The organism is Plantactinospora sp. GCM10030261, assembly GCF_042666615.1.
Lineage (GTDB): Bacteria > Actinomycetota > Actinomycetes > Mycobacteriales > Micromonosporaceae > KBS50.
In genome coordinates, this window is sequence record NZ_JBHTDD010000015.1 from 1 (window position 1) to 56,346 (window position 56,346).

At 71.8% G+C, this 56,346-nt stretch carries 53 protein-coding genes (1 of these 53 only partly in view); 29 read left to right on the forward strand and 24 right to left on the reverse strand.

What is annotated here, in order from left to right; translation table 11 throughout:
• Positions 1-41: 41 nt before the first annotated feature.
• Both ACFQUZ_RS18535 and ACFQUZ_RS18540 read right to left on the reverse strand, forming a co-directional pair.
• On the reverse strand, positions 42-1,040 hold the full coding sequence (locus tag ACFQUZ_RS18535) for an aldo/keto reductase family protein (protein ID WP_377443770.1): 999 nt from the start codon (positions 1,038-1,040) through the stop codon (positions 42-44).
• A gap of 25 nt (positions 1,041-1,065) precedes the next feature.
• A complete protein-coding gene (locus tag ACFQUZ_RS18540) occupies positions 1,066-4,209 on the reverse strand; it encodes a WG repeat-containing protein (RefSeq protein ID WP_377443772.1) in 3,144 nt (1,047 codons plus the stop codon).
• Between the two features lie 406 nt (positions 4,210-4,615).
• Between ACFQUZ_RS18540 and ACFQUZ_RS18545 the strand changes: the two genes are divergently transcribed.
• From ACFQUZ_RS18545 to ACFQUZ_RS18555, 3 genes are read left to right on the forward strand one after another with little or no spacing between them, the layout of a single operon-like run.
• On the forward strand, positions 4,616-5,461 hold the full coding sequence (locus ACFQUZ_RS18545) for an ABC transporter permease (protein WP_377443774.1): 846 nt from the start codon (positions 4,616-4,618) through the stop codon (positions 5,459-5,461).
• Between the two features lie 46 nt (positions 5,462-5,507).
• Positions 5,508-6,308: an ABC transporter permease gene (locus ACFQUZ_RS18550; protein WP_377444029.1), complete on the forward strand. Its 801-nt coding sequence runs from the start codon at positions 5,508-5,510 to the stop codon at positions 6,306-6,308.
• Entirely contained in the window at positions 6,305-7,330 is a 1,026-nt protein-coding gene (locus tag ACFQUZ_RS18555; protein ID WP_377443776.1) for an ATP-binding cassette domain-containing protein, read from the forward strand. Before ACFQUZ_RS18550 ends, ACFQUZ_RS18555 begins: the two co-directional genes overlap by 4 nt.
• Here ACFQUZ_RS18555 and ACFQUZ_RS18560 read toward each other — a convergent pair.
• Positions 7,276-7,872: a helix-turn-helix domain-containing protein gene (locus ACFQUZ_RS18560; protein WP_377443778.1), complete on the reverse strand. Its 597-nt coding sequence runs from the start codon at positions 7,870-7,872 to the stop codon at positions 7,276-7,278. The two genes, ACFQUZ_RS18555 and ACFQUZ_RS18560, sit on opposite strands and share 55 nt — an antisense overlap.
• 55 nt (positions 7,873-7,927) lie before the next feature.
• Here ACFQUZ_RS18560 and ACFQUZ_RS18565 point away from each other — a divergent pair, with 55 nt between their 5' ends.
• The 3 genes from ACFQUZ_RS18565 (at position 7,928) to ACFQUZ_RS18575 (ending at position 10,882) form a co-directional block, all read left to right on the forward strand.
• The gene (locus ACFQUZ_RS18565; RefSeq protein ID WP_377443780.1) at positions 7,928-8,668 is read left to right on the forward strand and encodes an AzlC family ABC transporter permease; all 741 of its coding nucleotides are present in this window, start codon (positions 7,928-7,930) and stop codon (positions 8,666-8,668) included.
• Positions 8,662-8,970 (forward strand): AzlD domain-containing protein, encoded by a 309-nt coding sequence (locus ACFQUZ_RS18570; RefSeq protein ID WP_377443782.1) that lies wholly within the window; start codon positions 8,662-8,664, stop codon positions 8,968-8,970. The genes ACFQUZ_RS18565 and ACFQUZ_RS18570 overlap by 7 nt, the downstream gene beginning before the upstream one ends.
• A 190-nt stretch (positions 8,971-9,160) precedes the next feature.
• Positions 9,161-10,882 carry an aminotransferase class V-fold PLP-dependent enzyme gene (locus ACFQUZ_RS18575; RefSeq protein ID WP_377444030.1) on the forward strand — a complete coding sequence of 574 codons (1,722 nt, stop codon included), beginning with the start codon at positions 9,161-9,163 and terminating at the stop codon, positions 10,880-10,882.
• 142 nt (positions 10,883-11,024) lie between these two features.
• Here the strand turns inward: ACFQUZ_RS18575 and ACFQUZ_RS18580 are convergent, their stop codons facing one another.
• The 6 genes from ACFQUZ_RS18580 to nadA form a co-directional block, all read right to left on the reverse strand.
• Positions 11,025-11,654 carry a hypothetical protein gene (locus ACFQUZ_RS18580; RefSeq protein WP_377443784.1) on the reverse strand — a complete coding sequence of 210 codons (630 nt, stop codon included), beginning with the start codon at positions 11,652-11,654 and terminating at the stop codon, positions 11,025-11,027.
• The gene (locus ACFQUZ_RS18585; RefSeq protein ID WP_377443786.1) at positions 11,651-12,871 is read right to left on the reverse strand and encodes a globin domain-containing protein; all 1,221 of its coding nucleotides are present in this window, start codon (positions 12,869-12,871) and stop codon (positions 11,651-11,653) included. Before ACFQUZ_RS18585 ends, ACFQUZ_RS18580 begins: the two co-directional genes overlap by 4 nt.
• Positions 12,872-12,873: 2 nt before the next feature.
• Positions 12,874-14,019, reverse strand: a complete 1,146-nt coding sequence (locus ACFQUZ_RS18590; RefSeq protein ID WP_377444031.1) for a nitric oxide synthase oxygenase — start codon at positions 14,017-14,019, stop codon at positions 12,874-12,876.
• Between the two features lie 368 nt (positions 14,020-14,387).
• A complete protein-coding gene (locus tag ACFQUZ_RS18595) occupies positions 14,388-14,987 on the reverse strand; it encodes a DUF3043 domain-containing protein (RefSeq protein WP_377443788.1) in 600 nt (199 codons plus the stop codon).
• A 175-nt stretch (positions 14,988-15,162) separates the two neighbouring features.
• Positions 15,163-16,518: a UDP-N-acetylglucosamine 1-carboxyvinyltransferase gene (murA, locus tag ACFQUZ_RS18600; RefSeq protein WP_377443790.1), complete on the reverse strand. Its 1,356-nt coding sequence runs from the start codon at positions 16,516-16,518 to the stop codon at positions 15,163-15,165.
• Positions 16,519-16,716: 198 nt separating this feature from the next.
• On the reverse strand, positions 16,717-17,928 hold the full coding sequence (gene nadA, locus ACFQUZ_RS18605) for a quinolinate synthase NadA (RefSeq protein ID WP_377444033.1): 1,212 nt from the start codon (positions 17,926-17,928) through the stop codon (positions 16,717-16,719).
• 69 nt (positions 17,929-17,997) lie between these two features.
• Between nadA and ACFQUZ_RS18610 the strand changes: the two genes are divergently transcribed.
• From ACFQUZ_RS18610 to ACFQUZ_RS18620, 3 genes are all read left to right on the forward strand, one after another.
• Positions 17,998-19,143 (forward strand): glycerate kinase, encoded by a 1,146-nt coding sequence (locus tag ACFQUZ_RS18610; RefSeq protein ID WP_377443792.1) that lies wholly within the window; start codon positions 17,998-18,000, stop codon positions 19,141-19,143.
• 155 nt (positions 19,144-19,298) lie between these two features.
• Positions 19,299-19,667 carry an iron-sulfur cluster insertion protein ErpA gene (gene erpA / locus ACFQUZ_RS18615; RefSeq protein WP_377443794.1) on the forward strand — a complete coding sequence of 123 codons (369 nt, stop codon included), beginning with the start codon at positions 19,299-19,301 and terminating at the stop codon, positions 19,665-19,667.
• A 284-nt stretch (positions 19,668-19,951) separates the two neighbouring features.
• Positions 19,952-20,929, forward strand: coding sequence for a carbohydrate kinase family protein (locus tag ACFQUZ_RS18620; protein WP_377443795.1), 978 nt, complete (start codon positions 19,952-19,954; stop codon positions 20,927-20,929).
• 75 nt (positions 20,930-21,004) lie between these two features.
• On the opposite strand, the gene ACFQUZ_RS18625 is transcribed toward ACFQUZ_RS18620, so the two are convergent.
• Both ACFQUZ_RS18625 and ACFQUZ_RS18630 read right to left on the reverse strand, forming a co-directional pair.
• Positions 21,005-21,244 carry a sulfurtransferase TusA family protein gene (locus ACFQUZ_RS18625; protein ID WP_377443797.1) on the reverse strand — a complete coding sequence of 80 codons (240 nt, stop codon included), beginning with the start codon at positions 21,242-21,244 and terminating at the stop codon, positions 21,005-21,007.
• Entirely contained in the window at positions 21,241-22,386 is a 1,146-nt protein-coding gene (locus tag ACFQUZ_RS18630; protein ID WP_377444034.1) for a cysteine desulfurase family protein, read from the reverse strand. Before ACFQUZ_RS18630 ends, ACFQUZ_RS18625 begins: the two co-directional genes overlap by 4 nt.
• A 201-nt stretch (positions 22,387-22,587) precedes the next feature.
• On the opposite strand from ACFQUZ_RS18630, the gene coxB reads away from it, so the two are divergent.
• Entirely contained in the window at positions 22,588-23,532 is a 945-nt protein-coding gene (gene coxB / locus ACFQUZ_RS18635) for a cytochrome c oxidase subunit II (RefSeq protein WP_377443799.1), read from the forward strand.
• Between the two features lie 9 nt (positions 23,533-23,541).
• On the forward strand, positions 23,542-23,967 hold the full coding sequence (locus tag ACFQUZ_RS18640) for a cytochrome c oxidase subunit 4 (RefSeq protein WP_377443801.1): 426 nt from the start codon (positions 23,542-23,544) through the stop codon (positions 23,965-23,967).
• 65 nt (positions 23,968-24,032) lie between these two features.
• On the opposite strand, the gene trpD is transcribed toward ACFQUZ_RS18640, so the two are convergent.
• The 3 genes from trpD to ACFQUZ_RS18655 form a co-directional block, all read right to left on the reverse strand.
• The gene (gene trpD, locus ACFQUZ_RS18645; RefSeq protein ID WP_377443802.1) at positions 24,033-25,094 is read right to left on the reverse strand and encodes an anthranilate phosphoribosyltransferase; all 1,062 of its coding nucleotides are present in this window, start codon (positions 25,092-25,094) and stop codon (positions 24,033-24,035) included.
• A gap of 68 nt (positions 25,095-25,162) precedes the next feature.
• The gene (locus ACFQUZ_RS18650) at positions 25,163-25,573 is read right to left on the reverse strand and encodes a hypothetical protein (RefSeq protein WP_377443804.1); all 411 of its coding nucleotides are present in this window, start codon (positions 25,571-25,573) and stop codon (positions 25,163-25,165) included.
• Positions 25,574-25,722: 149 nt separating this feature from the next.
• Positions 25,723-26,658 carry a cytochrome c oxidase assembly protein gene (locus tag ACFQUZ_RS18655; RefSeq protein ID WP_377444036.1) on the reverse strand — a complete coding sequence of 312 codons (936 nt, stop codon included), beginning with the start codon at positions 26,656-26,658 and terminating at the stop codon, positions 25,723-25,725.
• 221 nt (positions 26,659-26,879) lie between these two features.
• Between ACFQUZ_RS18655 and ACFQUZ_RS18660 the strand changes: the two genes are divergently transcribed.
• The 5 genes from ACFQUZ_RS18660 to ACFQUZ_RS18680 all read left to right on the forward strand — a co-directional run bounded on the left by ACFQUZ_RS18660 (position 26,880) and on the right by ACFQUZ_RS18680 (position 32,286).
• Positions 26,880-27,479, forward strand: coding sequence for a heme-copper oxidase subunit III (locus ACFQUZ_RS18660; protein ID WP_377443806.1), 600 nt, complete (start codon positions 26,880-26,882; stop codon positions 27,477-27,479).
• Positions 27,480-27,554: 75 nt separating this feature from the next.
• The gene (locus ACFQUZ_RS18665) at positions 27,555-28,442 is read left to right on the forward strand and encodes a cytochrome c (protein WP_377443808.1); all 888 of its coding nucleotides are present in this window, start codon (positions 27,555-27,557) and stop codon (positions 28,440-28,442) included.
• A complete protein-coding gene (locus ACFQUZ_RS18670; protein WP_377443810.1) occupies positions 28,439-29,539 on the forward strand; it encodes a ubiquinol-cytochrome c reductase iron-sulfur subunit in 1,101 nt (366 codons plus the stop codon). Before ACFQUZ_RS18665 ends, ACFQUZ_RS18670 begins: the two co-directional genes overlap by 4 nt.
• The gene (locus ACFQUZ_RS18675) at positions 29,536-31,164 is read left to right on the forward strand and encodes a cytochrome bc complex cytochrome b subunit (protein ID WP_377443812.1); all 1,629 of its coding nucleotides are present in this window, start codon (positions 29,536-29,538) and stop codon (positions 31,162-31,164) included. The genes ACFQUZ_RS18670 and ACFQUZ_RS18675 overlap by 4 nt, the downstream gene beginning before the upstream one ends.
• 468 nt (positions 31,165-31,632) lie before the next feature.
• Positions 31,633-32,286, forward strand: coding sequence for a DUF4142 domain-containing protein (locus ACFQUZ_RS18680; RefSeq protein ID WP_377443814.1), 654 nt, complete (start codon positions 31,633-31,635; stop codon positions 32,284-32,286).
• Positions 32,287-32,360: 74 nt separating this feature from the next.
• Here the strand turns inward: ACFQUZ_RS18680 and ACFQUZ_RS18685 are convergent, their stop codons facing one another.
• Genes ACFQUZ_RS18685 through ACFQUZ_RS18695 form a run of 3 tightly spaced genes read right to left on the reverse strand, consistent with a single transcriptional unit; the run spans position 32,361 to position 34,060 of the window.
• Entirely contained in the window at positions 32,361-32,648 is a 288-nt protein-coding gene (locus ACFQUZ_RS18685; protein WP_377443816.1) for an Lrp/AsnC family transcriptional regulator, read from the reverse strand.
• A 33-nt stretch (positions 32,649-32,681) separates the two neighbouring features.
• The gene (locus ACFQUZ_RS18690; protein ID WP_377443818.1) at positions 32,682-33,548 is read right to left on the reverse strand and encodes an NDP-sugar synthase; all 867 of its coding nucleotides are present in this window, start codon (positions 33,546-33,548) and stop codon (positions 32,682-32,684) included.
• Positions 33,545-34,060 carry an NUDIX hydrolase gene (locus tag ACFQUZ_RS18695; RefSeq protein ID WP_377443820.1) on the reverse strand — a complete coding sequence of 172 codons (516 nt, stop codon included), beginning with the start codon at positions 34,058-34,060 and terminating at the stop codon, positions 33,545-33,547. The genes ACFQUZ_RS18690 and ACFQUZ_RS18695 overlap by 4 nt, the downstream gene beginning before the upstream one ends.
• 242 nt (positions 34,061-34,302) lie before the next feature.
• Here ACFQUZ_RS18695 and ACFQUZ_RS18700 point away from each other — a divergent pair, with 242 nt between their 5' ends.
• Together ACFQUZ_RS18700 and ACFQUZ_RS18705 are read left to right on the forward strand one after the other, a co-directional pair.
• The gene (locus ACFQUZ_RS18700; protein WP_377443822.1) at positions 34,303-34,521 is read left to right on the forward strand and encodes a hypothetical protein; all 219 of its coding nucleotides are present in this window, start codon (positions 34,303-34,305) and stop codon (positions 34,519-34,521) included.
• Between the two features lie 44 nt (positions 34,522-34,565).
• Positions 34,566-35,102 (forward strand): hypothetical protein, encoded by a 537-nt coding sequence (locus ACFQUZ_RS18705; protein WP_377443823.1) that lies wholly within the window; start codon positions 34,566-34,568, stop codon positions 35,100-35,102.
• Positions 35,103-35,227: 125 nt separating this feature from the next.
• Here the strand turns inward: ACFQUZ_RS18705 and ACFQUZ_RS18710 are convergent, their stop codons facing one another.
• Positions 35,228-37,015, reverse strand: a complete 1,788-nt coding sequence (locus tag ACFQUZ_RS18710; RefSeq protein WP_377443825.1) for a RelA/SpoT family protein — start codon at positions 37,013-37,015, stop codon at positions 35,228-35,230.
• Positions 37,016-37,142: 127 nt separating this feature from the next.
• Positions 37,143-38,897, reverse strand: a complete 1,755-nt coding sequence (locus ACFQUZ_RS18715) for a DEDD exonuclease domain-containing protein (protein WP_377443827.1) — start codon at positions 38,895-38,897, stop codon at positions 37,143-37,145.
• Positions 38,898-39,017: 120 nt separating this feature from the next.
• Between ACFQUZ_RS18715 and ACFQUZ_RS18720 the strand changes: the two genes are divergently transcribed.
• Positions 39,018-40,457: an NYN domain-containing protein gene (locus tag ACFQUZ_RS18720; protein WP_377443828.1), complete on the forward strand. Its 1,440-nt coding sequence runs from the start codon at positions 39,018-39,020 to the stop codon at positions 40,455-40,457.
• Between the two features lie 10 nt (positions 40,458-40,467).
• Here ACFQUZ_RS18720 and ACFQUZ_RS18725 read toward each other — a convergent pair whose 3' ends face one another.
• Positions 40,468-41,337, reverse strand: a complete 870-nt coding sequence (locus ACFQUZ_RS18725; RefSeq protein ID WP_377443830.1) for a hypothetical protein — start codon at positions 41,335-41,337, stop codon at positions 40,468-40,470.
• Between the two features lie 247 nt (positions 41,338-41,584).
• Positions 41,585-42,463 carry a S8 family serine peptidase gene (locus ACFQUZ_RS18730; protein WP_377443832.1) on the reverse strand — a complete coding sequence of 293 codons (879 nt, stop codon included), beginning with the start codon at positions 42,461-42,463 and terminating at the stop codon, positions 41,585-41,587.
• 303 nt (positions 42,464-42,766) lie between these two features.
• On the opposite strand from ACFQUZ_RS18730, the gene ACFQUZ_RS18735 reads away from it, so the two are divergent.
• From ACFQUZ_RS18735 to ACFQUZ_RS18765, 7 genes are all read left to right on the forward strand, one after another.
• Positions 42,767-43,051, forward strand: a complete 285-nt coding sequence (locus ACFQUZ_RS18735) for a hypothetical protein (protein ID WP_377443834.1) — start codon at positions 42,767-42,769, stop codon at positions 43,049-43,051.
• A gap of 50 nt (positions 43,052-43,101) precedes the next feature.
• Positions 43,102-43,854, forward strand: a complete 753-nt coding sequence (locus tag ACFQUZ_RS18740) for a DUF6345 domain-containing protein (protein ID WP_377443836.1) — start codon at positions 43,102-43,104, stop codon at positions 43,852-43,854.
• 46 nt (positions 43,855-43,900) lie between these two features.
• Positions 43,901-44,779 carry a hypothetical protein gene (locus ACFQUZ_RS18745; RefSeq protein ID WP_377443838.1) on the forward strand — a complete coding sequence of 293 codons (879 nt, stop codon included), beginning with the start codon at positions 43,901-43,903 and terminating at the stop codon, positions 44,777-44,779.
• 183 nt (positions 44,780-44,962) lie between these two features.
• A complete protein-coding gene (locus ACFQUZ_RS18750; protein ID WP_377443840.1) occupies positions 44,963-45,190 on the forward strand; it encodes a hypothetical protein in 228 nt (75 codons plus the stop codon).
• A gap of 143 nt (positions 45,191-45,333) precedes the next feature.
• Positions 45,334-46,593, forward strand: a complete 1,260-nt coding sequence (locus ACFQUZ_RS18755) for a M48 family metallopeptidase (RefSeq protein ID WP_377443842.1) — start codon at positions 45,334-45,336, stop codon at positions 46,591-46,593.
• Complete coding sequence (locus ACFQUZ_RS18760; RefSeq protein WP_377443844.1) at positions 46,590-47,717, forward strand: glycosyltransferase family 4 protein; 1,128 nt, start codon at positions 46,590-46,592, stop codon at positions 47,715-47,717. Before ACFQUZ_RS18755 ends, ACFQUZ_RS18760 begins: the two co-directional genes overlap by 4 nt.
• Positions 47,718-47,763: 46 nt before the next feature.
• Entirely contained in the window at positions 47,764-49,680 is a 1,917-nt protein-coding gene (locus ACFQUZ_RS18765) for an ABC transporter ATP-binding protein (RefSeq protein WP_377443846.1), read from the forward strand.
• A gap of 62 nt (positions 49,681-49,742) precedes the next feature.
• Here ACFQUZ_RS18765 and ACFQUZ_RS18770 read toward each other — a convergent pair whose 3' ends face one another.
• The 3 genes from ACFQUZ_RS18770 to ACFQUZ_RS18780 form a co-directional block, all read right to left on the reverse strand.
• The gene (locus tag ACFQUZ_RS18770) at positions 49,743-50,411 is read right to left on the reverse strand and encodes a response regulator transcription factor (RefSeq protein ID WP_091557164.1); all 669 of its coding nucleotides are present in this window, start codon (positions 50,409-50,411) and stop codon (positions 49,743-49,745) included.
• An 8-nt stretch (positions 50,412-50,419) separates the two neighbouring features.
• The gene (locus tag ACFQUZ_RS18775; RefSeq protein WP_377444037.1) at positions 50,420-52,045 is read right to left on the reverse strand and encodes a GAF domain-containing sensor histidine kinase; all 1,626 of its coding nucleotides are present in this window, start codon (positions 52,043-52,045) and stop codon (positions 50,420-50,422) included.
• Between the two features lie 71 nt (positions 52,046-52,116).
• A complete protein-coding gene (locus ACFQUZ_RS18780) occupies positions 52,117-53,913 on the reverse strand; it encodes an AMP-dependent synthetase/ligase (protein ID WP_377443848.1) in 1,797 nt (598 codons plus the stop codon).
• Positions 53,914-54,128: 215 nt separating this feature from the next.
• Between ACFQUZ_RS18780 and ACFQUZ_RS18785 the strand changes: the two genes are divergently transcribed.
• The 3 genes from ACFQUZ_RS18785 to ACFQUZ_RS18795 form a co-directional block, all read left to right on the forward strand.
• Entirely contained in the window at positions 54,129-54,581 is a 453-nt protein-coding gene (locus tag ACFQUZ_RS18785; protein ID WP_377443850.1) for an SRPBCC family protein, read from the forward strand.
• A gap of 54 nt (positions 54,582-54,635) precedes the next feature.
• On the forward strand, positions 54,636-55,436 hold the full coding sequence (locus ACFQUZ_RS18790; RefSeq protein WP_377443852.1) for a hypothetical protein: 801 nt from the start codon (positions 54,636-54,638) through the stop codon (positions 55,434-55,436).
• 99 nt (positions 55,437-55,535) lie between these two features.
• Positions 55,536-56,346, forward strand: the 5' portion of a protein-coding gene (locus ACFQUZ_RS18795) for an ROK family glucokinase (protein WP_377443854.1). The gene runs 134 nt beyond the window's last position; the window shows 811 of its 945 coding nt (coding positions 1-811); its start codon is at positions 55,536-55,538; its stop codon lies off the right edge, out of view.

Sequence of the window (56,346 nt, forward strand, 5' to 3'; positions counted from 1 at the left end):
GGTGGGCGGGGTTGGGCGGGTCGGCGGTCTGGCTGGGCGGGTCAGGGGCGGTGGGCGGGGCTTACCGTCTGGGCGGCGTCCCGCTCGGTGATCGGGTCGAGGACCTCGTCGATGGCCTTGAGCAGTCCCTCGTCCAGCCGCACCCCGCTGGCCTTGACATTGTCGTGGACCTGCTCCGGACGAGTGGCGCCGACGATCGCCGACGAGACGTTGGGGTTCTGCAGCACCCAGGCGATGGCCAACTGAGCCATGGTCACGCCGGCCTGGTCGGCCAGCGGCTTGAGCCGCTGTACGGCTCCGAGCACCTCGTCGGTCATGAACTGCTTGATGAACGCCGCACCCGACTTCTCGTCGGTGGCCCGGGAACCGGCCGGTGGAGCCTGACCCGGCAGGTACTTGCCGGTGAGCACGCCCTGGGCGATCGGCGACCAGACGATCTGCCCGATGCCCAGTTCCTCGCTGGTCGGCACCACCTCGGTCTCGATGACCCGCCACAGCATCGAGTACTGCGGCTGATTCGACACGAGCGGGATCCTCAGCTCCCGGGCCAGTTCGTAGCCAGCCCGGATCTGCGCGGCGTTCCACTCCGACACGCCGATGTACAGCGCCTTGCCGGAGCGGACGACGTCCGCGAACGCTTCCATCGTCTCTTCCAGCGGGGTGGAGTGGTCGAACCGGTGAGCCTGGTAGAGGTCCACGTAGTCGGTCTGCAACCGGCGCAGCGAGCCATTGATCGACTCCATGATGTGCTTGCGGGACAGGCTGCGGTCGTTCGGACCCGGCCCGGTCGGCCAGAAGACCTTGGTGAAGATCTCCAACCCCTCCCGCCGCTGGCCCCGCAGGGCCCGCCCGAGCACCGCCTCCGCGCGCGTACCCGCGTAGACATCGGCGGTGTCGAAGGTGGTGATGCCGGTGTCCAGGGCCGCCCGGACGCAGGAGAGGGCGGCCTCCTCCTCGACCTGCGAGCCGTGGGTGATCCAGTTTCCGTACGAGATCTCGCTGACCATCAGGCCGGAGCGGCCAAGGTGTCGGAATTCCATCCACCGACCCTAGCCGGCACCGGGTTCAGAGCACCGGTTCGGTGTCCGCGAGCAGCCGGTCGATCTCCTCGGTCACCGCGGCCCGGCTGGGGTGCACCGGGTCCACCAGTGGCTCGCCGCGGCGGTCCAGGGCTCCCCACCGTCCGGCGCCGGTACCGACCAGGAACGCGACCGGATGGATCACCAGCGCCGGGTACCGCGGTGGCACGATCACCCTGCCGTCCCGGTTCACCACACCGCGTCGTCCGTCCGCGTCGACGATCGCCAGGCCCTCGTCGCTGAACCCGTCGACGTACCGGCCGTCGGTGAGCGCCGTCGCGAAACCGGTGTAGCGCATCGGAACCACCACCCGGCCGGTCCGGTCCACCGCGCCCCAGCCGCCGTTGCGGATCGCCGCCACCGCGGCTATGCCGCGCCGGAACGGGCGTACGTCGTCGAAGCGAGCGGGGATGACCACCTCGTTGGTGCGGTCGATGGCCCGCCATGAGCCGTCGCCGTCGGCGGATACCCAGGCCAGCCCGTCGGAGAACGAACCGACCGCCCGATATCCGGCGGTTGCCGGGATGAGCAGCTCACCCGATTCGTCGATCAGCTCCCACGTGCGGATCTCCGGGCGGCGCACCCAGGCCGTACCCTCGGCGAACGGCTGCACCTCGGCGTAGCTGGGGGCGATCACCCGTTCCCCGGCTGGTCCGTCGAAGCCCCAGCGTCGTACCCGGTCGTCGAAGACGGGAGTCGGCGGGCGGTGCACCTGGAGGACCTCGTCCCGGGTTCGCGCGTACGGACCCCAGCCGTTCTGCGCCACCTTCGCGAACACCGCGTCAAGCGCCAACTCGGTCCGGGCGATCAGGTCCGGGTCCTCTACCCGGCGCAGGTCCAGCGCCTTCTCGAAGTGGTTGCACGCCTCGATGTAACGGCCCTGGTCATAGCAGGACCGGCCGGCGTGCTCGTGCATCGTGGCCCGAAGCCGATCCGGCAGCTCCGACGAGTTGGCTTCGGCGAACAGCCGGTCCGCCTCGGCGAACTCGCCGCGCCACTGCAGGACGTGCGCGAGGCGGGCCTGCGCGATGGCGATCCGGCGCAGTTCACCTGTGGTTTCCGCGTACGTCAGGGCGAGCCGCCCGTCGGCCAACGCCTTGCCGAGGTCACCGAGGATCCGGGAGACGACCGCGCGCAGGCTGAGCAGCCGGGCCCGGCTCCGGTTGTCGGTGGCCGACTCCAGCCGTCCGGTCAGCCCGTCCCGGACCGTGCGCAGCTCGGCCGGGTCCTCGACCAGTTCGCGCAGGGTCTCGGAGTGGAACCGCCACTTGTACGCCGCCAGCACCCGCTCCGGGTCGACCGGTGCGGTCGGGGACGGGTCGGCCGAGGTGTCGTCGGCCGACCGGGGTTCGACGACGGGGGTGAGCATGGTGGGGGTCCGAATAGCGGCGGCGGCCCCGGTGGCCCGCCCGTCCGGCGCGGGTAGCACGGTGTCGTGGCTCGCCGCGTCGGCCGGTGCGCCAGGCCCGGTGCGGTTCGGGTCGGTCGCGGTGGGATCCGGATCGGCCCCGGCGACGGCCGGGCCGGTCGCTGTGCCCGCGGGCCCATCCGCCGACGGGCCGGGGCCGGTCGGTGCTTCCGGGGTCGGCTCGGCGGCGTCCGGGGCCGAATCGGCGGCGTCCGGCGCCGGATCGGGAGTCCCGGGTGCCTCGGATTCCGTGGTGGGACGGGCCGGGGCGGCAGCGGGCTGCCCGGCTGCCGGTGGTCCGGATACGGGCCGATCCGGCGGGCCCGCCACGGTGGTCGGTGGTTCCGAGGCCGGGACGGTGGTCGGTGGTTCCGAGGCCGGGACGGTGGTCGGTGGTCCCGAGGCCGGGACGGTGGTCGGTGGTCCCGAGGCCGGGACGGTGGTCGGTGGTCCCGAGGCCGGGACGGTGGTCGGTGGTCCCGAGGCCGGCGCGGCCGCCGGCGGGCCGGAGACGGGCGGGGCCGGGAAGTCCAACCGTAGGGCGGCGGCCGGGGCGCCGGGAATGGGTGGTCGGGACCGGCCGTCCGGGCGATCGTCACCGGTCGTCCGCGTGGTGGTCTCGCGTCTCGGCCGCTCGGCCGGGTCGTCGGCCTTCGGGCGGTCCGGCGGACCACCCACCGGCGCGGGCCGCGGCTGCGGGTTGGGCAGGAGCGGCGCGGGGCGATGCTCCCAGCCGGTCGACAGCGCAGGGGCGGGCACCGGCTTGTCGTGGCCGTGTGCGGTGACCTTGTCGACGCTGGCCGGCGGGCCCGCCTGGTCCTGGCCACCCGGTGGGTGGGTCCGCTCGGGGGCCGGTGACGCGGCCCGCCGCCGGGCGGCAGGGACGTCCGGGTCCCTCCGGGCTGGCGCGGGTCGTGGCTGGTCGACGTTCGATCGGCGGGTCGGCGGGACCGAATCGACCGGCCGGCCGGGATTGACCGGCGCCCAACCACCCCGGTCGGGCGTCGGGGTGATGTCCCGGACCGGCGCTGTGGAGGCGGTGTCGCGCGCCGCGGGAGTGACATCCCGTGCCGCCGGGGTGATTCCGCGTACCGGTGGGGTGGATTCCCGTGGCGACGCGGGCGGATCGGGTCGCCACGCCGGCCGGTTCCAGCCGGCCACCCGTCCCGACAGACCGGCGTCGTCGGGCATGTCGACCGGGGCGGGTCGCGACGGCGCCGGCCCATGGCGTGCCGCCGGTGACCAGTCGTCCCGGTCGCCCACGCTCGCCGCACGATCATCGTCGTCCGGCCGGTCGAGCCATCTGGAGTCGTATCGCTCCGGCCCGGGTGGCGGGGCGGGCTCCGACCGGACGAGCCGCAACCGCTCGGTGCGCGGTGGTTGCTCGGGTTCGCGGCCGTCGAGGAACCGACCCGGTTCGCGCACTCCGTGGCGCGCCCGGGAGTCACTCGGTTCGCTCTGCTCCTCGGCGTCGGGCGGTCTCCGGACGTCCAACTCGTCGAGGAAGCGGGCGTCGAGGTCGCGGTCCGGGAACTGGTCGAGGGAATGTACCCCCGCTCTACCGGTCGCGGTGGGGGTCCGTCGCGACCTGCCGGTCGGGTACCGGGCTCCGATGTCGCCCGGATAACGCTGGCCGGGAAAGGTCGCTTCCCATTCCGAGGTGGGTTCGAGCTTCCAGGCCGGCTCGGCGTCCTCCCGCCACATGTCGTATCGGCCGTTCATCGAGGCGCCTCACTGTCGTGGGCCAGGCGACGCGGCCCCGGCATCGGCTCGCGTCGCTCGCTCACGGCGGTCCCACCTCGTTGGAAACGGTACTGGGCAGCGCTGTACCCGCGGGAGGAAAGTCACCCGGTCGCGACCGCGTGGTCGCGAAAGGAGGGTAACGGCGCGGGCTCGCCCAACGCCACTGCGCTGCGTGCACTATTCGGAAACACTATCCCAAATAACCGGACAGACGACATCTTTCTACCCTAATTCCCTCCCGGTTGGCGCTGCTCGTCATGGGGGCGTTGCCGAGTCGTGACGTACCTCAGACGGCACGGGCGGTACGCGTTGCCGTTAATTCCGTTGGCCGGTCTCGCGATCGGGCCTAGAGTCGGCGGGTTGTCGATCCTTGGGGGAGGACGCCATGGCCGTGACGGTGACCGTGCCGCCGGTCGACAGCACCGTCGCCGCCATCCGGACCTTCGGTGCTCTGTGCCGGGCGGGCTACCGGCGGCACGCGACCTACCGGCAGGCGACCGTGGCGGGGCTGGTCACCAACACCGTCTTCGGGTTTCTCAAGTGCTATGTGCTGCTCGCCGTCGCCGAATCGGCGGCCGGCCTGGCGGCCGGTTACGACGCCCGGCAGCTGGTCACCTACGTCTGGGTCGGGCAGGGCATGTTCGCCCTGCTGGGGCTCTGGGGCTGGACCGAGCTGGCCGACCGGATCCGGTCCGGCGATGTCGTCAGCGACCTGCTGCGGCCGGTGCCGCCGGTGGTCAGTTACCTCGCCACCGATCTCGGCCGGGCGGGCTACGCACTGCTCACCCGGTTTCTCCCGCCGCTGCTGGCAGCACCGTTGTTCTTCGACGTCTACCTGCCGCACCGCTGGTGGACCGGGCCGCTGTTCGCGGTGTCCGCGCTGGTCGCCATCGTGATCGGATTCAGTTGCCGCTATCTGGTGAACGCCGCCGCGTACTGGCTGTACGACGTGCGCGGCCCGATGATCCTCTGGCTCGTCGTGTCCAGCGCGCTGGCTGGCCTGGCGTTCCCGCTGCGCTTCCTGCCGGAGCCGCTGATGCTCGCGGTCTGGGTGGCGACGCCGCTGGCCGGGCTGTTCCAGACACCGCTGGACGTGGTGGTGGAACGGGACCCGCCGGCCGTCCAGTTCGGCCTGGTCGCCGGCCAGCTCGCCTGGGCGGTGGTGATGCTGCTGGTCTGCGCCGTCGTGCAACGCCGGGCCGAGCGGCGCCTGGTGGTGCAGGGTGGCTGAGCGCGCGACCGGGGTGGCCCGGCCCGGTGCGGCGGGGGACCGCCCGATCGGCCTCGGCCGGGCGTACCTCGCGCTGCTCCGGGGACAGGCCCGGTCGCAGGCCGCGTACCGGACATCGTTCGTTGTCGAACTGGTGGCCAACGTGTTCATCACGGCGTGGGATGTCGTGCTGGTGCTGGTGCTGTTCGGGGTGTCGGGCGAACTGGGCGGCTTCGCGCTGCGCGAGGCCATGGTGATGGTCGGGCTGTCGTCGTTCGCCTTCGCCGCCGCCGACGTCACGGTCGGCAACATCGAGCGGGTACGCACGTACGTGCGCACCGGACTGCTGGACGCGGTGCTGGTCCGGCCGCTGCGACCGCTGCCCCAACTGCTGCTGGCGGACCTGCCGGTGCGCAAGGTGTCCCGGATCGTGTTCAGCACCGCGGTGTTGCTGCTGGCGCTGGCCGCGGCCGACATCGCGTGGACCCCCGCCCGGGTGGCGCTCGCCGTGGTGGCGCCGCTGGCCGGCACGGTCTTCTTCGGTTCGGTCTTCGTCGCCACCGCCAGCGTCGCGTTCTGGTGGATCGACTCTGGCGAGATCGCCAATGCGGTGACCTACGGCGGCCGGGAGTTCGCCACCTACCCGGTCACCGTCTATGGCGGATGGTTCCGCGCCGTCTTCGCGTACGGGATGGGGTTCGCCTTCGTCGCCTACTACCCGGCGCTGGCACTGCTCGGGCGGACCGACCCACTCGGCCTGCCGGACTGGGTCGGTTGGGTGGCGCCCGCGGTGGCGCTGCCCGTCCTCATCGCCGCCGCGGCCGTCTGGCGCGTCGGCATCCGTCACTACCGGAGTACGGGGTCATGAGCGAGACGGTGATCGAGGCGCGCGGATTGCGCAAGGAGTTCGAGGTGCGGGTCCGGGCGGGCCAGCTGCGCCGGGAGAAGCGGACGGTGACCGCGGTCGCCGGGGTGGACCTCGCCGTCCCGCGCGGCGAGATGCTCGGTTACATCGGCCCGAACGGAGCCGGCAAGTCCACCACCCTGAAGATGCTCACCGGCGTGCTCACTCCCTCGGCGGGCGACGTGCGGGTCTGCGGTCTCGTCCCGGTGGCACAGCGGACCAGGTTGGCGGCGCGCATCGGGGTGGTCTTCGGTCAACGGTCCCAGCTGTGGTGGGACCTTCCGCTGCGGGACTCCTTCGACCTGCTCCGGTACGTCTTCCGGGTCCCCGCCGCGGCACACGCGGCCCGGCTGCGCCGCTGCCGCACCCTGCTCGACCTCGACGAGTTCCTGGACATCCCGGTCCGGCAGCTCTCGCTGGGGCAGCGGATGCGTGGCGAACTCACGGCGGCGTTGCTGCACGCCCCCGAGGTGTTGTTCCTGGACGAGCCGACGATCGGTCTCGATCTGGTGAGCAAGCAGGCGGTCCGGGAATTCATCGCGGACCTGGGCCGGTCCGGCGACACCACGCTGGTGCTCACCACGCACGACCTCGCCGACATCGAGCGGCTGTGTCGCCGGCTCGTCGTGATCGACCACGGGCGGGTGGTGCACGACGGGTCGATCGAGGACCTGCATGCCCGGTACGGATCGCCGCGACAGGTGCTTGTCGACGTGGCGGAGCCGGTGACCGATCCGCCACGGGTGGACGGGGCGCCGTTGGTGCGTACCGAGTTGGACGGCCGGCGGCTCTGTTACGCGCTCGAGTCGGTGACCGCCGGGGAACTGGTGCGGCGCCTGGCCGGGCTGGCCACGCTGCGCGACATCGCGATCGTCGAGCCTGACATCGAGGACGTCGTGGCCACGTTGTACCGGACGCCGGCGGACCCCGGTCAGGGATGCTCCATGATCAGCACCACGACGGTGCCGGGGGCGAGCGCCTCGTAACGGTGCGGCACGTCGCCGGGGAAGGTGACGTAGTCGCCGGGGCCCAGCTCCACGGTGGCGTCGACCGGCCCGGTCCGGAGCCGCCCGGTGCCGACGACCAGGTGTTCGACGCTGCCCGGCGTGTGCGCCTGGGCCTCCCGGCCGGTGCCCGGTTCGATCTCCATCCGGTAGATGTCCCGGCGGTGCTGCGCCCCGCCGGCGGCGAGCAGCACGGCCGCGACGTCGGCCTGCTCGGACCGCAGTCGGGGCCCGGCTCCGGCCCGGATCACCCGGACCTCGGTGGTCGGCTGCTCGACCAGCCGGCTGAACGGGATGTCGAGGGCCACCCCGAGCGCCCATACGGTTTCGATGCTCGGGTTGCCGGCGCCGGCCTCCAACTGGGACAGGGTCGACTTGGCGATGCCGGCCCGCCGGGCGAGTTCGGTGAGGGAGAGCCCGGCGCGGTCGCGTTCCCGCCGTAGCGCGGCGGCCAGCACGGCGACCGGCGAGGCGCCGGTCGCTGGCGAGGCGCCGGTCGCGGCACCCGGTGTCGTTCGATGCATCGGTCGCTCCGTTCGGTTTGACGAACAAGCCGTCGGGTGTTCATCATTCTGGACTATGCGTTCGACGCAACGAACAGACGCCACTGTCCGGATCGGGACCGACGGTCCGGACCCGGCCGGACCCGGCCGGCGCGCCCGCCCCCGCGACGCCGCCGCCCTCGCGCTGGCGGTCGGCGTGGTCGGGGCCTCGTTCGGTGCCGTCACCGTGGGCACCGGACTGCCCGGCTGGGTCGCCGTCGCGATGTCCCTGCTGGTCTTCGCCGGCGGAGCGCAGTTCCTCGCGGTCGGCCTGCTGGCCGCAGGAAATCCTGTCGCGGCCGTGCTCGGTGGGCTGCTGCTCAACGCCCGGCACCTGCCGTTCGGCCTGGCGTTGGGTGACGCGGTGGGCGGCCGGTGGCGCAGCCGGCTGCTCGGTAGCCACCTGATGACCGACGAGACAACGGCGTTCGCGCTGGCCCAACCCGCCGGCCCCGACCGTCGCCGGGCCTTCTGGCTGGCGGGAACCATGCTCTTCGTCGCCTGGAACGTGGGCGTCGTGGTCGGGTTGCTGGCCGGCGGCGCGGTGGGCGATCCGAACCGGCTGGGACTCGACGCCGCGTTCCCGGCCGGGTTGCTGGCGTTGCTGCTGCCCGCACTGCGGGACCGGGCCAGCCGATGGGCCGCCCTGGCGGGCGCCGGAATCGCCCTGGCCACCACTCCACTGCTGCCCGGGGGATTGCCGGTGCTGCTGGCGCTGGTCGGGCTCGCCGCGCTCGCGCTGCCGAGACTCCGCCCGGACCGGGCACGGCCGTGTTGATCGCCGCGGTCCTGGCGCTCGCGGTCGGGACGTACGCCTTCCGGCTCGCCGGTGTGGTGCTGAGGGAGCGGCTCGACCTGCCCGGCTGGCTGCGGCGCGGGCTGCCGATCGCGGCCGCGACGCTGCTCGCGGCGCTCGTCGCGGTGGCGGCGTTTACCGAGTCGGGGTTGTTCGCGGGCGTCGCCCGGCCGGCCGGTGTGCTTGTCGGTCTGGTGCTGGCCATCCGCCGGGCGCCGTTCGTCGTCGTGGTGGTGGCCGCCGCCGCGAGCACCGCCGTCCTGCGACTGCTCGGCGTGCCCTGACGGCGGCCGGTCTCGCGTCGGCCCGTCGGTGCTGCCGCCAGGCGATGCCCTGATCGGCAGGAACTGCTCAACCGGGCAGAACGGTCGCCGCCCGCCGGTGGAACGGTGTTTGGCTGCTCCACAGGGGACCAGGGGTGTTCGTGGGTTCTCGCACCCCTCGGAGGAGCGATCGGGGGAGGGCACCGTGACCATGATCGACGGCCGGTTGCCGGCCGGCGACCGGGACCGCCTGCTGGCACGAATCCGGGACAGTGTCATCGGCGAGGGTGAACTGATGCATGGCCCGTACGGGCCGCGACGCATCACCTACGCCGACTACACGGCCTCGGGGCGGGCGTTGGACTTCATCGAGGACGCCATCCGGAGACGGGTGCTGCCTTACTACGCCAACACGCACACCGAGAGTTCGGGCACCGGCCGGATGACGGGCCGCTGGCGGGAGGAGGCCCGCCGCACCATCCACGAGGCGGTGGTCGGCGGGGACGAGCACGTCGTGATCTTCTGCGGTTCGGGCGCCACCGCGGCGGTCAACAAGCTGATCGGGATCCTGGAACTGCGGCTGCCCGACGCGCCGACGCGCCGCCATGGACTGCTCGACCGGATCCCGGCGGACCAGCGGCCGGTGGTGTTCGTGGGACCCTACGAGCACCATTCGAACGAACTGCCCTGGCGGGAGACGTACGCCGACGTGGTCGTCATCGGTGCGGACGCCGACGGACACATCGACCAGACGGAGCTGGTCGCCCAACTGGTCCGCCACGCGCACCGGCCGCTGCGGATCGGCAGCTTCTCCGCGGCATCCAACGTGACAGGCATCCTGTCCGAGGTGGACGCGATCGCGCGGCTGCTGCACGCGCACGCCGCGTTGTCGTTCTGGGACTACGCCGCGGCCGGGCCGTACCTGCCGATCCGGATGGTGGAGTCCGCGCCTGGCGCCGCCGACCACAAGGACGCGGTGTTCCTCTCCCCGCACAAGTTCGTCGGCGGTCCGCAGACGCCCGGCGTGCTCGCGGTCCGCCGGGACCTGTTGCGCAACCGGGTCCCGAGCGTGCCCGGCGGCGGCACCGTGGCCTTCGTGGGCCCGGAGGTGCACCACTACCTCGACGACCCGGTGGCCCGGGAGGAGGGTGGCACGCCGGCGATCGTCGAGTCGATCCGGGCCGGGCTGGTGTTCGCCGTCAAGCAGGCGGTCGGCACCGACGTGATCGAGGCGTGCGAACGCCGGCTCTGGGCGCGGGCGCGGCACCGGTGGGCCACGAATCCGCGGATCGAGGTGCTGGGCAACCCGCACGCGCCGCGGCTGTCGATCGTCTCGGTGCGGCTCCGCTACCGAGCACGCTACCTGCACCACAACTTCGTCGTGGCGGTGCTCAACGACCTGTTCGGCATCCAGGCCCGCGGCGGCTGCTCGTGCGCCGGCCCGTACGGGCACCGGCTGCTGGTCATCGACGCGGCGCGCTCGCGGGCGCTCCGGGATGAGATCGACCACGGCTGTGAGGGGATCAAGCCGGGCTGGGCGCGGCTCAACTTCAACTACTTCATCTCGGACACCGTCGCCGACTATCTCGTGGAGGCGGTCCGCCTGATCGCCGATCACGGGTACCGGCTGCTGCCCGACTACCGGTTCGACGTCCGGACCGGGCTGTGGCGGCACCGGGCGGAACCGGACCGCCCGCCGGTCGGGTTGGCCGATCTGATCGATCCGGCCACGCCACCGGAGGCGGGCTCTGGCCCCGAACGGGTGGGCGAGGAGGCGCTCGCCGGCTACCTGGATGAGGCCCGTCGCATCCTCACGACGCGGCCGGCCCGGCTGGACGACTCGGCCACCGGGCTCGCGGACAGCTTCGAGGCCCTGCGCTGGTTCCACCTGCCTCCGGCCTGCCTGCCACCCGCGTCCGGCTGCCGGGGCTGACCGCCGGGGCCACAGGGCGGTGCGGGCGCCGGAGCCCCGCCGATCCTGTCCGCGCCGGAGCGTCGCCGGTCCTGGTCCGCGCCGGTCCTCAGTCGGTCCTGGTCCGCGCCGGAGCCCCGCCGGTCCTGGTCCGCGCCGGTCATCAGTCAGGCAGGACGGCGTCGAGTTGGTCGCCCAGCGCGGCGGCGCCCGCGGCGTCCTTACCGAGCCGGTCCGACTGCGCGGCGAGGTACGTCTGCCACTGCCGGATCTGGTGGGAGGCGGCGCGGACCACCTCGACGAGCGCGTCGTTCGACGCCCGCAGGGACTGGATCCGTTCCTCCACCTCGGCACCGGACCCCTCGGACCGGGATCCGGCGGCCTGCGCGGTCGCGATGATCTCGGCGGCCTGGGCCCGGGCGTCCGCGATGATCTGGGCGCCCTCCCTGCTCGCCTCGTCGACCGTCTCGTTGGCCTCATCCTGTGCGCGCATCGTCAGCTCGATCACCATGGGGTCCGGGCCCTGGGGGACGGTGCTGGGCAGCGCGCCATGCCGGTACATCTCCACCTGGGCGGCCATTCGACGATGGTTGGCGCGGAGCCGGTGGATCTCGGCGTTGAGCGACCTGATCTGTTCGTTGGCGAACTGGCAGGCTTCCAGGACCTCGCGCTGGGACAGCCACCACGTGCCGCGGAAGCGTCGCGCCTCGACGTGGGCGAGCCGGCTCTCCATGTCGTCGACCGGTGCGCCACCGAGTAGGGCGGCAGTGACGCCATCATGATCGACGCTCATCGGGCTCCTAGCCGGCTGAGGGGGCGTGACGTATCAGGCGACGCCACGATGGGTGGATAGGACGTGTGGTCGAAGGTCTCGGTGAGGATCTGGTCCGGCGGCACCCCGGCGTCGACCAGGGTGCGGATGGTGTCCCGAATCATCGCGGGAGATCCGCAGACGAGAACGTCCGAGTCTTCCCAGGAGCGTAGCCGTAACGCCACGTCCACGGCCGTGCCCACTGCGCCCTCCCAGCCCCAGCCCGCCTCGACGGTTGGGACGTAGCGCAACCACCGCTCGCCCGCCGATTGGCCGGCGGACGCCGTCGACGCGAGCATGGCCAGTGCCTGGTGGTCGTAGAGGTCGCTCGGCGTCTTGCCACCGACGACGAGGGTGACCGACCGGGCGGGGCCCTGCCGCAGCGACTCGACGACGGCCCGGAGCGGGGCGAGGCCACTGCCGCCCGCGACGAGCAGCAGCGGGCGGTGCGGAGCCCGATCGTAGGACGACAAGGTGGTGCCGACCGGATGCCCCAGCAGCAACCGGTCACCGACCCCGGTGCGGCGGACCAGATGGGTGGAGAACCGTCCCGTGGCCCGCACGTGGAACTCGATGGTGCCGTCCGGCCGGGGAGCGTTGGCCGGCGAGAGGTATCGCCACATCCGCAGGTCGGGAAGCTGCACCGGGAGCGACTGGCCGGGACGGTACGCGCACAGGTAGTTGGGTCGGACGGTGAGCACCACGAGGTCGACCAGCCTGCGGTCGACGTCCAACACCTGGGCCTCCCAGTACGGCGGCAGGCTCCTCTCGGACTCCGCCGCCCCGGCCAGCATGAGCTTCGCGACGGCCTCGTAGGCCGCCGCCCACTCCGCCTTCAGGGCGGGGGTCCACGCGGTGCCCAGGAAGTGTTCGAGGGTGGCCAGCAGCGCCTGTCCCACCCAGATGTAGTGGTGCTCGGCCAGGTGGATGACGTTGCCATCGGCATCGCGTGCCTGGAACCGGCGGTGGTCGGCACCGAGTCGATGGGTGAAGGCGGTCAGTTCCTCGGCGTCGTCGACGTGCGTGAGGATGTGTCCCAGGGCCGCCAGCAGCTTGTCCTCCTGGTAGCGCATGTTGGTGGGGAACATCGTCCGGGTTTCCGGGGCGATCACGAACAGGGAGGCGTAGAAGTACTTGACGGCGCGCGGACCGGCCACTGTGAATTGGCGCCAGCTTCGACGCAGGGCGGTGACGTCCATGGTCAGGCCAGCTCGCGGTGGGCGGCGGAGTGGAGGTCCCGAAGCGTCGCGCCGACCCCGCCCGCGGCGTCGTACGGGCGGGTCGTCGGCAGCAGGTTCGGCGTCGGAACGCGCGTGTCGTAGTAGCGGTGGTGGACGGCGTGCAGGGCCGCCCAGCCGACCGAACCGTTGAGCCAGGACCAGTCGCCGTACACGGGCCGGCCCGCGCGCTCCTCCTGCTCGCAGAACCGCACGAACAGCTCGGACTCCGTGTGCGGGTCCGAGATCCGGACTCCGGCGGAGCGGAAGGAGTGCAGTATCGCCTGGTTGATCACGAGCGCGGCATGCTCGCGCCACAGGTTGTCCTCGCGATCGATGTCCGTCCCGAGGGCGCGGGCGACCACCCCGAGCTGGTCGTACCTGCCCACGTCGCCCATGTTCCGGGTGCCGATCTCGTCGCTGAGATAGTGGCCGTTGAACGGCGCGCAACTGTAGTCGACACCGCCGATGCGTAGCCTCATGTTGGAGATCACGGGCAGGGCGTGCCAGCGCAGCCCCAGCTCGGCGAACCACGGGTACTGCGGATGGCTGAGCGGAACCTCCCTGATCAGCTTCCGCGGCGCCGCGACCAGCGTGGGTGGCTCGGTCGCGGTCTCGATAACCCAGGGCAGCAGGTCGAAGCGGCCCGGCGCGTCCGGGCCCCGCCAGCCGAGCCGCAGGACAGCTCGGGTCATGGCGTGCTGGGCGGGATCGCCGAGCACCGAGTCGTCCGGAGCCGGCCAACCGCAGTACCGGACGAGCTGGTCGTTCCAGATCCGCGCGCGCGGTGCCACGCCCGGGCGGTCCGGCGCGAACACCGTCATCACGGATCGGATCCGCCCGCTCCGGTCCGCCTCGGCGAGATGCTGGCGCAACTCCCGGGCGATGCCGGCGACCGAGGTGACGTCCCGGCGGTCCCGCACGTGCAGCGCGCTCCACCGGACCCGGCCGATGCACCGGACGGACTGCCGCCAGGCGACCCGCGATCCGTAGACCAGTTCCTCGCCGCGGTGCCGGTAGCTGCCGGTGAGGTCGATCTCGTCCAGCACCTCGGTGATCCGCTGGGCGAGACCGGGAACGTCATGCTCCTGGTGGTACGCGGTCAGGAACTCCACCGCCTCGGCACGGATGTCCGGCTGCTCCGTCGGGTGGCCATCGAGGTCGGTGAGAAGGGTGTCGGACCGGGTGGGTTGCTGAGCGTCGGCGGGCGTGACCACGCTGATATGACTGTCGGTGTGCAAGGCGTTCGATCCCGTGTTCGGGCAGGCTGGTGCGCGTCCCCCGCGTTAAGCCCACAGCGTGTACGAACCCGGTGCCGATCACGGAGAGTGAGGTGACCGGCGCCGGTAGCGGTGCCGGTCCCCAGATTGGTGCCATGATCGTCGGCTGTCAACAGCAGATCAACAGCGGTGTCCACGGAATGTCTGACCACTCATCGTGCGGATCCGATGACAAAATGTTGTTTCCGCAGCGAGGACGGCCGGTGGGAACGATCAGGTTAGATCGGATCGCCGATCTTGACTTGGGGAACCGGGGTCCGCATCCGCCGGAAGGCGATGGACCGCATGATCGCGTAGAAGTAGAGCGATCCGAGCTTTTCCTGGCTCTTCGGGAACCGCTCCCGGACCAACCTCTTGATCTTCCGGGAGATCAGGAGCGAGTCGACGACGACACCGAGCGCCAGCGTCACCCAGAGGATGTTCGAGGCCAGCCGGATGGTGGGCGGCATGGTCGGACCCGAACCCACGAGCACCACCAGGGCGCCGCCGAAGAACCAGGTGCCCACCGTGCGCCGGGAGTCCACCACGTCGCGGGCCAGCCTCCGCTCCGGGCCACGGTCGCGGGGGCCGCCCTCGCGGCGGAACTCCGCCGCCGCCTCCGCGCGCGCCGCGCGCCGGCGGGCCTTGGCCTCCTCCTTGCTCACCGGTGCGCTCGACACCGGTCGCCGGAGGTTGGCACCCGGCCGCTTGGGAGTCTCCCGGCCCTTGCCCGGGGTGTACCCGCGACGGCGGGCCTCGACGGACTCCGCCCCGGGCTCCGGCTCGGTGACGGTCTCCTCGACGACGGCGGTTGGCTTGCGGCGAAACAGCGACGGCACGCATGAAGGGTAGCCAACCGCCGGCGCCACCCGCACGGCGCGGTGCCGGCGACCCGCTGGATCGCCGGCCGCGACCCGCTGGATCGCCGGCAGCGCGACCCGCTGGATCGCCGGCAGCGCGACCCGCTGGATCGCCGGCAGCGCGAGCCGCGCCGATTTTGCCCGGGAAGCGCCGTCAGGGACGTTCGACGTGGGCGCCGAGGTTGGCCAGCTTCGCCTCGAAGTCCTCGTACCCGCGGTTGATCAGATCCACGCCGTAGACCCGCGAGGTGCCCTCGGCGGCCAGCGCCGCGATCAGGTGGCTGAAGCCTGCCCGGAGGTCGGGAATGACCAGGTCGGCCGCGTGCAGCTTGCTCGGCCCGGCGATCACCGCGGAGTGCCGGAAGTTACGGCGGCCGAACCGGCACGGCGTGCCACCCAGGCAGTCCCGGTAGACCTGGATGTTGGCGCCCATCTTGTTCAACGCGTCCGTGTAGCCCAGCCGCTGCTCGTACACCGTCTCGTGGACGATCGACAGACCGCGCGCCTGGGTCAACGCCACCACCAGGGGCTGCTGCCAGTCGGTCATGAAGCCGGGGTGGACATCCGTCTCCAGCGCCGTCGCGCTCAGCTCGGTGCCCGGGTGCCAGAACCGGATACCGCCCTCCTGACCGGGCCGGCCGTCGCGCGGTGGGCGGGTGTCGGTCACCTCGTACGAGCCGCCCACCGACCGGAAGATGTTCAGGAACGTCATCATGTCGGCCTGCTGCGCGCCGAGCACCTGGACGTCGCCCTTGGTGGCCAGCGCCGCGGCGGCCCAGCTCGCCGCCTCGATCCGGTCCGGGATGGGCCGGTGCGAATAGCCGCCGAGCCGGGGTACGCCCTGGATCTCGATCACCCGGTCGGTGTGCACCTTGATGATCGCGCCCATCTTCTGCAGGATGCAGATCAGGTCGATGATCTCCGGCTCCACCGCGGCGTTGCGCAGTTCGGTCACGCCCTCGGCCAGCACCGCGGTGAGCAGCACCTGCTCGGTGGCGCCGACGCTCGGGTAGGGCAGCGAGAACTTCGTGCCATGCAGCCCGGACGGCGCGGTCAGGTGCAGCCCGTCGGGCTGCTTGTCGACGACCGCGCCGAACTCGCGCAGCGCCTGCATGTGGAAGTCGATCGGGCGCGGCCCGATGTGACAGCCGCCCAGGTCCGGGATGAACGCGTGGCCAAGCCGGTGCAGCAGCGGTCCGCACAACAGGATCGGGATCCGGCTGGACCCGGCGTGCACGTTGATCTGGTCGGTCGACGCGCTCTCCACGTTCTTCGGGTCGAAGACCAGCTCGCCGTCCTCGTCCCCGTCGGTGACCTTCACGCCGTGCAGGCCGAGCAGGCCGCGCACCACCTCCACGTCCCGGATCTTCGGTACGTCGTAGAGCCGGCTCGGTTGATCACCCAGCAGCGCCGCGACCATGGCCTTCGAGACGAGATTCTTGGCGCCGCGCACCCGGATCGTGCCCTCCAGGGGCGCGCCTCCGTGGACAACCAGGACGTCGTCGGTCAACGCAACCTCCAGCGCGTGCTGACGTGTCGGATGGACGTGGGCGGGGAGGCTCGTCGATCACGCTCCCCGGGGCACGGCCGCGTACCGGCCGCTCGATGTCGCCCGCAGAGCATAGCCCTCGGTGACCGGCTCGGCCGGGGCACACCGGAACCTCGGTGAGAAATCGGTGCTAGATGTACCTATTCCGTGCCAGGTCGATTACACCCAGTTGTTGTTCTGACGACTCGTGGGCCCGCCGCCCCCGGGTAGCGCGAGCATCTGGTCCAGCGCCGCGCGGGCGTACCGGGCCGTCTCCGGGTCCACGGTGATCTGGTTCACCATCCGACCGGCCACGAGTTCCTCCAGCGCCCACACGAGGTGCGGCAGGTCGATGCGGTTCATCGTGGAGCAGTAGCAGACCGTCCGGTCCAGGAACATGATCTGCTTGTCCGGATGCGCCTTCGCCAGCCGGCGTACCAGATTCAGCTCCGTGCCGATCGCCCACGCCGAACCCGCGGGGGCGGCCTCGACGGCCTTGATGATGTATTCCGTCGAGCCGACCTCGTCGGCGGCGGTGACCACCTCGTACCGGCTTTCGGGATGCACGAGCACCCGCACCCCGGGCACCCGGTTGCGGACCTCGTTGACGCTGTCCAGCGTGAACCGGCCATGCACCGAGCAGTGTCCGCGCCAGAGAATCATCTTGGCCTCGCGAAGTTGCTTCTCGGTCAGCCCGCCACCCGGCTTGTGCGGGTCGTAGAGCACGCAGTCGTCGGCGTCCAGACCCATCTGCAGGACCGCGGTGTTGCGGCCCAGGTGCTGATCGGGCAGGAACAGCACCCGCTGCCCCCGGTCGAAGGCCCAGGACAGGGCCCGTTCGGCGTTCGACGAGGTGCAGACCACGCCGCCGTTGCGACCGACGAAGCCCTTGATGTCCGCCGACGAGTTCATGTAGGTCACCGGCACCGTGGACCCGGCCACCCCGGCGTCCGCGAGCACCTCCCACGCCGACTCGACCTGGGGCAGCGCCGCCATGTCCGCCATCGAGCAGCCGGCCGCCAGGTCCGGCAGCACCACCCGCTGCGCGTCGGTGGTGAGGATGTCGGCGCTCTCCGCCATGAAGTGCACGCCGCAGAAGACGATGTACTCCGCCTCCGGGCGGGCGGCCGCCTCCCGGGCGAGCTTGAACGAGTCGCCCGTCACGTCGGCGAACTGGATCACCTCGTCCCGCTGGTAGTGGTGGCCCAGCACGAAGACGCGGGTGCCCAGCGCGGCCTTGGCGGCGGCGGCACGGGCCGCCAGATCCGGGTCGCTCGGCGGGGGCAACTCGCCCGGGCAGTCCACGCCGCGCTCGCTGGCGGGGTCGCTGCCGCGGCCCAGCAGGAGCAGGGCGGTGGGGGTGTTGGCCGGCTCGGTCCAGGTCGACGTCACGAGATCCATGCTTCCACAGTGCGGGCCGGCCGCCGCCCGGTTGAGTGTGGGGTGCGACACTCGACGGCCATGCGGATCCTGATCTGTCCGGACAAGTTCGCCGGAACCCTCTCCGCCCCGGAGGTGGCCGCCGCCGTGGCTGACGGCTGGCGGGACACGGCGCCCGACACCGAGGTGGTCCAGCGGCCCCTCGCCGACGGCGGGCCGGGTTTCGTCGAGGTCCTGGCCACCGCTCTGGACGGGCACCGGGTTCCCGTCGACACCGTCGACCCGCTCGGCCGGAAGGTCGCCGGCGAGGTGCTGATCCGCGACGACGACGGCGTACCCACCGGCTACCTGGAGAGCGCGCAGGCGTGCGGGTTGCACCTGCTCGCGCCGGACGAACGGGATCCCCGGGCCGCCACCTCGTACGGGCTCGGTGTGCTGATGCTCACGGCCGTCGAGGCCGGGGCCCGGCGGCTGGTGATCGGTCTGGGCGGTTCGGCGGTCAACGACGGCGGCGCCGGGATGCTCACCGCCCTGGGCGCGGTGCCGCTCGATTCCACAGGCGTCGCGTTGCCGTACGGGGGAGCGGCGCTCACCGCCGTCGCGGCGCTGGACGGCGCTCCCCGGCTGCGCGGGGTGGACCTGGTCGCGGCCACCGACGTGGACAACCCGCTGCTCGGGCTGCACGGTGCCGCGAACGTCTACGGGCCGCAGAAGGGTGCCAGCCGGGAGGACATCCTGCTGCTCGACTCGGCGCTGGAGCGGTTCGCCGGCGTGCTGGAGCGCGACCTGCCGACCTGCCCCGCCGGCCTGGCCGGGCTGCCCGGCGCGGGTGCCGCCGGCGGGCTGGGGGCGGCGATCCTGGCGCTGGGCGGCCGGTGCGAGTCCGGTATCGGCCTGGTCACCCGGCTGATCGGGCTGGACGCCGCGCTGGATGCCACGGACCTCGTCATCACGGGTGAGGGCTCGTTCGACCAACAGTCGCTGCGCGGCAAGGTGGTGGCCGGGGTGGCCGGCGCCGCCCGGGACCGGGGAGTGCCCTGTGTCGTGGTGGCCGGAAGGGTCAGCACCGGGCGGCGGGAGGCGGCGGCCGCCGGGGTGACCGAGGCGCACAGCCTGGTCGAGCACTACGGCGGCGAGGATCGGGACGGGGTGGTCCAGGCGATGGCCCGGCCGGCCGAGGGGCTGCGTGCCATCGCCGCCCGGCTCGCCACCCAGTGGCGTTTGTGAGGAACAGACCTTCTTGTCGCATTGCCTGCGCCGCCTTCCCGGGTGACGAGGGCCGCACCGGCCTACAATCGAACGCGTACCAGATTGGGAATGACCGGCCGGACGGATAGCGTTGGGCCAGTACGGACATGCACACCGTCGCAGGGGAGAGCCACGTGACCACGCCAGCGCAGACCGAGTCGACCGAGGCCCAGGCCCCGACCACAATCGTCCTGACCGACGTCGCGGCGCAGAAGGTCAAGGCCCTGATCGAGCAGGAAGGCCGCGACGACCTGCGGCTGCGGGTGGCCGTGCAGCCGGGCGGCTGCTCCGGCCTGCGGTACCAGTTGTTCTTCGACGAGCGCTCGCTCGACGGGGACATCGTGAACGACTTCGGCGGCGTCGAGGTCGTGGTCGACCGGATGAGCGCCCCGTACCTGACCGGTGCCAAGATCGACTTCGCGGACCGGATCGACGCCCAGGGGTTCACCATCGACAACCCGAACGCGCAGAACTCCTGCGCCTGCGGCGACTCGTTCCACTGAGCCGGAGCGAGGACCGGGGCGCCCCGGGGCGTACCGTCACGGGAAACTGATCTCCGGCGGGGCCGGCACCGATCCTTCGGTGCCGGCCCCGCCGTCTGTTGTTCGTGTCGTCCCCGCTGCGGTTCGTGTCGTCCCCGGTTGCGGCGGCCGGCCCGGTGCCGGATGGTGGCACAGAGGTGGCCGGAGGATGACTCGCCGGCCACGGATCGACGACGCGTCGAGGGTCAACCGGTAGGCTGTTGCGGCGCTTCGCGCGCCATCCGCTTCCGACCTTGAGGGCCGACATGAAGATCGCCGTTTCCGGCTCGATCGCCACCGACCACCTGATGAGCTTCCCCGGCCGGTTCGCCGACCAGCTCATCGCCGACCAGCTGCACAAGGTGTCGCTGTCGTTCCTCGTCGACGACCTGGTGCTGCGTCGCGGCGGGGTCGCCGGCAACATCTGCTTCGGCATGGCGCAACTCGGGCTGCGCCCGGTGCTGCTCGGTGCCGTCGGCAACGACTTCGCCGACTACCGTTCCTGGCTGGAGCGGCACGGGGTGGACTGCGACTCGGTGCACGTCAGCGAGATCGCGCACACCGCCCGCTTCGTCTGCACCACGGACGAGGACATGTGCCAGATCGCGTCGTTCTATGCCGGCGCGATGAGCGAGTCACGCAACATCGAGCTCCGTCCGGTCGCCGACCGGCTCGGCGGGCTGGATCTGGTGCTGATCAGCGCCAGTGACCCGGAGGCGATGGTCCGCCAGTCCGAGGAGTGCCGCGAGCGCGGTTACCGGTTCGCCGCCGACCCGTCCCAGCAGCTCGCCCGGATGGGCGGCACCGACCTGGCCGGGTTGATCGACGGTGCCGAGTTCCTGATGACCAACGAGTACGAGAAGTCGCTGCTGCAGAGCAAGACCGGCCTCACCGACGCACAGTTGCTGGAGAAGGTCGCGGTGCGGGTCACCACGCTCGGCAAGGACGGCGTCGAGATCGCCGGCCGGGGTGTGGAACCGTTCCGTGTGCCGGTCGCCAAGGGCGTCCAGGCCACCGACCCGACCGGCGTGGGGGACGGCTTCCGGGCCGGCTTCTTCGCGGCGCTGTCCTGGGGTCTCGGCCTGGAGCGGGCCGCCCAGGTCGGTTGCCTGCACGCCGGACTCGTGCTGGAGTCCTTCGGCGGCCAGGAGTACGAGGTGCGCAAGGACGTCTTCATCAAGCGGCTCGGCGAGTCGTACGGCGACGCCGCCGCCGATGACGTCCGGCCCCACCTGGGGCAGTGACCCTGCCGGCGATGCTGCGCCGGACCGGCTCCCGAGCGGTCCCGGGGGTTGTTCCGGCAGGGTGAAGTTTGCGGGTCAGTGGGCGCGGCGGACCTCGTACGCCGGCGCGCCGTCCACCAGTGACCTGCCGACGAACTCCTGGCCGCGCATCCGGCACCAGGCCGGGATGTCGATCGCCGCGGCGGGATCGTCGGCCAGCACCCGGACCACCGCGCCCACCGGCACCTCGGTGATCCGCCGGGCCACCGCGATCACCGGCAGCGGGCAGCGCTGGCCGAGGCAGTCCAGCTGTACGGTCGTCGCATCGTCGGTCACAGTCCCGTCACCCCCGCCTCGGCCCGCAGGTCGGCCACGATACCCGGCAGTTCGGCGAGGAACCGGTCCACGTCGGCCTCCGCCGTGTCGAGGGGGAGCGAGATTCTGATGTTGCCGTGCGACAGCACCCCCATGGCCTCCAGCACGTGCGACGGGCGCAGCGTGGACGACGTGCAGGAGGACCCCGAGGAGACCGCGAAACCCCGCCGGTCCAGCGCGTGCAGCAGCGCCTCCCCGTCGACGTACAGGCAGGAGAAGGTGACCAGGTGCGGCAGCCGGTGAACCGGGTCCCCGACCACCTCGACGTCCGGCACGCTGGCCGGCACGGTGGCCCGGATCCGGTCCACCAGGGCGTGCAGCCGGGCCGCCTGGGCCGCCGCGTCGGCGCGGACCGCCCGCAGCGCGGCGACGGCGGCGACGATCGCCGGCAGGTTCGACACCCCCGGGGTACGGCCGGACTCCCGGTCGTCGGCCGGGTAGGGCGACTCCCATCGAGTGCCCTTGCGGACCACCAACAGTCCCACCCCGGGCGGACCACCCCACTTGTGCGCACTCGCGGTGAGCAGTGACCAGCCGTCCGGCACGTCCGCGCGGCCGACCACCTGGGCCGCGTCGACGTACAACGGCACCCCGGCGGCGGCACACGCCCCCGCGGCCTCGGCCACCGGCTGCACCGTACCCACCTCGTGACTGGCCGCGATCAGCGCAGCCAGCGCCACGCCCGGTCCGGTCACCGCCGCCGACCAGGTGGCGGCGTCGAGCCGACCGAGCCGATCCACCGGTACGGAGACCACCCGTCCGCCACCCTCCTCGTGCCGTCGAGCGGCGTGCAACACCGCCGAGTGCTCGATCGCCGAGTGCACCAGGGCGCCACCGGCCCGCCGCCGACCGGCCAGGCCGCCCAGCACCGCCGCGTGGGCCGCGGTGGTGCCGCTGGCGGTGAAGGAGAGTTCGTCGGGGCGTACCCGGAGGACCTCCGCGGCCGCCGCCCGGGCGGCGTCGAGCAGTTGGGCGGCCCGCCGGCCGGCGGCGTAGAGCCGACCCGGATCGGCCCACCCGTCCTCAAGGGCGGCCAGCAGCGCCTGCCGAGCCACCGGATGCGGCGGCGCGGCGCTGGCCGCGTCGAGATAGACGGCCGGGATCGTCCCGCTCTGCTCCGCCGGAGAATTCACCCGGAAACGGTATCTCGTCCCCGGCCGCCACAAGATCCGCCGTCGACCGGACAACCCACCCCCGAGCCGGTCATCCTGTGAAGGTCGAGTAATCTGCGACCGTCGGTGCGGCCTTGCCGCGGTGGGTAACGGCAGCCGCGCGCGGGTGGTGCGTGAGGGAGGCAGGACCAGGTGCACGCTTGGGGTTCGAACGGACGGCCGGCGGCCGGCGCTCGGGGACGCGCCCGCGGCGCGCGGCGCCTCGCCGGGCTCGGTCTCGCTGCGGTGGCCTCGCTGGCCCTGCTCAGCGGGTGCAACGTCGGCGAGACGTTCGGCAACTTCGGCTGGCCGTCGAACGGCATCACACCGCAGGCCAACCAGATGTACGACCTGTGGATCGCCTCCACGATCGCCGCGTTGGTGGTCGGGGTCTTCGTCTGGGGCCTGATCTTCTGGTGCATCATCCGCTACCGGAAGCGCGGCGACGAGCTGCCCGCCCAGACCCGCTACAACATGCCGATGGAGTTCCTCTACACGATCGCGCCGATCCTGATCGTCTCGGTGCTGTTCTACTACACCGCGATCGTGCAGACCGACGTCGACCGGCTGAACCGGAACCCGGACGTGGTGGTGGAGATCGTCGGCTTCAAGTGGAACTGGCAGTTCAACTACCGCGATGGCGCCGGTGTGGACGCCAACACGGTGGCCTCCACGCTGGGCACCTCGGACGTCATCCCGGTCCTGGTGCTGCCCACAGACCGGTCCATCCGGTTCGAGGAGACCAGCCGGGACGTCGTGCATTCGTTCTGGGTGCCGGAGATGCTGTTCAAGCGGGACGTCTTCCCGGGCAACATCCGGAACGTCTTCGAGGTGGAGCGCATCGACGCCGAGGGCGCGTACGTGGGCCGGTGCGCCGAGCTGTGCGGCACGTACCACTCGATGATGAACTTCGAGCTTCGGGTGGTGTCGCCGGACAAGTACGACCGTTTCCTGGCCGCCAAGCAGGAGGGCAAGTCGACCCAGGAGGCGCTGACGGCCATCGGCGAGGACCCGTACGCCACGACGACGGAGCCGTTCGACACCAAGCGGACCCAGCAGAACTTCAACCCGACCAACGCCGTCGGCGCGGGCAACTGAGGACGGATCATGAAGACCGAGTACCGCATCTTCGGCATCGTCGCGGGATTCCTGCTCTTCGCGACCATCCTGTACGCGGCGTGGACGAACTGGCAGAGCGGCGGTATCGAGTGGGTCGGTTCGGTGGCCCTGCTGCTGTCGTTCCTGCTCTGCCTGATGCTGGGCGGCTTCTTCTGGTTCGTCGCGCGCCGGATCGACCTCCGACCGGAGGACCGGCCGGACGCGGAGATCTCCGACGGCGCCGGTGAGGTCGGCTTCTTCAGCCCGGGCAGCTACTGGCCGTTCGGTTTGGCGCTGTCCGCCACCACCGCCGGCCTGGGCCTGGTCCTGTGGCAGCTCTGGTTGGTGGGTCTCGGCATGGTGGCGGTCGTGTTCGCCTCATGCGGCCTGCTCTTCGAGTACTACAGCGGCACCCGCCGCACCGCCGAGCACTAACCCCCTTCTTCCTGTCGATCTAGGGCAGATGGTCGTTAGTTGATCTCCGATCACGACCATCTGCCCTAGATCGTTGTGGTGGGGGGCCGGCGGGCGGCGTCGATCCAGCGGTCCAGCGTGGCGGCCGCCGCGCCGGAGTCGATCGCCTCCGCCGCTCGGGTCAGTCCGGCCCGCATGGTGTCCACGAGATCGCCGGGAAGCCCCTGCTGCGCGGCGAGCGCCGCCGCGCTGTTCACCAGCACCGCGTCGCGTACCGGTCCCGCCTCGCCGGCCAGCAGCCGGCGGGCCACGTCGGCGTTGAACGCGACGTCGCCGCCCCGCAGGTCACCGGGGGCGCCGCGAGCGACACCCAGCTCGGTGGCGTCCAGCACGGTCTCGGTCACCTCGCCGTCGCGGGCCAGCCAGATCCGGGTCGGGGCGGCGGTGGTGAACTCGTCAAGCCCGTCCTCACCTCGCATCACCAGCACCGAGTCGCCGCGCCGGGCGAACACGGCGGCCATCACACCGGCCATGTCCCTGTCGAAGCACCCCACGGCACCGGACCGCGGGCGACCCGGGTTGGTCAGCGGTCCGAGGAAGTTGAACGCGGTAGGCACCCCCAACACCCGACGGACCGGCCCGGCGTGCCGGAACCCCGGGTGGAACCGGGGGGCGAAGCAGAAGCCGATGCCCGCCTCGGTGACACAGCGGGCCACGTCCGCCGGCCCCAGATCCAGCGGTACCCCGAGATGCTCCAGCAGGTCGGCGGTGCCGCAGAGCGAGGAGGCGGCGCGGTTGCCGTGCTTGACCACGGGGACCCCGGCACCGGCGACCACCAGTGCCGTCATGGTGGAGATGTTCACGGTGTGCTGCCGATCGCCGCCCGTGCCCACCACGTCGACCGCCCGGTCGCGTACGCCGGCGGGAAGGTCCACGGTGACGGCGTGGCCGAGCATCCCCTCCACCAGCCCAGCGAGTTCGGCCGGGGTCTCGCCCTTGGCCCGCAGCGCCAGCGCGAAGCCGGCGATCTGCGCCGTCGTCGCCGAGCCAGTGATGATCTCTTCCATCGCCCAGGCGGTGTCCGCGGTGGCGAGGTGCTCGGCGCGTAGCAGCGCGGCCAGCAGGTTGGGCCAGGTCCGTTCGCCCATGGCGACCCTCCCGATCCGGCGATGGGATGCTGAGCGCCGCGGCGGCCTCATTGCCGCCCGGCGCCGCCTCAGGCTACCGGCGTCGCCCCCGCCGCGCGGGCCCGCAGCAGACCGGCGACGGTCTGTCCCGTGGCCACCGGGTCCAGCGGGTGCGTGAGGGTGGCGTCCGCCCGGGAGTACGCGGCGAGCCAGCGGTCCGCCGCACGGGCGATGACCACGCAGGTGGGCGGAGCGTCCGGTCGGTCGTCCTTGATCTGTCGGGCGATGCCGAGGCCACCACCGGGGCTGGCCTCGCCGTCCAGCAGCATCAGGTCGACCTCGTAGTCATCGACCACCCGCACGCACTCGTCGTAGTCGCTGGCCTCGACGAACTCGACCACCAGATCGCCGGCCGGCCGGGTGCCCACGGCGAGCCGCATCCGGTCGCGGACCTCCGGGTCGTCGCTGTAGAGCAGGACGGTGTACACACGATCGCTCATCGTCGCAGGGCTCCCACCTCTTAGCTGCGCGCTGATCGTACCGGTCACCCCCGCGCCGCCGGACGGCCGGTCCGGCAGCCGACACCGGGAGCCGCCAGGGTCGTGCCCCCGCGCCAGCGGGGTCGCACCGTCGGGCGGGGGTCGGGCCGTCAGGCGGGGGCACCGGCGGCGTGCTCGCGGGCCTCCTGCCGGTCCAGTTCCCGGTCGGCGCGGCGGGCCTCCCGCTCGGACTGACGCATCCACTGGTAGACAAGCACGGCGAGCATTGTCACACTGACGAACTCCCCGCCGGCCCAGAGAATCCCACCGGCGACCCGCTGGTCGGCCCACGGATCGGCCCAGGACAAGCCGAGGGACGGATACCAGTCACCGCCGAACAGGGTGCTGGACTGCATGACGGTCAGGCCGAGAACCGTATGGAACGGCACGGACAGCACCATCAACAGGCCGCGGGCCGGGTACGGCCAGCGGCCGGGCAGCGGGTCCAGCCCGACCAGCGGCCAGAAGAACAGGCATCCGGTGGCGATGAAGTGCGCGTGGACGAGTTCGTGCGCCCAGTCGTTCGCCAGCGTGACCTCGTAGAGGCCGGTGAAGTAGAGCACGAACGGGTTGACCACGAAGATCGCGAAGGCGACCAGCGGGAAGCTGACCACCCGGGCGAACCGACTGTGCACCAGGGCCAGCAGATACCGCCGGGGGGCCCGGGGCAACGTCCGCAGCGCCAGCGTCACGGGCGCACCGAGAGCGAGGAAGATCGGCGCCACCATGGAGAGGACCATGTGCTGCACCATGTGCACCGAGAGCAGCGTCGTGTCGTAGGCGCCCAGCCCGCTCAGCGTGACCAGGGCGATCCCGCCCAGACCCGGCCCGAGGAAGAGCAGCGTACGGCTGATCGGCCAGCGATCGCCGCGCATCCGCAGCCGATGAACGCCGTACAGGTAGCCGGCCGCGGCCAGCACGAGCAGGACCGCCAGCCAGTTGTCCACCGCCGACTCGGTGAGGACCCGTACGGCGGTGAACGGTGGCGGGCCGGCGGCGACCGGGCTCGGAGTTCCGGCGGTGGCGAGGTACAGCACGCCCTCCAGGTTAGGCCAGGTCGTACCGGGCGGTCCGGCGGGCGGCCGAGCGGCGGTCGGCCGAGCGGCGGTCGCTGGGCCGACCGGTGCGCGGGCGCCGCGGCCGGACGGGCGACCGGCGGCCGGACGGGCCCGCCTGTCTCGCTTGTCGGGACCACCTCCGGATGGTTCGGGGACCGGATTGGCCACCCCGACGATCGCCGCCGCTGATCGGAGGCAATAATGACCGCGTGACTGCGGCCCCAGCGATTGACAAGAGCCGGATCCACTCGTTGACGCGTCCCAACATGGTCAGCGTCGGGACGATCGTGTGGCTCTCCAGTGAGTTGATGTTCTTTGCGGCGCTGTTCGCGATGTACTTCTCCATCCGGGCGGCGGCGCCCGAGCAGTGGGCCGAGCACACCGAGCACCTCAACATCCCCTACGCGACCACCTTCACGGTGATCCTGGTGCTCTCCTCGGTGACCTGCCAGCTCGGCGTGTTCGCGGCGGAGAAGGGCGATGTCTTCGCGCTGCGCCGCTGGTTCGCCATCACCTTCGTGATGGGCCTGGTCTTCGTGCTGGGACAGCTCAACGAGTACCGCGAGCTGGTACACGAGGGCATCAAGATCAACGGTGACGGCTACGGGTCGATGTTCTACCTGACCACCGGCTTCCACGGCCTGCACGTGACCGGCGGCCTCGTCGCGTTCATCATCTTCATGATCAGGACCACCATGGGCCGGTTCACTCCGGCTCAGGCCACCTCGGCGATCGTCGTGTCGTACTACTGGCACTTCGTGGATGTGGTGTGGATCGCTCTGTACGGGATGATCTACTGGTTGCAGTGATCTTGGCACGTGTCACATTCCGTGCCGCTGTTCCGTCATAAGCACAAGGTCGAGAAACCGTTAAGGACACAGGCCATGACATCTGACACCCCCGACGGGCGTTCCGGCGCCGCCGCGTCCCGCCCGGGCCGGTCCGGGCCGCGCGGTCTGCTCGCGCGGCTGCGTCGCGGGCCGTCCACCCCGCGCGGCAGGGGCCGCCGCCGAGTCGGCGCGGCGGTACGACTGCTGGCCGCGCTGACCCTGGCCGGTGGCGCGTACACCGTGTTCGCTCCCGGCATGCAGGCGCACGCGGAGGAGAGCCCGCAGCTCACCGGCGCCGCCGCCGACGGCAAGGCGCTGTACGACGTGAGCTGCGTCTCCTGTCATGGTCGAAACGCGCAGGGCGTCGAGGGTCGCGGGCCGAGCCTGGTCGGCGTCGGCTCGGCCGCCGTGGAGTTCCAGGTCGGCACCGGCCGGATGCCGATGGCTCGCCAGGAGGCGCAGGCTCAGCGCAAGCCCCCGGTGTTCGACGACGACCAGGTGCAGCAACTCGGCCAGTACATCCAGGAACTCGGCGGCGGTCCGCAGGTGCCCCAGCGGGATGACCTGGGGGCAGGTGGCGACGTCGACGAGGGCGGCCGGCTCTACCGGATCAACTGCTCGTCCTGCCACGCGTTCGGTGGTGGCGGGGGCGCGCTGTCGTCCGGCAAGTTCGCGCCAAGTCTCGCGCCGTCCAGCGACCGGCAGATCTACGCGGCCATGCTCAGCGGCCCGCAGAACATGCCGGTGTTCGGGGACAACCAGCTGCGGCCGGACCAGAAGGCCGACCTGATCGCGTTCATCCAGGACACCCTCCAGAAGGGCGAGGACCCGGGTGGGTTCAACCTCGGTCGGTACGGACCGGCGACCGAAGGGCTGGCCGTCTTCCTGGTCGGGATCGTCGCGCTGGTCTTCGCGGCGCTGTGGATTGCGGGGAAGTCATGAGCGAGACTGAGCACGGCGGCACCGAGCCGCAGCACGGCGGTTCACGGCCGAGGGTGGACCTCAGTGATCGCCGGCTCTCCCGGTTCGAGATCGTCCAGGAGGGCGCCCGTCGGGACGACATCGAGATCGTCCACTACGAGCCGCCGTTCCCGGTTCCGGGGACGAAGGCCGAGCGCCGGCTGACCCGGTCGATCGGGGCGATGTTCCTGCTCACCGGCCTCGCCTCGACCGCGTTCATGGTCATCTACATCTGGTGGCCGTTCGAGTACGACCGGGGCTCCTGGGGGCTGTACACCCCGCTGCTCGGGGTGACCCTCGGCGTCGCGCTGCTGGGCATCGGCTTCGGCCTGCTCTCCTGGGGCAAGAAGCTGCTGCCCAGGGAGATCTCGATCCAGGACCGGCACACCGGGCCGTCCTCCGACGACGACCGCACGATCGCCGCGCAGACGATGCTCTACATGGCCGACGAGATCGGCGTCCGCCGGCGGCCGCTGCTCGGTCTCACCGCCCTGCTGGGACTGGCGCCGGTCGGCCTGGTCGCCGCCGCGCCCCTGGTCGGTGGGTTGATCAAGCAGCCGCACGAGAAGAACCAGATGTTCACCACCGGCTGGGACCCGGAGGGGAACGACGGTGACCTGGTGTCGGTGACCCGCGAGGACGGCACCCGGGTCCGGCCCGAGGACATCAGCCCCGGTGGCCAGATGACCGTGTTCCCGGGCATCCCGCACGGGCACAGCAACCTGCACGCGGACTCGCCGGTGCTGCTGATCCACCTGCGGGAGGACGACGCGGAGGTCGCCCGGTCCGCCAACGAGCGGGCGGGCAAGCAGGACTACATGTACGGCAACTACATCGCGTACTCGAAGATCTGCACCCACGCCGGCTGCCCGGCCAGCCTGTACGAGCAGCAGACCAACCGCCTGCTCTGCCCGTGCCACCAGTCGCAGTTCCTGATCACTGACAACGCCAAGCCTATCTTCGGACCCGCCAGTCGCCGGCTGCCCCAGTTGCCCATCGAGGTGGACGCTGACGGCTTCTTCGTGGCAAAGTCCGACTTTACGGAGACGGTTGGGCCGGATTTCTGGGAGCGGCCATGAAACGCCGAAAGATGGACGTAGCGGCGGTACCGGGTAAGGCCGCTGGTGGGGTGGACGACCGTTTCCAGGCCGCCACGCCGCTGCGCGCGCTGCTCAACAAGGTCTTCCCCGACCACTGGTCGTTCCTGCTGGGTGAGATCGCCCTCTTCTCGTTCGTCGTGCTGTTGTTGACGGGCGTCTTCCTGACGTTCTTCTTCGAGCCGGCGATGACCGAGGTGGTCTACGACGGCAGCTACCGGCCGTTGCAGGGCACCACCATGTCGGCCGCGTACGCCTCGAGCCTGGACATCTCGTTCGACGTCCGGGGCGGCCTGATCATGCGGCAGATGCACCACTGGGCGGCGCTGCTGTTCATGGCGTCGATCGTGGTGCACATGATGCGGGTCTTCTTCACCGGCGCCTTCCGCAAGCCGCGCGAGGCCAACTGGATGATCGGCTACCTGCTCTTCTGGGTCGGCTTCCTGGCCGGATTCACCGGTTACTCGCTGCCGGACGACGGTCTGTCCGGCACCGGGTTGCGGATCGCCTCCGCCATCATCCTGTCGATCCCGGTGATCGGATCCTGGGTCAGCGCGGCGATCTTCAATGGCGAGTTCCCTGGCACGATCATCATCAGCCGCTTCTTCATCGCCCACGTGCTGCTGATCCCGGCCCTGTTGGTGGCGCTGATCAGCGTGCACCTCGGCCTGATCTTCAAGCAGAAGCACACCCAGTGGCCCGGCCCCGGGCGGACCAACGACAACGTGGTGGGCGAGCGGATGTTCCCGCGCTATGCGATCAAGCAGGGCGGGTTCTTCATGATCGTCTTCGGCGTCATCGCCCTGCTCGCCGGTGTCTTCCAGATCAACCCGATCTGGCTGTTCGGTCCGTACGAGGCCGCCGTCGTCTCGGCGGCCAGCCAGCCCGACTGGTACGTGATGATGCTGGACGGCTCGACGCGGTTGATGCCGGCCTGGGAGATCAATATCCCGATCGGCGACGGGTACGTGATCCCGCCGTTGTTCTGGCCCACCGTGGTACTACCCGGCTTCCTCACGGTGCTTCCGCTGCTCTACCCGTTCATCGAGGCGCGGCGGACCAAGGACTACCGGGTCCACAACCTGCTCCAGCGACCGCGGGACAACCCGGGACGGACCGCCCTCGGCGCCATGGCGGTGACCTTCTTCCTGGTGCTGACCCTGTCCGGGGCCAACGACGTGATCGCGGACAAGTTCCACATCAGCCTGAACGCGATGACCTGGGCGGGTCGGATCGGCCTGCTGCTGTTGCCGCCGTTGGCCTACTACGTGGCGTACCGGATCTGTCTGGGCCTGCAGCAGCACGACCGGGAGGTGCTCGCCCACGGCGTGGAGACCGGCATCATCCGGCGCACCCCGGACGGCCGGTTCTACGAGGTCCACCAGCCGCTGGCCGGCGCCGACGGACACGACGGGCACGCGGAGCTGGAATACGCCGGCTGGGTGGTGCCGAAGAAGATGAACCGGCTGGGGGCACTCGGGCCGGCCATCAAGGGCTTCTTCTACCCGGTGGAGAAGCCGGCCGAGGCTCCGGTCTCGCCCGGACACCCGCCGGTCGAGCCCCGTCCCGAGCGGCAGGAGATCGGCACCCGCGAGGGTGGTCGCTGACCCGGTCGGATCGGGCTCGACGCCGCGTCCGGCTTCGCCTCAGGCGCGAGCGTCGCATCATGTGGCGTGATGGCGCCCACCGTTCCCGGTGGGCGCCATCGCCGCTTTTCGGCTTGCGAGGCGCCTGCCGGACTTTTGGTCGGCCGGCTCAGCGGGTGGCGCCAGCCGATCCCTTGATCGACACGAGATGCGGGATATCGGGGGGTGTACCGGCCCCAACGGCCCGACATGCCGCACATCGAGTTGATCCAGCGAATAGTGGGCAGGTGAGGCTGCTGCGGGCCGGTGCCCGCCTGCTGTCCGCGAGGGCCCTCGGGGAGTCGGCTCGCGGCCGGGCCAGGAGGGTCGGGTACCCGCCGCTCCCAGGCGCCATGCCCGGAACGCCGGATAAACATGATTCGGCCGGTATCCGCGTGTCCGGCCGCCAACCGGGTACCCCCCGAATCCAACGACCGAGGGGGGAACACCATGTTGGGCGTCAAACGGCTAGCCGTGATCGCCGGGATGGCGATCGTCGGCCTCGCGCCGGCCGCCGCCGCACAAGCCGCGGCCCAGCCGTCGCCGCAGGACACGCAGTACCTGCAAACCGTCCACCAGGTCAACCTGGCGGAGATCGCCGGCGGCGACATCGCACAGCAGAAGGCGCAGAGCCAGCAGGTCAAGGACCTCGCGACGCAGTTCGTCACCGATCACACCCAGCTCGACCAGGCGGTGCAGAGCACCGCCCAGCAGACTGGGGTGACGCTGCCGAACGCGCCGACCAACGACCAGCAGGCGGTGCTCAACCAGCTCCAGGGGCTGAGCGGGGGCGCCTTCGACAACGCCTGGGTGACCGCCGAACTGGCCGCGAAGCAGCAGGCCATCCAGGCCACCGAGACGGAGATCAACCAGGGCTCCGACCCGGCGGTGAAGCAGCTGGCGCAGCAGGCACTGCCGGTGCTGCAGGCGCACTACGAATCGCTGCAGGCGCTGGCTCAGAGCCTGGGCATCGCGGTGCCGAACGCCACGCCCAGTCCCGGCGGGACCGCGGGCACTCCCGGCACCCAGAGCCCGACCGAATCACCCACCGAGTCCCCGGGGACCGGTGGCCTGACCGAGGAGCCCGTGCCGAGCCCCACCTGATCGACGGCGAGCGGAGCGGGTGGGTCCGCCGGCCACCGGCCGGCGGACCCAGCGGACGTCCATGGGGAGACGACCTAGTCGGCGTCCGCCAGGCCGATCGCGAACGCCTCTTCGAGGTCGTGCTGGGAGTACGCCCGGAAGGCGATGTGCGACTCGGTGTTCACCACCCCGGGTGTCTTCGAGATCTGGCCGGCGATCACCTCTGCGACCTGGTCGAACTCGCGTACCCGGACGATGGCGATCAGGTCGGTGTGGCCGGCGACCGAGTAGACCTCGCTGACGCCCGGTAGGGCGGCGAGCGCCTCGGCCACCTCCGGGATCGAGTCGGTGGCGCAGTCGATCAGAACGATCGCGGTGATCACCGATGGTCTCCTCTCCTGGGCGTTCCGCTCATGTTAGTGCTCCGTTCGGTCGCCAGGGGGCCGCGCCGGCACCGTCCGCCCGCCGCCGAACCGAACGGCGTGGCACAGTTCCTCTCCGGCAGACACCACCTCGCCGGGCCACACCACACCGGAGCGGACCGTACCGCGCACGGTGGCGCCCGCCCCGACCACGGCCCCCTCACAGCGTCCGGTGACCACCGCGTCGGGGTCGACAAGGTTGTCGCCCGCCGCCGCGTGCAGGTTGGCGGCCAGGTAGTCCGCCGGCGTGCCGCAGTCCAGGTAGCTGCCCCGGTACGGGATGATCTCCAGCTCGCCGGCCGCCTCGGCCGGCCGCCACGCGGCGCGGACCAGGTTGGGCTCCGCGGCCGAGAGTCGCTCGACGTAGCGGGCGGGCAGCAGCGAGAAGCCGGCGAACCGGTGGCCGCTGAACTCCCGGTCCGCCGGGTCGTCGACCGGCTGGCCGAGCAACCGGACGGTACGCCCGTCCCAACCGTTCAGCAGGGTCGCGATGTCCGGCCCGGGAGGCCGGTCCGGATCCGACAGATAGCCGTCCGCGTTACCGACCAGCACCCCACGCCCGGCGATCCAGTCCCGCAGCCGCGCCAGGCCGCCCGCCGTACCCAGCGGGGAGCCCGGCTCGACGGACAGGTGGGCGCGGCCGGTCGCGTGCCGCACCACCTGGTCGGCGAGGTAGCAGGCGTTGACCGCCACGGTGTCCGGGTCCGCGAAGCCCAGCGCCGCGACCCGGGCCAACGCCCGGTCGAGCAGTGGTACGTTGCCGACCGGGCAGAGCGCCTTGGGCACCACGTCCGTTAGAGGACGCAATCGTCGCCCCTCACCCGCCGCGAGCACCACCGCGCACACCGCTGAAACGGTCATGGTTCCCGCCCGGCGGCCGGGCCGATGCCGTAGATTCCGAGCAACCGGGTGGTGGCAGTCGTGAGGGTGGGCAGCGCGTCCAACGGGTGCCAGGCCGCTTCGAGCACCTCGGCGCCGTCGACAGCCAGTTCGGTCTCCTCGGCCGACACCCGGGCCTCGAACACCACGTCGACCCAACCCTGGCGATGCACCACCGCGTTGGGCACGGCGGGGGTGAGCTGCTCCGGCGCCAGCTCCACGCCCGTCTCCTCGGCGAGTTCCCGGGCGGCGCCGACCACGGGCGGTTCGGCCCGCTGCAGCAGCCCGGCCGGCAGGCCCCACTTGGTGCCCGGCGGCTGGCGTACCAGCAGCAACCGGCCCGGTTCGGCCGCGTCGGTGTCCCGCACCAGCACCACCGCGCCGACGATGTACTTCGGCACGGCGAGCTTGACCAGCCGGCGCCGGAACCCCACGGGCAGGCGGTAGAACACGCCGTAGAGGACGGCGCGCGCGGTCCTGGGGCGGGTGATCACGCACCCCAGGCTAGAGGTTGACCGGCCGACTCGGGTGGGGTGGGGGCGACCGGGCTGGTTGAGTCGTCGACATCATCGGCGCGATCGGCCCAGGGTCCTGGGCGACATCCTGCCCACCGCCGGATCTTGCTGGAAGCCGCATGAGGAACGGGCGAACCAAATTCTAGGTCCACGGCGCCGACGCGGTCACGCGGTAGGACCGGCCGTACTGTGGCGAGGGTCGGCGACGGAGGGAGAACTTGGTGGCCCGCGACGAGCACCTCACCGAGTGGGTGGGCGCGATCAGCCTCAACCTGATGGCGCTGGAGTCCCGGGACGTCGAGGTGGACTTCACCAAGGCGTCGCTGCGGGCGGTTGAGGTGGAGCTCCTGAAGAGTTTTTCTCCACCGACGATGTCGACGATCCCGGTGAGCGGGCCCTTCTCGACGGAGCGGCCGGCTACCTTGGCGAGGCGCTGCTGAGGCTGACTGGCGGCGGCTGGGGCTGGCGTGATGCGGAGCCTTTCGTGTGCCCGGACAAGGCCCTCGGACTCGCACCGCTGTTCCCGGCTCGCCTCGTCGAACATGCCCTTACCGAGCGGACCGCCCGGACTCTCACCGACGCGTACGCGGCGTGGGCCGACGCGGCGGCGCGGCACAGGGCGGCGAATCCCGGCTGGACGCCTAGGAAGCAGCACACCTCTGGCGTCGACCCGTTCGAGATGGACGAGGCCGACGCGGTGTACATCGCCGGATGGACGGCCGAGCGCAAGGCGGTGTTCCCCGCATGGGTGGCGACTTACGGACCCGAAACGGAGTGGAGGTTCGGTCGGGAGTCGCTCGACGACGTGGAGGCACTGCTCGCCCGGCACGTGCCGACATCCACGGAGCTCTACCTGCCGCGGGACCCGGCGTTTCTCGACGGTGCGGTGTGGTACTTCGGCGAAGTCATCCGGCGGATCCGCGGAGGCCGGTGGGAGTACCGCACCCCGTCCGTGATGTGCCGAACCCGTACGCCGGCCGACCGTACATCGTGCGGTCCGGCGCGGACCATGAGCCGATAGTTCCTCTCATGGTGTTCAGCGGATTCATCAGCAAGCGGCACGGCGCGCTGCGTGCGGAGTACATTCAGCTCAGCGGCGGATAGGTCGCGATGGTGTTTCTCGACCGGCTTACGGCTGGACGTCGGCTAGTCCGGCTGGTCGACCAGGGTGATGAGCTGGTGCACCACGGCTTCCGGCTCCAGGGTCCGGTCGAAGACCGCCACGAGCATGGTGTCGAGGTCGGGATAGCCGCCCTCCTCGGCCAGCCGGCGCAACGGCAGGTCACTGGCCAGCCCACGATTGTGCCGGCGAAGGGCCAGGCCGATCGCCGCCCGGCCGAGGCGGACCTTGTCGGCGATCGAGATGCCCGGCTCCTCGTGCTTGGCGAACCACCGGTTGATCTGCATCTGCGCGTGTGGTGACTTCACGAATCCGAGCCACTCCTTGCGCGGACCGGGCGGGGCGACGGTGAGGTCCAGCTCGGCGTGTGCGGCGGTCTCGGTGAAGATCTCCACCACGTCGCCGTCCTCCAACTCCGAGGAGAGCGGTGCGAGCCGGCCATTGATCTTGGCGGCCAGACAGTGGTCGCCACGGTGGGTGCCCAGTTCGTAGGCGACGTCGACGGGGGTGGCGCCGGCCGGCAGGATGACCGGCCGGCCGTCGGCGAAGACCTGGATCTGCGACTCGGCCAGATCGCCGCGTAGCGACTGGAGGAACTGCGTCGAGTCCGTCGTCTCCTGCTCCCGGTCGAGCACCCGACGTAGCCACGCCAACTGCTCGGCGCTGGGCCCTCCCGAGCGGACCCCCGGCTGGGGATAGCGGAAGTCGGCGGCGATGCCGTACTCGGCGGACCGGTGCATCGACCGGGTACGGATCAGCACCTCGACCGAGCGGTCACCCGGCCCGCTCACCGTGGTGTGCAGCGACCGGTAGAGGTTGTTCTTGGGGGAGGCGATGTAGTCCTTGAACCGGCCGGGCACCGGACGCCACAGTCCGTGGATGGCGCCGAGAGCGGCGTAACAGTCGTTGTCCGGGCCGTCCACCACGACCACGATCCGGGGGAGATCGTACGGAGTGGTGTGGTCACCCGCGACCGTGTCCTTCCAGATGGAGTAGTAGTGGCGGGGCCGGGGGTCCACCCTCGCGTCGATCCTGTCGCGGCGTAGCACCACCCGGGCTTCGGCCACCACCCGGTGCAGGTACGGCGCCCAGTCCGGCCGGCCCCTGGTCACGTACGCGTGGATGCGGTCGTACTCGGTGGGCTCCAGGTGCATCAGGACCGCGTCGTCGAGTTCCCGCTTGAGGGTCTGGATGCCGAGCCGGTCGCAGAGCGGGACCAGCACCTCGGCGGTGGCGCGGGCGATGCGGGCCCGGGAGGCGGGGGAGCGGGCGTCCAGGGTGCGCATGTTGTGCAGCCGGTCGGCGAGCTTGATGATCAACACTCGGACGTCCTTGCCGGCCGCGATGATCATCTTGCGGATGGTCTCCGCCTCGGCCGCCGTGCCGTAGAACGCCTTGTCGAACTTGGTCACCCCGTCCACCAGGTGGGCCACCTCAGGGCCGAAGTCGACGTCCAGAGCCTCCAACGTGTACCGGGTGTCTTCGACGGTGTCGTGCAGCAGCGCCGCCACCAGGGTGGTGGTGTCCATCCCGAGATCGGCGCAGATCTGGGCCACGGCCAGGGGATGGGTGATGTAAGGCTCGCCGCTCTTGCGGAACTGCCCGCGGTGCATGCTCTCCGCGATCACGTAGGCGCGGCGCAGCACGGCAGCGTCGGAGCCGGAATGGACCGAGCGGTGGATGCGGACGAGCTGGGCGACCGGATCATCGTCCGTGGGCGGCCAGGACAGCAGCGTGCGCAGCCGGCGAGCCAGCGGGAACTCGGCGGGGAAGGCGTCGCCGAGAGCGGCGGCGCGGCCGGCGTCGAGGTCCACGCGGGACACCTCCTCACCCGGCCACCCCCGTTGGTGTCCACGCCGGACGCCAGGTAGCCACGAATCGGACACGACTGCACTTGGCTCCCAGACTAATTCAGCATCCGTCGTCCGATCGGCTAGTTACTCATAGGCGTTCGGGTGGGAGTTCCGCGGACGACGCCCGTTCGGCCTTGACCAGCAGGTCACGGAACCGCGCGGCGCCGCGTACCGGTGACGCCCACGGTTCGGAAAGTTCGACCAGCCGCGTGTCGGGGCGTTCCAACCAGGACAGGATCCGCTCCGACTCCTCCGCGGTGGCGTTGGGCACCGGGCCGTGCCCCGGGCGGACCGTCTCGGCGGTGGCCTTCACCGTGTCCAGCGTGGCCCGCGGCGGCACCCCCCGCGGAGCCAGGCCGGCGCCGGCGAGCCGACCATGCCGGACCACGACCAGCTCCCAGCCGCCGTCGGGGGTCCGCCGGGCGGCCGACAACTCGGCGATCCGGGCCAGCCCGAGCAGCCGCTGCATCCGTACCGCCGCGCGCAGCAGCGCGGCGAGCCGGCCGCGCACCACCGCGGCCTCCTCGTACCGACGCCCCGCCGCCAGCGTCTCGATCCGGGCCAGCAGCGGGTCAACCACGGCTCGCGGGTCGTCCACCGTGGCCCGGCGGAACGCCGCCACCGCCCGCCGCTCGTACTCCGCGACCGAGACGCGGTGCTCGCAGGGGGCCGCACAGCGGCCCAGTTCCGCGAGGGCGCAGGCGGGCAGCGTGGTCCGGGTGGACAACCGGTGGGTGCACTGGCGCAGCGGTAGCGCGTCGTGCACCGCCGCGGCGGCCAGCTCCGCCGCCCGCCGCGAGGTGAACGGACCGAGATAAGCCTCGTCGCCGCCGCCGATGGCCTTGACCATGGACAACCGGGGGTACGCCTCGGCGGTCAGCTTGAGCCACACCACCCGCTGCGGGTACTTCGACCGACGGTTGTACGGCGGCGCGTGCGCGGCGATCATCCGCAGCTCGCGGACCTCCGCCTCCAGCGCGTGCGCGCACTCGACCGCCTCCACCCGCTCGGCGGCGGCGATCATCTCGGAGATCCGGGCCCGTTTCTCGGCGGCGGTGAAGTAACTGCGCACCCGGGTGGCGACGTCGACCGAGGTGCCGACGTAGAGCGGTCGGTCGTCGGCAGCCCGGAAGATGTAGACCCCCGGCACCCGGGGCAGCCCCTCGGCCAGGTGCCGTTTGCGCCGCTGCGCAGGGCTCACCGCCTTGGCGAACTCGATCGTGTCGCCCAGCGTGTGCACCCGGTGGCCACCCAGCCGGCCGATCAACCCGTGCAGCACGTCGACGGTGGCCTGCGCGTCGTCCAGGGCCCGGTGGGTGGGTTGTCGCGGGGTGCGGAAATAGCCGGCGAGAGTGGCCAGCTTCCGGTTGGGCACCTCGTCCCGGGTGAGCACCCGGCGGGCCAGCGCCGCCGTGTCCAGCACGCGCGGGTTGGGCCACGGGTAGCCGTGCCGGGCGCAGGCCGCCTTGAGGAACCCCACGTCGTACGGGGCGTTGTGGGCGACCAGCACCGAGTCCCGGATGAACTCCAGGAAGCTGGGCAGCACCTGCTCGATCGGCGGAGCGGGCAGCAGCATGGCCTGGGTGATCCCGGTCAGCACCGTGATGAACGGCGGGATGGGCGTACCCGGGTTGACAAGCGTGGCCAGGACGCCCAGCTCCTCGCCGCCGCGGACCTTGACCGCGCCGATCTCGGTGATCCCGCCGCCGTCCGGGGCGCCACCGGTCGTCTCGAGATCGACCACGACGAACGTGGTGTCGTGCAGCGGCAACTCGTCGCGCGGGCCGGTCGACGCGCTGGTCAGCACGTCGAGGGTGCCCTGGACGTATTCGGGTTGTGCCACGACGGGACAGGGTAGGAGCCCCGTACGACACTTCCGTCCCGTACGCCACACCCATCCCGCCGGACGGGGATCCGCGGACACAGGAGGCGGCGCCGTGCCCTCCGGTGGGAGACTTGCCAGATGGCCCACCCCGAGACGCCGTCCGACCGCCCCGCCGACCCGGCGGCCGGCGACGACGTCGGGCGGGTCGACGCCGAGGCGGGTGCGCCGACGCCGACGGGAGGACCGTCGGCAGCGGTGGGGTCCCGGGCGGCGGAGACGCTGCCCGAGCCGGTCCTCCCCGAGCCGGTCAGGCAGCGCGTCGTCACCCTCGCGGCCGCCGCGCTGCCCGGCCTGCCGGCCGACGAGCAGCCGGTACCGCTGCGCCGGGTGGCCCGGTTCGCCCCCAACCGGCGAGCCCGACTGGGAGGTGCCGCGATCGCCGCCCAACTCGCCGCCGACCCACTCTTCCGGCAGCGCATCGGCGCCCGGGTGGTGGTCGAGGCCGGTGAGCTGGGCGCCGCCGTGATCGCCGGTGCCGCCCCGGGCGCCGCCGACCCGGTCCAGGTCGCCGCGCTGGCCTATCTCTCCCGGCCGGCGGGCTGGCGGGACCTGATCGAGGCCAGCGGGGCCGCGGTGCAGGCCGAGGTCGAGAGCGCCGCCGTGGCCGACCTGATCCGCGACGCCGAACAGCGGGCCAACCGGGCCGAACACGACCGCGCGGTGGCCCGGGTCGAGGCGGACAAGCTGCGGGACGAGCTCGCCCGGGTACGCGAGGAACTGGGCTCGTTGCGCGAGGAGGCGCGCACGCTGGCCCGCTCGCTGCGGGAGAGCCAGGCCCAGCACCGGCGGGCCAGCGAGTTGCTGGCGACCGAGAAGGGCCGGGCGACGCGGGCGGCGGCCGACCACGACGCCGAACTGCGCCGGCTGCGGTCGAAGCTGGCCGACGCGGAGAGCGCGGCCGGTGCCGCCCGGCAGAGTGCCAAGGACGCGCGTTCGGTCGACGACGCCCGGCTGTGGCTGCTGCTGGAGACGATCGGCCAAGCCGCGGTGGGGCTGCGCCGCGAACTGGCCCTCGACCCGACCGACCGGAGGCCGGCGGACTTCATCGCCGACGAGTACGCCGACCGGCCCGCCGCCCGCTCCTCCGCGCGGGCCCTCAGCACCGACGATCCGGCCCGGTTGGACGAGTTGCTGGCGCTGCCCAGGGCGCACCTGGTCGTCGACGGTTACAACGTGACCAAGCGCGGGTTCGGCGAGATGTCGCTGGAGCAGCAGCGCAAGCGTTTGATCAGCGGGCTGGGCGGGGTGGCGGCGCAGACCGGGGACGAGGTGACGGTGGTGTTCGACGGTGCCGAGCGGGTGCACGGGCTGCCGCCCGCACCGCGCGGCGTACGGGTACTGTTCTCCCGCCGGGGGGAGACGGCCGACGAGCTGATCCGTCGGCTGGTCCGGGCGGAACCGGCCGGCCGGCCGATCGTGGTGATCTCCTCGGACCGTGAGGTCGCAGACGGGGTACGCCGGCACGGCGCGTACCCGCTCGGCGCGGACGCTCTGCTGCGCCGGCTGGCCCGTACCTAGCCCGCCCGCCTCACCGCTCGTAGAACTGCGACAACTTGGTCACCAGGAATGGGAACTCCTCCGTCACGTCCACCCTGGCGAAGTACTTCTGCGTGACATCGGTACGCCAGGAGGTGTAGGCGAAGATGACGTCCATGACCGTTCGTGCGCCACTCAACCGGGACGGGCGCACCTCGACCCCGGACAGCGCGGAATCCGTGGCGTGTGCCTCGGCGGCCCTGGCGTAGATGGCCGGGTAACGAACCGCCAGATAGTTCAGGGCACGGTGCTCGTCCGTCGCCCCCGCGTTGTCGGCCAGCTGCCCGATCCGGTCGAACAGCTCCTCGGCCGTGGCCCGGAAGGAATCCTCGGCACCGTCGGCAGGGCGGGGGATCTCGCGGATGAACTCGTCCCGGTCGAACGAGTAGATCTGGTCGAACGCCACCACCGGCAACACCAGTCCGGTGCACTCCGTCGAGGAGAACGAACCGCGCAACCCGATGACCACGTCGACGTCACCGGGACCGGGGCCGGGGCGGACCGCCTCGACGAGCAGGTCCAGGTCCGCCGGGTCGCGCGGGACCAGGACGTAGGTCTCCAGCCCTTCGATGGTGAACACCCAGCACATCTGCCGGGCGAGGTAGCGACCGGACCGCTCCGCGAGCACCGCGTGCAACGCCTCGCGGTTCGTCTGCCCGGTCGTCTCCCGCTGACCCGCGGCCTGGGCGAACTCCTTCTCGACCGCCAGGCTGGGGAACCTGGGCTCGACCCTGCCGATCGCGTAGACGAACGACACCGGGTCCGCCGGCGTGACGTCCGGCGCGTACGGGCCAGGGTCTGGCGGCGCGGTCGGACCCGGCGGTGCCGGTAGGACCTGATCGGATGGCGCTGGCTGTTCCATCGTCTGTTCCATGGCGAACCCATCTAGTTTTTCGTCCGGCGGTGCCGGCCGGAGAAGACCACCCAGTCGTTCAACCGGCGGGCCCGCTCCTGACAGCCACCACAAGGCCTGATTCCCACACTCGACGTCACTCGCTTGATCACGTCCCCGAGGCCGACCTCCTCGTCCGTGATGAACCCCGGGAGCCGAACCCGGTGCCGTCCCCGCCGGCCCGGATCCGCAGCCTGGTTCGAGGACTCGTCGCCGTTCACACCCGCACCTCCCGGCCGATCCTTCCCGAGGACAACGTGACGAAGGCATCCCAGGCGTCCAGCAGCGGAGGCACCACTGCGACGCGCCGTCGCCCCAGACCGTGCACCACCGCCGTCCACACCGCGCCGGCGTCCGCGGCGGGGAACAGCGACCACAGCAGGGCGGTCGCGCCGGTCACGAACGCTGCCGCGACGCTCGTGCCCCGCGAGGTCACCGGCGCACCGTCCGGGCCGAGACTGGTCACCCCCTCACCCGGGGCGCCCAGGCCGCGTCTGCCCACCGCCGCGCCGACATTGGTGTACGCCGACGGTCGTCCATCCAGGCCGTAGCTCGCCACGGGAACCACCCACGGATGGCGGGTGATCGCGCTGCCGCCCACCGTCGCCTGGTTGCCGGCGGCCACGACCACGATCACCCCGCGGCGCCGCGCGAAGTCGAGGGCGTACCGCAGCTCCTGTTCGTCCCGTGTCGAGGGCCGGGCGACACCGGCGCTCAGGTTCACCACCCGCGCACCGGCCCGCACGCACTCGGTGATGGCCATGGCCACCTGCCGCGGCGTCGCGCTCGGCCGCCCGTCCGGACCGGTCGGGCCGAAGATGGGGCGTACCAGCAGACGGCAACCCGGACAGATGGCCGGTGCTGGACCATCCCGGTGTCCGACCAGGATCCCGGCGACGAAGGTTGCGTGCCGGCTGGCCGGACCGCGTGGATCGGCCCGACCTGTGTCGTGTCCGGGAAGTGTCCGGACGTGCCCGCCGGCCAGTCCTGGATGATCCGCCGGGACCGGGCCGTCCAGCAGCCCGACGACGACATCGGGCGTGCCGACGCTCCGCGCCATCAGCGGCGGCAACCGCACCAGATCCAACGCGACCACGGACCGAACCCGTTCCCTCGATTGATCCCGACGGCACTGGCGAGGGGATGACGACCGGGGACGTTCGCCACGTTAGCAATGCCTGGATGCTGGTGTGGCTGATCGGGCGGAAATGGTACATAAACGAGCAATTCGCCACTGGTGGACCGGTCGTCTGTGTTCCGTCAGGAGCAGTGTGCGGTCCGCCCGCGAACTCCTGCGCCGGGCGACCGGCCGTTGTTACGGTGGCCTGACCGAGCTTCGCTCTGGCCAGGCAGTTCGTGCCGTGTTGTGTCCGTGCTCGTCGATCGCAGGGGGAAGATCATGTCGTTGCCGGCCTTCACCGCGGAGGCGGCACTGCGTCCCACGGCCACCCGCTATGTCGCCGGTGGGGCCACCGGTACGGCCGGGCGGAGATCGGCCGGGGACATCGTGCCGCAGAACATCGCGTGCGATATCGAGATCAGATGCATCGACGGGATCAGGTACATGACGACCGACTGTCCCGACGGCTCGGGAGACACCATCCGGCTCGGTCCGTGCGGCGGCACCTCGCAGGGCAGCGCGGCGTGGTGGATGCGGCGGAGCCGGCGCTGGCGCTGGCGCTGACAAGCGTCGATTGTGGATCACCGAAGAGTTCCCGAGGAGGGTGGACCGCGATGGGGGTCAGGTTCGGTGTCGAGTTCTGTGCCAACTACCCGCCCCCCGGGGACCGGTGTTACCAGCCCGACCTGAGCTATTCCGCCCAGCTGGCCATGAGCCTCGTGATGCAGATGCGCCAACGGGGCCACTCCGAGATATTCGTTCATGGCGACGCCGCGGCGTGGTCCAGCGACTTCGACCATCCGGACTTCGGTGGCAACTCGCTTAACAAGATCGACAACGTCCATTTCTGTTACTACAGCGGACACGGCGGTCATGCCGGGTTCGACGGCCGGCGCGTGCAGGTGCTCGGGTTCACGACCAACCACGCTCCACCCGGCCTCGCCCCCTGCCACACGATGAGCGCCCAGTGGCGCCTCGGCGTCGGCCAACTCAAATGGTTCCTCTTGGACAGTTGTGTGCTGGTCAAGTCCACGGACGCCAACCACGTCGTCGAGGTGTGGGACCCGCCGACGCAGGGCGTCCACCTCCTGCTCGGCGTCATCGATCTGCAGTACGTGGGTCCGAACACCTACTGGCGCAGGGTCAGGTTCGTCGACGCCGCCTCCAACGGGTGGCCGCTCACCACCGCCTGGCTCGATACCGCGTACGGAGCCGAGTATCCGAACTGGCCGGTGACCCGTCCGATCGTGATCGCGGCCGGCGCGACGCGGGACGAAGCCCTGAACCGCCTGCAGAACGAGACCCTCGGCTGGGCCTTCACCGGTCCGTCGGCGTCCAACTGGCTCGCCTGGCGCTGGCGGCAATGACCACGCCGAACACCCGAAGCCGGATGGGCACGCGAGAGGTGTCGCCATGACCACGCCGGGGCTGACCAGGATCCCGTTGCCTCCCGCCCGACCCGCGGCGATCTTCCGCCTCGTCGTGCCCGAGTCCGACGACGAGGCCATCTTCCGGTTGGCCCGGCGGTTCGACCTCGCGGGCAGCCTGGACACGGGAACTCTGCACCGCGACGCGCGGCACAGCACATATGTCGAGGGCCCGTACCGACTGATCCTCCACCATGCCTCCGGTGGTTTCCGGCTCCACGACACCACCCGTTGGCAGGTCGACGACGGCGAGTCGCACGTCACCCTCGAGGACGAGGCCGCCGTCGCGATCGCCAGGCGACACCTTCACGAGGCGGGGATCGCCTCGGCGGAGGACCACGAGGTGCTGCGGGTCAGCCGGTTGCACGTCGCGGTCGCCGAACCGGCGACCGGTTCGACCGAGGAACGGATCATCGACGTGGCCGTCACGTTCCACCGTCTCGTCGACAAGATCCCTGTTCTCGGCCCCGGCGGCAAGATCACCGTGTATGTCGACCATGAAAGGCGCGTGACCGGCGTCGACAGCATCGGGCGGGCGATCGAGGGCGTCGTGGAACCCGAGGCCGTTCTCCGCCCGCCCGAATCCGTGCTCGCCGAGGTCGAGCGCGCCTGGAGCGACGATCGGAACGGTCTGGTCTCCATCGACGACATGGTGTTCGGCTACTTCGAGGCGGACTGGGACGAGCCGCAGGCGTACCTGCAACCCGCCTACGTCCTGTTGTCGACCGTCACCGCCACCGAGGGGCTCTTCGCGGGCCGACAGGTGACGCGGTCGGTGCATCCCGTGCCCGCCGCCGTGGATCCGCCCGGCCCACTGATGGCGCCGCCACCGGTCCTGGAGCCCCCGTCGTCGAGTCGCGAGTAGCGCACCCGAGGCCCGGCGCGGAGACCTGCGGGTGCGCCGGGGAGTTTCGGCACAGTCAGTTTTGTCGTACCCACCGCCTAACGTCGATGTGACCGACGGTGGCCGGGGCTGACGACACGTGGTCCCACCAGGTCGCCGGACCGACGGTGACCGCGCGAGCGGTGACCGGATAGGAGACGCGCGATGCTCATCGACTGCGACAGCTGCCCCGCCCGGGGCGCGGCCGCCGCCTGCGCCGGATGCCTGGTGAGCGCCCTGGACGAGACGCCCGACCAGGGGCTGACCACGGCCGAGGAGCGGGCGATCGAGGTCTTCGCCCGGGCCGGGTTCGACGTGGAGGTGCTCAGCGCGCCACCGGCCGCGCCGGTGCGTCTGGTGCCGCGGCGCCGCCGGGGCCGGCACGTGGCCTGACCGGTCGGGATCGGGTCGGCCCGCCGGCACCGGGCGTCGGTGACCGGTGGTGACCGCCGGCCCCTAGGATGGCGCACCAGGGAGTGGCGGATCCGCCGAAACGCACCGGATCGCCGGATCACTCCGGCGGCGGAAGGAGCGGAATGACGCCACGGGCCTGGGCGATCGTGACCCTGTGCGGGCTCGCCGCCGTACTGATGCTCGCCGTTGTCCTGCTGGTTCCGTGGAGCCGTCCGCCGGCGCCGCGTGCCGACCAACTGGCGGCGCTGCGTGATCTCCCGGCGGAGCAGGTGGCCCGGGGGCGGGCGCTGCGGGCGGCCCTCCGCCCGGCGGGATACGGGTCCATGGCGGTCGGACTGCTCGTGGCTCTGGTGTTGGGCCTCACCCCGCTGGGTGCCGCGCTGGTCACCGCGGTGGCCCGGCCGTTCGGGGGCCACTGGATCGCTCGGGCGGTGCTGGGCGGGCTGGCGGTGGTGCTGCTCAGCAGCCTGCTGACGCTGCCGTTCGCCGCCTGGCGGCACACCGTGGCGAGCCGGTACGGGCTGTCCACCCAGGGCTGGGCCGGCTGGGCGGCGGACGTGCTCCGGTCGTACGCGGTGACTGCCGTGATCGGCGCGGTGGCGCTGCTCGGCTTCTACACCGTGACGCGGCTGTCCCCGCGCTGGTGGTGGGCGTTCGGCGCGGCCGGCGCCGCGGCCCTGGTGACGCTCCTGTCGTTCGTGCTGCCGGTGCTTGTCGAGCCGGTCTTCAACCGGTTCAGCCCGATGGAGCCCGGCCCGCTGCGCAATCAACTGCTGACCCTGGCCGAGCGGGACGGTGTGCCCGTCCGCGACGTGTTGGTGGCCGACGCGTCCCGGCGCACCCGGGCGGTGAACGCCTACGTCTCCGGGCTGGGGCCGACCCGCCGGATCGTCGTTTACGACACCCTCCTGCGTGAGGCGCCGCCCGAGGAGGTGGCCAGCGTGGTGGCCCACGAGCTGGGGCACGCGAAGGATCGGGACGTCGTCACCGGCACGTTGCTCGGCGCGCTCGGTGCGGCGGCCGCCGTGGTCGCCCTCTTCCTGCTCGGTGGGTGGGGCTGGCTGCTGCGGGCGGCCGGGGTGGACTCGATCGCCGAGCCCCGCGCGCTGCCGCTGCTGCTCGCCGTGTTCACGGTCGCCGGCCTGGTCAGCGCGCCCGCCCAGGCACTGGTGTCCCGCCGGGTGGAGGCCCGGGCCGACGCGCACGCGCTCGCCCTGACCGGTGACCCGGCCACCTTCGAGGCGATGCAGCGTCGGCTCGCCACCGTCAACCTCAGCGACCCGGACCCGCCCCGCTGGGAGTACCTCTACTCGGCCAGCCACCCGTCGACGGTGGAGCGGATGGCCGCCGCCCGGGCCTGGGCGCGGGCGGCCGGCGGATGAGCCGTACGCTGCTGGTCACCAACGACTTCCCACCCCGGCACGGCGGGATCCAGTCGTTCGTGCACCACCTGACGCTCGGCCTGCCGGCCGACGAGATCGTCGTGTACGCCTCGACCTGGCGGGGCGCCGACACGTTCGACGCCGACCAGCCGTACGAGGTGGTCCGGGAGGCCACCGGCGTGCTGCTGCCCACCTCCCGGGTGGCCCGGCGGGCGGCGGAGATCGCCCGGTCGCGCGGCTGTGACACGGTCTGGTTCGGCGCGGCGGCGCCGCTCGGGCTGCTCGCCGCCGGGCTGCGCCAACGGGCCGGGATCGTGCGGGCGGTGGCCCTCACCCACGGTCACGAAGTGGGCTGGGCCGCCCTGCCGGGGGCGCGGAGCCTGCTGCGCCGGATCGCCCGGCACACCGACGTGGTCACCTACCTCGGCGAGTACACCCGGGTCCGGCTGGACCGCGCCGTGGGCGGACTGACCGAACTGCGACGCCTCGCTCCGGGCGTGGACGTGGAGACGTACCACCCGGATGTCGACGGCGTCCGGGTGCGGGCCCGGCACGGCCTCACCGACCGCCCGGTGATCGTCTGCGTGTCCCGCCTGGTCCCCCGCAAGGGCCAGGACACGCTGATCCGGGCCTTGCCCGCGGTCCGCCGGCGGGTGCCGGACGCGGCGCTGCTGATCGTCGGCGGTGGCCCGCACCGGGCGACGCTGGAGCGGCTGGCCCGCGACACCGGTGTCGCGGGGGATGTGGTCTTCACCGGCTCGGTGCCGGGCGCCGAGCTGCCCGAGCACTACGCGGCGGGCGACGTGTACGCGATGCCGTGCCGCACCCGTAACCGCGGCCTGGACGTCGAAGGGCTGGGCATCGTCTACCTGGAGGCGTCGGCCAGCGGGCTGCCGGTGGTGGCCGGCGACTCCGGCGGCGCCCCGGACGCGGTCCGGCCGGGGGAGACGGGGTTCGTGGTGCCTGGGCGAGATCCGGATCGGCTGGCCGACCGGCTGGTCACCCTGCTCACCGATCGCGCGCTGGCCGCCCGGATGGGGGCGGCCGGGCGGGCCTGGGTCGAGCGGGACTGGCGCTGGGAGATCCAGGCCGCCCGGCTGACCGAACTGCTGCGTGCCCGGTAACGGGTCGAGTCTAGACCTCGGCTACCGCCTGTAGTATCAAGACTTCGTGTGGTTACGGCAGCGGCGGTCGGTGGCGGAGCAGCCGGATTCCGACCTCGGTGAGATCGCCGTACCGTACTGGCTGACCGGCACGGCCGAGGCGGCCAACGCCACCTTCTGGCGGATGTTGCGCCGGCTCCCCGGCCTGCTCTGGGACGCCGCCGGGCTGGCCTGGCGGACCAGCCCACGCGCCGCTCTCACGGTGCTGCTGTCGCAGGTCGGCGCGGGACTGGCCAGCGCGGTGAGCCTGGTGAACGTCGTGGGCGTGCTGGACGGCCTGCTCGCCGCCGCTCCCACGCCGGACCGGATCCGGGCGGCCGTGCCGGCGCTGGCGCTGGTGGTCGGCGCGGCCGCGGCACGGGCGCTGCTGTTCGCCTGCGCCACGGCCGCCCAGGGCCGGCTCAGCCCGCGGGTCAGCCGGGCGGCCGAACTGCGGCTGCTGGAGTTGACCACCCGGGTCGACCTGGCCACCTTCGACGACGCCGAGTGGCGGGACGCCATGCACCGGGCCCGGGACCGGGGCATCGACGCCACCCAGCGGCTGGTCGACCACGCCATCGAGGTGGTCACCGCGCTGGTGTCGCTGATCGCCTGCGCCGGGGTGCTGGCGGTGCTGCATCCCGTACTGCTGCCGCTGCTGGTGATCGCGGTGCTGCCCAACGGCTGGGCGGCCGTCCGCGCGGCCCGGCTCGGTTACCGCCAGGAACTGAAACTGATCACCATGCTGCGTCGCAAGTGGATGCTCTCCGACCTGCTGGCCGACCGGGACGCCGGACCGGAACTGCGGGCCTTCACGATCCGGGACTACCTGCTGGCCGAGGTGCGCCGGCTGCTCGACGTGGCAACCCGGGACCGGATCGCGCTCTCCGCCGCCCAGGTGCGGATCGCCCTGCTCGGCCGGTTCCTCGGCGGCGTCGCGCTCGGCTGCGCGTACGCGGTGCTGTTCTGGCTGCTGGTCAGCGGGCGAATGGACCTCGCGGTGGGTGGGGCGGCGGCGTACGCGATCGGTGCCGGCGTCACCGCTCTCACCGCCGTCGCTTTCGCCGTCAACCACGTGTACGAGCAGGGCCTCTACTTCTCCGACTACGCCAACTTCAGCGACCTGGCCCGAGCCCGGGCCGAACCCCATCCGTCGCGGGATGCGCCGACCGGCCCCGGCACGATCGAACTGAGCGGCGTCACCTTCAGCTACCCGGGTGCCGACCGACCGGCGGTGTGCGAGGTGAGCCTGACCGTCCGGGCGGGCGAGACGATCGCGCTGGTCGGGGTCAACGGCTCCGGTAAGTCCACCCTGGCCAAGTTGCTGGCCGGGCTGTACCGGCCGGACGCCGGTGCGATCCGGTGGGACGGGGTCGACCTCGCCGGGGTGGACCCGGAGGCGGTGCGCGAGCGGGTGGCCGTGGTCATGCAGGAACCCACCCGGTGGCCCCTGTCCGCCGGTGCCAACGTCTCGATCGGCCGGTACACCCGCCCGGCCGACCCGGCGTTGGTGGAGGCTGCCGCCCGGGCCGGCGACGCCCACGAGTTCATCGTGGAGCTGCCGCGCGGCTACGACACCCTGCTGTCCCGGCATTTCGTCGACGGTGCCGACCTGTCCGGGGGACAGTGGCAACGGCTGGCGGTGAGCCGGGCGTTCTACCGGGACGCCGCCTTGCTGATCTGCGACGAGCCGACGGCCAACCTGGACGCCCAAGCCGAGCACGACGTCTACCAGCGGCTACGCGAGCTGTCCCGGGGCCGCACCGTCGTGCTGATCACCCACCGGATGGCCAGCGTGCGGACCGCGGACCGGATCTACGTCCTGGACCATGGTCGGCTGATCGAGGAGGGCGACCACGAGACGCTGATGGCCCTCGGTGGCCGGTACGCGACCCTGTTCCGGCTCCAGGCCGACGCCTATCACGCCGTACCGGAGGCAGGCTGATCGCCGGACCAGCGGTGGCTGGGCCGGCGACCGCGTGGTCCGGAACCCCCGATGTCGAAGGCTCAGAACTTCGGGGCGTCAGGCGCCTCGAGCAGTCCAAGCCGCAGCGCGGTCATCAGGGCCTGGGCACGGTTGGCCGCGCCGAGCTTCTCGTACAGCTTCGAGATGTGCGTCTTGGCGGTCGACTCGCTGACGAACAACTGCTTCGCGATGCCGGCGACGCTCATCCCGTCGGCGAGCAGCCGGAGCACCTGCCCCTCCCGCGGCGAGAGCTGCGGTCCGGACGGCGCCAACCGGCGCTTCATCGCCTCGGCGAGGTCGGCGGCGGTGAAGGCGCTCGGCGACGACGCGGCGTGCCGGGCCGCGGCCACCACCTCGTCGGCCGGCGCGGTCTTCGGGACGAACGCGCTCGCCCCGGCCTCCAGAGCGCCGAAGAGTTGGTCGTCACCGGCGTACATGGTGAGCACCACGATGCCCATCGTCGCGCTGGACTTGCGCAGTGCCCGGGTGGCCTCCAGGCCGCTGCCGTCGGGCAGCCGGAGATCCATGATCACGACATCGGGCTGCAGGGCGCCCGCCTGCCGGACCCCTTCCGCGGCGGTGGCGGCCTCGCCGACGACCTCGAACTGCCGGTCCCGCTCGAAAGCATGGCGCAGGCCCTTGCGGATCAGGTCGTGGTCGTCGACCAACAGAACCTTGGTGCGTGTCGTCGGCATCGGGCTGGTCGTCATGTTCCGGGTTACTCCCCTTCTGGTGCGGTGCTACCGCGCACGTTATCTCGCCGCGGGGAGGTCCCGAGCACCACCGCCACGGTCGTACCGCTGGGGTGCCGGGGACTGATCTCCAGCCGGCCCCGGATACGTTCCGCCCTCTCCGCCATGATCGCAAGACCGTACCGTCCGTCGGGCCGCTGGTCAGCGATGCCCTGACCATCATCCGACACTTCAATTCGGGCGTACGGGGGATCCACCTCGCAGGTGACCCACAGATTCGCGGCACTGGCGTGCTTGCGGGCGTTTGTGACCGCCTCCTGGGCGATGCGCAGCAACTCGGCCTCGGTGGCGGCCGGCAGGCGGGCGGTCGACTCGTCCAGCGAGAGGTGCACCCGCAACCCGGCGGAGGCGCCGACGGTCCGGGCGTACTCCGCGATCGCGGCGGCCAGCCCACCGTGCCGGTCCACCTCGCTGCGCAGCTCGAACAGGCTCAGCCGCAGTTCGGTGATCACCCGGGTCACCTCGCCGCGAAGCGTACGCAGCGACTCCTCGGTGTCCTTAACGTCGGAGTGCAGGGTGGCCAGCGCGTTGTCGATCCCGTACCCGACCATCACCAGTTCCTGCGCCACCCCGTCGTGGATCTCGCGGGCCAGCCGCTGCCGCTCCTCGTTGGTGGCCAGCGAACGGACCTCGTCGAACAGCAACGCCGCCTCCAGCCGCAGCGCCGCCGGATCGGTGAGGGTCCGCACCCGGGCCACCACCGGCGGCGGGTATGCGTTCGCCGTATCCGCCTCCAGGGTGACCAGCCCGACCGTGCGTACCCCGGCCACCAGCGGGATGACCAGCGCGGAGACGTCCCCGCCGGGATGCGAGCGGGCCTGCGAGCGGGGCGCGGTCTGCGGCTGCTGGCTGGCCCAGGCGTCGGCGATCGCCGAGTCCGCGTCCAGGGTCGTCTCCCAGTCGACCCGGTCGGCACCGCGCTGGGCGAGCACCACCAGTCGGCCACCGCCGCTCGCCGACAGCACCGCCGCCCGGTCGGCCCTGGTCACGGTGAGCAACTCCTCGACCAGGTGCTCGGAGATGCCGCCGGGATCGAGTGTCGCCCCGGGGAGCTGCCGGGCCACGCTGCGGAGCTGGGTGAGCAGCCGGGTCGCCTCCGCGTACGGCTGCGGGCGGGCCTCCCCGCGGGCCTGCATGACCCGTTGGAACGTCGCCGCCGCGTACAGCCCGAGCGCGGCGAGGATCAGCCACTGGGCGCAGACCGCCAGGTACCACGGCTGGCTGACCAGGCGTTGGGCTCCCGAGCCGGTGACGGCGGCACTGCCCAGCAGGACCACCGCGGCGATGCCGAGCAGCGCGGCACCCTCCCAGGTGCGCCGGTCCAGGGCGACAAGCGTGAGCGGCACGGCAAGATAGGGGAGGAACGCCGAGGCGCCCCAACCGCCGCCCATGGTGGCCTGGGCCGCGACCTGGCTCGCCGCCAGGCCGATCACCACCACCTCGGCGGCCCTGCCGAGCGGACCGATCAGCCAGTGCCGGGGGGCCAGCAGGGCTGGTATCCCGGCGGCGGCGAGCAGGACCACCCACCAGAGCAGGACCGGCTGCCGGGTCGCCACCAGAGTGAGCACGGCGACCAGGGCGAGCATGACCATGCGGCCCGTCGCCGCCAGCGGGTGGGGACGGGACTGGGCGACGGTGGACGCGGGCACCTGACGGATCGTAGTCAGCTTTCGTAGATGGCGGAGATCTCCTCGGCGCATGTCTTCTGCACCACGTTCCGCTTGACCTTCAGTGACGGGGTCAGCTCCCCGCTGGCCTCGGTGAAGTCCGCCGGAAGGATGCGGAACTTCTTGATCGTCTCGGCCTTCGAGACGGTCTTGTTCGCCTCGTCGATGCTGGCCTCGATCTCGGCCCGTAGTTGCGGATCTTCGCGCAGGTCGGCGACGGCGGTGCCGGCCGGATGGCCGTGGCCGTCCAGCCACGCGGGCCACGCCTCCTCGTCGATGGTGACCAGCGCGGCGATGTACGGCCGCCGGTCACCGACCACCACGCACTGACTGATCAGTGGGTGGGCCCGGATGCGATCCTCCAGCACGGCGGGCGCGACGTTCTTGCCGCCCGCGGTAACGATGATTTCCTTCTTCCGGCCGGTGATCGTCAGGTACCCGTCCGGGTCCAACTGACCGAGGTCACCCGTGTAGAACCAGTCGTCCCGCAGCACCTCGGCGCTGGCATCCGGGTTGTTCCAGTACCCCTGGAACACGACGTCGCCCTTGATCAGCACCTCGCCGTCGTCGGCGACCCGGATGGTGACCCCGGGCAACGGGCGGCCGACGGTGCCGATCCGGGTGGCACCGGGCAGGTTGGCCGCCACCGCGGGTGAGGTCTCGGTGAGCCCGTACCCCTCCTGGATGGCGATCCCGACGCCGCGGAAGAAGTGGCCGAGCCGGGCACCCAGTGGCGCGCCCCCGGAGATCGCCGCCCCGCACCGGCCGCCGAGCGCCGCCCGGAGCTTGCGGTACACCAGTCGGTCGAGGACGCGGTGCTGTAGACGCAGCCGCCACCCGGGGCCGGACGGGGTGTCCAGCGCCTCGCTGTACGCAACCGCCACCTGTTCGGCCCGGGCAAAGATCGAACCCTTTCCCTCGGCCTGCGCCTTCCGCACCGCGCCGTTGTAGACCTTCTCGAATACCCGAGGAACGGAGAGCACGAAGGTCGGCCTGAATCGCTGCAACTCGTCGACCAGCTGCTTGGTGTCCGACAGGTGCAGCATGGTGACCCGGGCGCCCACCACGCCGATCTGGATCAGCCGGGCGAAGGAGTGCGCCAGGGGCAGGAAGAGCAGCGTCGACGCGCCCTCGTGGAAGAGGTTCGGCAGCACCGGGATGGCGTTGAAGATGTCCGAGTACATGTTCCGGTGGGTGAGCGCGCAGCCCTTCGGCCGGCCGGTGGTGCCGCTGGTGTAGATGATCGTCGCGAGGTCCCCGGACCGGACGTCGCGGCGGCGGGTGTCGATCTCGCCCGGGTCGACGGTGGCACCCCGCGCCAGCAGGGCGTCCAGATCTCCGGTCTCGATCGTCCACACCTGCGCCAGACCCGGCAGGTCCGCGCGGATCCCGGCGACGGCGAGCGCGTGCGCCCCGGTTTCGACCACGCAGGCCACCGCGCCGGAGTCGGAGAGGATCCAGGCGACCTGCTCGGCGCTCGACGTCTCGTACACCGGCACGGACACGGCGCCGGCGGCCCAGATCGCGTAGTCGACGAGAGTCCACTCGTATCGGGTCCGGCTCATCAACCCGACCCGGTCCCCGGGCTGGATACCGGCCGCGACCAGGCCGCGAGCCAGCGCGATCACCTCGTCGCGGAACTGCCGGCAGGTCACGTCGGCCCAGCCGCCGCCGGGGGTGGGCCGGACGAACTGCACGAAGTCCGGTGCGGCGGCGGCATTGTCCCAGACCGGGTCGGTCAGGTTGGCCGCGTCGCCCACGGTGACGACCGGGGGAACGGAGAACTCGCGCACCTGCACTCCTCGTACTCGTTGCCGTCGGACGTCGGAACCCTCCGGGGGCGGCTACCCGAACCTACCCGGCCGGTCCGGCGCTTCGCCTGCTGGCCGCCCGTACGCCGCGTGCCACCTGGCCCTGGTCCGGCCCGAGAGTCGGCAACCGGGCGTCCCCGGACGGCCCGCCCGGCCAGCCGGTCCCTGACATCGGCACAGAGGGTAGCCTGCCTGCCATGGCGGACTCCTCCACCCAGTCGATCGTCATCGCCGCGCCGGTCGCCCAGGTCGCGGAAGTGATATGTGACTTCGCCAGCTACCCGGAGTGGACCGAGGCCGTCCGCACCGTGGAGGTGCTGGAGGAGTACGAGGACGGTTACGCCAGCCGCGTCCGGTTCGTGGTCGACGCCGGAGTGCTGGCCGACGACTACACGCTTGTCTACTCGTACGCCGAGGACCTGTCCCGAATCGAGTGGGAGCTGGCGGCGCCGAGCCGGACCCAGCGCCGCCAGAACGGTTCGTACGACCTGGCGGACAACGGCGACGGAAGCTGCACCGTGACGTACACGCTGGAGGTGGAGCTGGCCATCGCGACGCTTGGCATGTTCCGCCGCAAGGCCGAAAAGATGATCATGGATACGGCGTTGAAGCAGCTCAAGCGGCGGGTCGAGGCCGGCGAAGCGGGATGACGGCGGTGGAGATGGCGGCGGGACCGACCGGTCGCCGGAACGGGGGTGCCGACCATGACGGATAGCGATCCAGGCAGCGCCCGGGAGGAGGCCGAGCGCCTGGTGGCCACCGTGCTGGCGGCGGCTCGGCTGGCCACGGCGAGCGGTGCGACAGGCCACGCCGGGACCGGGTGGGCCGGCGCCAACCCGGTCGGCTCCTTGCTCGCTGGCGTGTTCGACCGGTTCGCGAGCGCCGGCCCGGCGGGCGATCCACCGCCCGCCCCGGACAGTGCCCGGATCGCCACCGGTGCTGCCGAATGCTGCGTCTGCCCCATCTGCCGGTCGATCGCCGCGCTCCGCGACCCCAGCCCGGAGTTCGCCGAGCGGCTCGCCACCGGCGCCGGCGACCTCGCCGCCGGCGTGGCGAGCATGCTCCGCGCGCTCGGCTCGGCCGCCGGGTCCGCACCTGGAAGCCCGCGGTCGGGCGGTACGGGGTCCCCGCCGGCCGGTGGCCCGAAGGCCGACGCTCCAGAGGCCGGCGGTGCGTCCGGCGGCCCGTCGGGTGGGCCGCCGTACGGCGGGCCGGAGCCCGGGGGCGAGCCCGCTGATCGTGGATTCCCGGTGCCCCCTCAGGGGCCGCAGGAATCCACGATCGACCGGTCCGGTCGATCGGATCCGGACGCCGTGTGGCGCGCGGCGACCGGGGCGGGGCATGATCTACCCGCAGCCGGGGTGGACGTCTGGGCGGCGGCCACCGCCGCGCAGCCGGACGACGAGACCGGCGGCGCGCCACCCACCGGCGGTGGCGTCCCGTCCACCGGTGAGCCGTCCACCGGCGGCAGGCGGACTGGCGACCCCGGTCCGCCGGCGTCCTGATCGACCGGCACCGGCGGGAGTAAGGGTCAGGATCGACCGGGCGGGCCGCGGCCACGACCGGCGGCGTGAGCCGGGCAGTACAGCGGAGGGAGTGGCGGCGTGACGCTGACCATCGGAGTCGACGTCGGTGGCACCAAGGTGGCCGGGGGTGTCGTCGACGAGTCCGGCACGGTGCTGGCGCGCGCCCGGCGGGACACCCCCGCGGAGGACGTCGGCAAGACCCGAGATGTGATCATCGAGGTGGTGACCGAGCTGACCGCCGGTCGGCAGATCGAGGCGGTGGGCATCGGCGCGGCCGGCTGGATCGACGCCAGCCGGTCGATCGTGCAGTTCGCGCCGAACATCGCCTGGCGGGACGAGCCGCTGCGGGAGTACGTCAGCACGGCCGTGGGGCTGCCGGTGATCGTGGAGAACGACGCCAACGCGGCCGCCTGGGCCGAGTTCCGGCACGGCGCCGCGCGGACCGCCGACGCGTCGATGGTGATGCTGACCATCGGCACCGGCGTGGGTGGCGGCGTGATCCTCGGCGGCGAGCTGCTGCGCGGGGCCAACGGCATCGCGGCCGAGCTGGGCCACATGCTGGCGGTGCCGGACGGGCACCTGTGTGGCTGCGGCCGGTTGGGCTGCATCGAGCAGTACGCCAGCGGCAGCGCCCTGGTGCGGTTCGCCCGGTCGGGGGCGCGGCAGGAGCCGGACCGGGCAACCCTCCTGCTCGACCTGGCGGGCGGGGACCCGGAGGCGGTCACCGGCCGGATGGTGACCTCGGCGGCGCAAGCCGGCGACCCGGTCTCCGCCGAGGCGTTCGCCCAACTCGGCCGCTGGCTCGGCATGGCGATGGCGGACCTGGTCCAGATCCTCGACCCGCAGATGGTGGTGATCGGCGGCGGTGTGATCGACGCCGGCGAGTTGC

Excerpts from the sequence above, each read along its gene's own strand:
- ACFQUZ_RS18640 (WP_377443801.1), top strand. The coding sequence starts at position 23,542 with ATGAAGACCGAGTACCGCATCTTCGGCATCGTCGCGGGATTCCTGCTC.
- ACFQUZ_RS18740 (WP_377443836.1), top strand. The coding sequence starts at position 43,102 with ATGGGGGTCAGGTTCGGTGTCGAGTTCTGTGCCAACTACCCGCCCCCC.
- ACFQUZ_RS18560 (WP_377443778.1), bottom strand. The coding sequence starts at position 7,872 with ATGCATCGAACGACACCGGGTGCCGCGACCGGCGCCTCGCCAGCGACC.
- ACFQUZ_RS18665 (WP_377443808.1), top strand. The coding sequence starts at position 27,555 with ATGACATCTGACACCCCCGACGGGCGTTCCGGCGCCGCCGCGTCCCGC.
- ACFQUZ_RS18790 (WP_377443852.1), top strand. The coding sequence starts at position 54,636 with ATGACGGATAGCGATCCAGGCAGCGCCCGGGAGGAGGCCGAGCGCCTG.
- ACFQUZ_RS18620 (WP_377443795.1), top strand. The coding sequence starts at position 19,952 with ATGAAGATCGCCGTTTCCGGCTCGATCGCCACCGACCACCTGATGAGC.
- ACFQUZ_RS18775 (WP_377444037.1), bottom strand. The coding sequence starts at position 52,045 with ATGGTCATGCTCGCCCTGGTCGCCGTGCTCACTCTGGTGGCGACCCGG.
- ACFQUZ_RS18555 (WP_377443776.1), top strand. The coding sequence starts at position 6,305 with ATGAGCGAGACGGTGATCGAGGCGCGCGGATTGCGCAAGGAGTTCGAG.
- ACFQUZ_RS18650 (WP_377443804.1), bottom strand. The coding sequence starts at position 25,573 with ATGAGCGATCGTGTGTACACCGTCCTGCTCTACAGCGACGACCCGGAG.
- ACFQUZ_RS18690 (WP_377443818.1), bottom strand. The coding sequence starts at position 33,548 with ATGACCGTTTCAGCGGTGTGCGCGGTGGTGCTCGCGGCGGGTGAGGGG.
- ACFQUZ_RS18675 (WP_377443812.1), top strand. The coding sequence starts at position 29,536 with ATGAAACGCCGAAAGATGGACGTAGCGGCGGTACCGGGTAAGGCCGCT.
- ACFQUZ_RS18540 (WP_377443772.1), bottom strand. The coding sequence starts at position 4,209 with ATGAACGGCCGATACGACATGTGGCGGGAGGACGCCGAGCCGGCCTGG.
- ACFQUZ_RS18785 (WP_377443850.1), top strand. The coding sequence starts at position 54,129 with ATGGCGGACTCCTCCACCCAGTCGATCGTCATCGCCGCGCCGGTCGCC.
- ACFQUZ_RS18565 (WP_377443780.1), top strand. The coding sequence starts at position 7,928 with ATGCGTTCGACGCAACGAACAGACGCCACTGTCCGGATCGGGACCGAC.
- ACFQUZ_RS18735 (WP_377443834.1), top strand. The coding sequence starts at position 42,767 with ATGTCGTTGCCGGCCTTCACCGCGGAGGCGGCACTGCGTCCCACGGCC.
- ACFQUZ_RS18575 (WP_377444030.1), top strand. The coding sequence starts at position 9,161 with ATGATCGACGGCCGGTTGCCGGCCGGCGACCGGGACCGCCTGCTGGCA.
- ACFQUZ_RS18760 (WP_377443844.1), top strand. The coding sequence starts at position 46,590 with ATGAGCCGTACGCTGCTGGTCACCAACGACTTCCCACCCCGGCACGGC.
- ACFQUZ_RS18725 (WP_377443830.1), bottom strand. The coding sequence starts at position 41,337 with ATGGAACAGCCAGCGCCATCCGATCAGGTCCTACCGGCACCGCCGGGT.
- ACFQUZ_RS18745 (WP_377443838.1), top strand. The coding sequence starts at position 43,901 with ATGACCACGCCGGGGCTGACCAGGATCCCGTTGCCTCCCGCCCGACCC.
- ACFQUZ_RS18545 (WP_377443774.1), top strand. The coding sequence starts at position 4,616 with ATGGCCGTGACGGTGACCGTGCCGCCGGTCGACAGCACCGTCGCCGCC.
- ACFQUZ_RS18610 (WP_377443792.1), top strand. The coding sequence starts at position 17,998 with ATGCGGATCCTGATCTGTCCGGACAAGTTCGCCGGAACCCTCTCCGCC.
- ACFQUZ_RS18580 (WP_377443784.1), bottom strand. The coding sequence starts at position 11,654 with ATGAGCGTCGATCATGATGGCGTCACTGCCGCCCTACTCGGTGGCGCA.
- trpD (WP_377443802.1), bottom strand. The coding sequence starts at position 25,094 with ATGGGCGAACGGACCTGGCCCAACCTGCTGGCCGCGCTGCTACGCGCC.
- ACFQUZ_RS18750 (WP_377443840.1), top strand. The coding sequence starts at position 44,963 with ATGCTCATCGACTGCGACAGCTGCCCCGCCCGGGGCGCGGCCGCCGCC.
- ACFQUZ_RS18755 (WP_377443842.1), top strand. The coding sequence starts at position 45,334 with ATGACGCCACGGGCCTGGGCGATCGTGACCCTGTGCGGGCTCGCCGCC.
- ACFQUZ_RS18720 (WP_377443828.1), top strand. The coding sequence starts at position 39,018 with ATGGCCCACCCCGAGACGCCGTCCGACCGCCCCGCCGACCCGGCGGCC.
- ACFQUZ_RS18770 (WP_091557164.1), bottom strand. The coding sequence starts at position 50,411 with ATGACGACCAGCCCGATGCCGACGACACGCACCAAGGTTCTGTTGGTC.
- ACFQUZ_RS18585 (WP_377443786.1), bottom strand. The coding sequence starts at position 12,871 with ATGGACGTCACCGCCCTGCGTCGAAGCTGGCGCCAATTCACAGTGGCC.
- ACFQUZ_RS18670 (WP_377443810.1), top strand. The coding sequence starts at position 28,439 with ATGAGCGAGACTGAGCACGGCGGCACCGAGCCGCAGCACGGCGGTTCA.
- ACFQUZ_RS18535 (WP_377443770.1), bottom strand. The coding sequence starts at position 1,040 with ATGGAATTCCGACACCTTGGCCGCTCCGGCCTGATGGTCAGCGAGATC.
- ACFQUZ_RS18680 (WP_377443814.1), top strand. The coding sequence starts at position 31,633 with ATGTTGGGCGTCAAACGGCTAGCCGTGATCGCCGGGATGGCGATCGTC.